We start from the raw sequence: 57,671 nt of genomic DNA, 5'->3' as shown, positions 1-57,671 counted from the left end.
TAGTTGCTCAAATTAAATTCCGTAAAAGCTTACCTACTCAAAATAAACAAAAGTTATCATATAAAATGCCTTTATACCCATTAAGCTCATATTTCTCACTCGTTTTCCTTGTATTAGTACTAGGTATAATGGCGTATTCAGAAGATACACGAATTGCATTGATTGTCGGCCCAATTTGGCTTATCGGCTTAGCAATCGTATATTACATGAAAGGGTTTCATAAGATTGATGAAACACCTAACTCAAAAATTAGTTAAGCAAAACACCCCTTCCTTATTACTTGGAAGGGGTGTTTTTATATCTATATAAATATTTCTCAACAAAATTCACGGTATTTTTACAATCTTTTAATATTTTTTATGTTTTCCGTCTTTATTTTTACAGAAAAATAAATTACATTATTAAAGCACATATATTTATTATTAGGGGGATTCTTCTATGAAGAATAAAAAATGGATTACATTTTCTTTAGCAACAGCAATTACACTAAGTATAGGGACCTCGTTCATACCGTCTACTTATGCCGAAAGCTCTGTAGACCCAGCTCCTGAAATTGCTGCAAAAGTTGTAAATCAAAACAATGGGAAGAAAGTATTATTCGATAATACACACGGTCAAACTGCTGGGACAGCTGACTGGGTTATTGACGGCGGCTTTTCTGACTTCGGAAACGGCATTGCAAAAAACGGATATCACGTAAAAGAACTTCGTAAATCAACACCTATTACGTACGAAGACTTAAATGGTTACAATGTATTTATCGTTCCAGAAGCTAATATTCCTTACAAAAAATCTGAGCAGGACGCTATGTTACAATATGTAAAAAATGGTGGTAGTATCTTCTTTATTGCCGATCATTACAATGCGGATCGTAATAAAAATCGCTGGGACTCTTCTGAAGTATTTAATGGATATAGACGCGGTGCTTGGGATAATCCAGCAAAAGGAATGTCTAATGAAGAAGCAAATTCACAAGCTATGCAAGGAGTAGAAAGCTCTGATTGGCTATCTGACAACTTCGGTATTCGCTTCCGCTACAATGCACTTGGTGATGTTTCAGCGAAAACAATTGTATCGCCTGAACAATCTTTCGGAATTACAAAAGGTGTTTCTTCTGTAGCAATGCATGCTGGTTCTACTCTAGCAATTACAAACCCAAAACTAGCAAAAGGACTTGTTTACCTTCCAGAAAATCCATCAAAATGGAATAACGCTGTTGATAGTGGCGTTTATAATGGCGGTGGTATTGCAGAAGGCCCATATGCTGCAATTGCAAAAATAGGACTTGGAAAAGCTGCCTTTATTGGTGACTCTTCTCCTGTTGAAGATGCAACGCCAAAGTACGTTCGTGAAGATTCTGGCCAAACAAAGAAAACTTACGATGGTTATAAAGAAGAAAACGATGCGATTTTATTAGAAAACATCGTAAATTGGTTATCGAATAAAGAGACATTTACAAGTTTAGATCAAGTAAATGGTTTACAACTTGATTCACCTACAGCTCTACAAACATTTGAACAGCCAAGCTTATCAACAGAACCACAACCTGAACCTTGGAGTGCACCAAATGCAGGTTATCAATGGTTTAATACAAATACTTTTAAACCAGGTTCATACGGTTATAACGGTGCGGTAACAACAAGCGACTACGTCGTTACACACCCTAGCATTCTACCAAACAATGAAATTTTCCAAATGAAGATTCAAGTAAACAACTTACTACCTAATACAACTTATAACAACTATTCTTTAGGTATATTCACTACTGGTGGAACACAAGTAGCAAAAGTTCAAAATACAAACGGCACTTGGCCATCTGCTTTCGGATATAGTAGTGCATTCTCTTTCACAACAAACAGCTTAGGCTCTGCTGAAAAAGTTGTAAATGTACAGATTGATTCAAATACAACTGGACAAGCAACGCTTCGTCTACGTCAAAATACAACAGCGAAATATAATGAAACTGTAACGATTAATAAAAAATAATGAAAAAGGCAATCCATACATGGATTGCCTTCTTTTCACTTCTCTTCTTTTGAGAAAAACATTCTTGAAATAACGATACCTATACTACCGACGATTAGGAATAACACTGCCCTAATCATCATCGAAACCTCCGGTAAGTCAAGTAGGAATAACTTCCCTACCGTTACTACTAATACGATTAATCCAGCATATAATATTTCATTCATCTGTCTATAACGGCCAAACCAAACTGCAAATAACGCATATATCATCCATAATAACGATACAGATACGCTAATTATACTTCCATCTGTAGAAAGAACTTCACCAATTCTAGTAATTGTAATAAATACAATGACCATTAACCAGTAGAGCGCTATAGAGTACACATACTTACCAAAACTCGCTAACACTTCTTTCGCTTGTCTCATGCAATAATAGAATGTTCCTATTAAAATAATATGAGCAACAAAGCCTGCCGAAATAAATTGATCAAACGGACTAAAAATCGTTTGTATCATTCCAATCGCGTAAATCGTTGCACTAACATACAATTTTATCTGTTGTTTTCCTTTAATAGAAGTAACCATTCCAAGGAAACCTTGTAATAATAGTACGATCGCTGCATTTACTAAACTATACTCGTATAAAATCGCTAAACTAAATGCTCCCATTGTGAAACCAAATAAGAGATTTGTAAATGTAGAATGTCTATTCTTCCTATACTCAAGCACAAACATAGCAGCGTGCACAATTGCACTAATAATTAATCCCCATGTTGTAAAATCAGGTATTTTTGAAATAGCTAGTATAAAGAACACTGCATTCGCACTAAATATCGCCAAACGCGGTTCTGGTATAAAACTTCTCTCCGTAAACATATGCCAAAATAATAGTAAATGAATCAAACCATATACAATCGTTAACTGTATTTGCAAGTTCTCTACTAATATTGACATAACAGCAAAGAAGACAAAAAGAACAATGGCCGCAACAGCGTAAGAAATCATATATAAATATTTATAACGATTTTTCAATCCATACCATAATAAACTAAGTGTTAACACTGTCTCATATCCAAAGAAAATATAAGGATTAGGAGTCGTACTATTTAACAAGAATGGCACGAAGAACGCTCCTACCGCTACGAAGATAGTAAGGTATTCCGAGTTATATCTTTTCGCTAAATAAATCCCTAAAATAACCCATGTAATATTAAAGAGAAACGCGATACTTGCCGGAATAAATGCATACAAATAATGTGCCGCAAACGTCGTTAAAACAATCCCCGAAATACTTCCTCCAACCAATACTAATCCTAACGCCTGCCGCTCTCTTTTAATTTGAATATCTCCTATATAATACAAACCGATAGATAATGCGATACCAAACACAATTCGTATTGCTGGTGTTAATAAACCAGCATCTATCCCTGCTTTAAATAACCAGATCACTCCAAGCAACATAATACCGACAAATACACGCGGTAACCACGTTTGACAAAACTTAATAATATTAAATGGCTCTGGTTTAAAAGCAGATATATCTACTTGTTTTACCTCACATTCTTGCAAAGGCTCTTTTATCTTAACTATTTCTTCTTTTGGCTTTTCCTCCATTACCGTTTCAATATATTCTTTCTTATCCTTACTAACATGTTGCTGAGCGTTTTCTACTTCTATTTCCCTTTGCTTCACCTTTAATTCAGCAAGTGCTTCTTGAATCGTTTCAATTGCCGTTTCGAGTGCTTCTATTTTCTTATCCAAATCCTTCTTCATATGCTACCCCCTTATTCGTAACTCTCATTAAACCTATATATTACCAATTACCTTTATCATACTCTTAGTCTATTCATTTTCAATAGTATTTTTCCAAAAAAAGAAAGGTGTCTTCCCAAAATAGGAAAACACCTTTTTACTCATTTATTCTTATTTAAAGCAATGCTAACGATGAAACCAAGACACATGCCTACAATAGCTGGAACAATCCATCCAACACCTTCTGTATAAAACGGAATGTATTTTAATACTGACGTCCACTGATTCATCATTACATTTTTATTTAAAATATCAATTGCACTAAATATTGCTACAATCCAAACAGTTACTGTATATACGTATGCATACTTCCCAATATACTTATGGAATAACCCTAGAATAATAAGCGTTAATGCAATTGGATAAATAAATCCAAGAATTGGTACTGATACTTTTAAAATTTGCGTTAATCCTAAATTAGCTAAGATCATACTAACAACGCTTACTATAAATGCCCACACTTTATAAGATACTTTCGGAAATGCACTCGAAAAAAATTGACTACAAGACGTAACAAGTCCAATTGAAACACATAAACATGAGATAGTAAAAATAAGACCTAATAAAACGACTCCGCCCTGTCCAAATAATGTAGTCATAACTTGTGCTAACACTTTGGCACCGTTATCAAATGTTCCTAATGAGCCACTAATTGCCCCCACATATCCAAGGATGACATAAATAATCGATAATAATAGTCCTGCCCCGATTCCAGCAATACTCATATATTTCGCTAAACCTTTATCATCTTCAATACCCTTTGCACGTAATGCATTTGCAATAACAATTCCAAAGATTAAAGCAGCTAACGCATCCATTGTTAAATATCCATCTAAAAACCCTTGAAACATAGGAGCTTGGCCATAGTTCCCTATTGGTTCTTTCATATCTCCTACTGTTGTAAACATACTCTTTATAAAAATAAGTGCAATCATACATAATAATAACGGCGTCAAGACTTTTCCAAACAACCCCATTAGTTTAGATGGTGATAAACTTAACCAGTAAACAATACTAAAGAAAATAACTGTGTAAAACAATAATACTCCGCTTCCTGCTTCAGGGAATAACTGACCTGGCCCCATTTCAAAGGCTAAACTTCCCGCACGTGGTATACCAAGCCCAGGTCCAATAAATACATACACGATACATGGAAAAATAATTGCAAATGAAGAATGAACTCTACCCGCTAACGTTTGAAAACTTCCTGCTTTTGCAATAGAAATAACACCTAATATAGGAAGACCTGTTGCTGATATAATAAATCCTACTAACGAAATCCACACATGTTCTCCTGCTTCATATCCAAGAAAAGGTGGGAATATAAGATTCCCTGCTCCAAAGAACATCGAGAATAACATAAGACTAATAAGTAAAATTTCTTTTTTCTGTAACAATTTCATTTCTTTCTCCTTCTTTAATTTCATCTTTTATGAAATCAATTCCACATATAAAAAAAGTACAATAACCCGCTTCCTTACAAAGAAAACATAGTCCATAGTCTATCACAAAAGAAACACCCCTTCTATAGCTATTCCCTTTTTCCAATCTCTTCTGAAAAATCAACCTTTATTGACTTATAATAGTTAATAAAGTAAAATATTAAATGTACAAAATTATTAACTTTGTTTTTGTTTGTGTCAGGAGGAAAATAACATGGAATCAGCGATACAACTAGAAAGAGAACAACAAAGAAAAAAGAAACATCCTCCAGGTTTATACTTACTCTTCTTTACAGAAATGTGGGAAAGATTTAGTTACTATGGATTACGAGGATTATTAACATTATATTTAACGACAGCTTTAGTAAGCGGTGGTCTTGGGTTTAGTCCCGCATGGGCACTCTCTATTTACGGATTTTATACTGGAGCCTGTTATTTCACACCAATGATTGGTGGATACTTAACAGACCGTTTTCTAGGTAGACGAAAAGCAATCACAATTGGTGGTATAACAATGGCAATCGGTAACCTTACACTATTTGCCTTGCAAAACCAATTAGGCCTATACCTCGGATTAGCGCTTATTATTATCGGTAACGGATTCTTCAAACCGAACATCTCTACACTGGTTGGAGAATTATACGAAGAGAACGATCCAAAACGTGATAGTGCATTTACCATTTTCTATATGGGTATTAACGTCGGGTCATTTTTAGCTCCACTCGTTTGCGGGTTTTTATCAGAAAATTTATTCAAAACAACAGTTGATGGCGTTGTACATTACGGATTCCGTTACGGTTTCTTAGCCGCTTCAATCGGAATGATTATTGGACAAATTTTATTTACAACATTATCAAATCGCTTCCTTGGTGATATCGGTAAAAAACCAACTCGCGATTTACAAACAACAGATGGACAACCATCAGTAGGAGATACACCGTTAACAAAAAAAGAAAAACAACGTACCGCAGTTATCGTCATTTTAACATGCTTCGTTGTCTTCTTCTGGGCTGGCTTTGAACAAGCTGGTAGCTCGTTAACATTATATACAAACAAATTTGTAGACCGCTCTGTGTTCGGATGGGAAGTTCCAACATCTTGGTTCCAATCGGTCAATCCATTATTTATTATTTTACTTGCTCCAGTCATTTCTGCATTATGGGCAAAACTTGCAACTCGCAAGCGCGGTGATTTAAAAATCCCAACTAAAATGGGACTTGGTATGATCTTGCTTGGTATCGGTTATATCATTCTCGTTATCGCTACATTAAAAACAGGTAGTGATGAACATAACATTACAGAAAAAGCAAACTTACTATTTATCGTCTTTACGTATCTTTTCCATACGTTAGGTGAGCTATTCTTATCACCTGTCGGACTATCAATGGTTAGTGCGCTTGCTCCGGTAAAATTAGCATCTTTACTAATGGGTGTATGGCTAGCAAGTTCAGGTATCGCCAACATTTTAGGCGGACAACTTGCAAGCTTCACAACCTCACTTGGATACGCTGAAGTATTCACGGTTATTGGCGCTGTGGCAATTGTATTAGGTTGTGTTTTATTATTAATTTCTAAGAAATTAGTGAAATGGATGGATTAAAAAAGATGAGGAATTTCTCCTCATCTTTTTTTATGCCGTTTTACCTTTTTCTATTGCTTGTTCGTACAGCTCTTTATGTTCTTTATATTCACTTGGTACGAAACTCTTATAGAAGAATGAGAACCAGCTGTCTCCCTTTTTATACCCTTCTTCTCGAATTTCTGCTGCTTTTTTATTCAATTTAAACCCTTCAGTAAACCATTTCTTTAACAATTCATTTCTTTCATACTTAGCAGGAACTTTTAAATTATAGTTTTCAAATGCATACTTATAGCCAGCCTTTTCTACTGCCTTTTTTGTAGACTTATAGCCTTTTTCATACGCTGTTTCATATGCCTTCACGTATACTTCCTTCTCTCTATTTCCAGGATTCTTTTCAGCTAGTTCTTTCCCTGTCTTTTCTCCTAATTCAGCTTGTTCTTTTTCAATTTTTTCTGTTCTTTCTTTATTCCCTACTTTGAACCCGTCTACAAAGTTTACCTTAAACTCTGGAGCAACTTGACTATCGTCCATCGTCTCTTGTGCTAAACCTTGTTCTTTTCCTTTTTCAAAATGCGTTTTCTTCTGCTCTTCTAAAGACCATGCGGCTGCATAAGTCGCTTTAAACGCTTGTTTATATGCATCAGATTTTCCAGCTACATGCACTTCTGCATCATTTTTTCCTGCTTTAAAATCAGTTTCTCCATTCTTTTGACCTTCAAGTTGACCTTTTTCCATATCAGCTTGGCGCTGCGCTTCCTCTTGCTTACGTGCCTCTTCAGCTTTTCTTTGTTCTTCGGCTACACGTTGTCTCTCTTCTTCAGCTTTACGCTGTGCTTCTGCTTGTCTCTCAGCTTCTACAGCACTATTATTATTCTGGCTAGGAGCTGGGCTCGTTGCACCACTACTAGAAGCTGGTTTATTGTGATAATGATATTCCCCGTACTGTAATCCCCATTTCTCACAATTTGTACGACACGTATGTCCGCCATTAGCATCTGTACGCCCTGGATGCGCATAAGCTGAAATTGGAGCTACCAATAACGCTATACTCGTTGTTAAAAGAAGTTTCTTCACCTGTTGTCTCACTCTTGTTCCTCCCAAAATATAGAATTATAACTTTATTATACATAAATAGAAGAATACTTAAATACAAACCAAAACATTCTATTTTTTCTCAACATTAGTAAAAAAGAAGGTGAACTCTTTAAAGAGTTCACCTTCTTTTTTACTTCTTCGCCTTCGTTCCTACTAAATCACCAGCAACAACATAACGCTTAGAATTATCCTTTACAGATACACATGTAATAAGCGTTATCTCATCTTTCCCATGATCCTCCACAACTTCCCACTTATCAGGAGTTACTTCAGATACACCAGTAACCGCATACTCATATTCATTTTCATTGTCATACAAATAAATTTTATCGCCTTTTTTCAAAGAAGCTATATCACTAAATAAAACACCTTTTTTAGACATGTTATGTCCTGCTAGTGCGTAATTTCCTTTTCCCATAACTTGATTCTCTTTTACTGTCGCTGCACCTGTTAATAAGTTTTTTTCAGTAGAAGCTTTCAAAACAGGCAGTTCTACTGAAACACTTGGAATCGAAATACGACCAATTACTTGTTTCTTATCTAATGATGCATTCGCTACTTCCGCCAAGTCTGGTTGATTAATTTTGGAAGCATCTACAAATTCCGTCTCATGCTTTTCATAATCCATCTTTTGAACAGCCTGCACATTTTCAGTCTGTTTCTTTTCAGCCTGATATCCATCATAAAATGGCTTTCCAATTAACACGCCACCTACAACAAATAGCAGGATTGCTACTATACTATAAATTCTTTGCTTATTCATATACAATTCCTTTCCCTTACAAAATCTTACTCTATATAAAATGATAAAATAATATCGCCATATGTACAAGTATTAGCTGAAAAGAAACCTTCTTGCCGGTGCAAGAAGGTTTCTTTTTAAGCTAATTTATTTCTGTATAATGATACGTGAAATACTGTCATTTGAATAAAGAAAATAGAAAATAGAATATATAATGGGTATCCAGGAAGATATTCATTAATAATAGGCGAAAAAGTTAAAAATCCAACTGCACAAGGTAACACAAACCATAACGATACAAATGTTGTTCGACAAGCTTTATCCGTAATCGCTTTTTCACGTTCATCTTCTAGTGGAAATAATAATGGATACATCCAAAAAGATAAATTCTTATATTTTTTCTTTTGAATTCTATAAAAAATTGTAACTATAATAGCTCCAATAAATAATAAAATAAATGGTACTCCATTAACCGCTACTTCAAACGGGAATTTCTCGTTTTTAAATATGTCTGCTAACTCTGTAATAACACTATAAAATTCAACAAATGTCCAGCATGCTAGTGCAGTATAGAGTACATTTATAATATAAGAAAAACCAATTCTACTCATCCTCTTCCCCCTCCTTATTTAAAACAAACACGTCTTCCATCTTTAACTGGAATACATCACAAATCATCAATGCTAGTAACAATGAAGGAACGTAATCCCCTTTTTCAATTGCAGCAACTGTTTGTCTCGTCACTCCAACCTTTTCTGCTAATACACTTTGTGAAAAATTAAAACGAGCTCTTAATTCTTTTACTCTGTTTAAAATGGTCAAATTTACCACCTCTCACCATTATTGTATGCTATCCTTAACAAAATGTAAACTTAACTTAACATTAATATTGTAAAAAATCCAACTCTACGTATTGTAAAGTTGGATTACGTTTTAGTTTAAAATTGTAACTTTAACGATTTTTCTTCCCCATTGACTAGAAGACCCTTTATCAGGCATTAACACATCAATTCTGTTACCTTTAATCGCTCCACCAGTATCTGCTGCAATTGCGACTCCATAACCTTCAACATTTACAGTTTTGCCTAATGGAATAACACTTGGATCTACAGCAATTAATTTCATTCCTGGGTTTGCAGTTAGATTATAACCTTTACCACCTGGTCCCCATGCAGAAAATACTTGTTGACCTGACGCATAACCATTTTCCGCTGGATCAGCTGTATAAGCTGTAGCTTCTACATAAATTTCTTTCCCACCAGCAGTTGGCTTAGAAGGTTGTGCAGGTTCTACCTTCGAATTATTATTAGCAACTGGTTCTGCCGGTTTACTAGCTTTTTCTTGCTTTTGCTTTTCAGCAATTTCTGCTTGTGCTTTCGCTAAAGCTTCTTGCTCAGCCTTTGCAGCCGCTTCTGCTTTTGCACGCTCTTCCGCTGCGATTCTTGCTGCTTCTTGTTCACGAGCAATTGTTTCTTGTACTGCCTTCATATTTGATTCAATTTTAGCTTTCTCTTCCGCTGCTAAATTAAGCTGACTTGCAACCTCATTATATTTAGCTTGAACTGTTTGTAAGTTATCTTGACGTTTTTTCAAGTTATCTTGCAGTTCAGCTTGCGCTTTTGCTAATTTTTGTTTGTCTACTACTAAAGATGCTTCTTTTTCGTCAATTGTTTTCTTATCTTCTTCAATTTGACGAAGATCTTGTTCTTGTAGACGTAAAATTTCTTTATCAGCTTCTAGAATAGTAGAAACTGCGTTCATACGTTGTAAGAAGTCTGCAAAGTTTTTTGACTCTACTACAACTTCTACTACTAAACTTGTATTTGAACTGTTTTGAACAGAAACCATACGTTTTCTCATAATGTCTTTACGAGCAAGGACTTTATCCTCTAAAACGACAATTTCTTCCTTTTTTTGTTCAATCTGCTTATGTGTTTCATCGATTTTACGTTGAATAGCAGCTTGATCCTCTTTATTTTTTGCAATTGTATTATTTAAATTATGTAGTTCGTTTTCAATACCTTTAATTTCTTTACTAACAGCTTGCTTCTCTTGCTCTTTCTTTTGCATTTCTGCATCGTTTTGTTGCAATTGCTGTTGCATGTTGTTAAGTTTCTCGTCGTTTGACTCTGCTTTAACAGCGACTGTACTAGAAAGACCGATAATTCCTGCTAATACTAGACAGCTGATTCGCTTAAAATAGTTCATAATCCGACTCCCTTCTTATACAGTTATACATGATTTATTTTACAGTTTGTTTACAAAACGATTAAATACAGTTTATTTTTCGTGACAAAAAAAAGAGAATTATGAATAAAATGTAATAGATTCTTAAATATTTAACAATTCCTATATTTAAAAAATACAAAAGATGCTAAAATCCAAATATAGAGAAAATATAACTTTCGAAGGCGGTTGAAATAAATACATGTTTACTCAAAAGAAATCACTCCAACATACAATTGCTCAATTAGAAGAGCGTATACAAGAATTAGAAGCAGAATTGAAACAAAAAGATATTGAAAAACAAGAGACTATTTCGACTATCCACGATCGTGTACAAAGCGTTGTACAAGAGCATCAACTTGTAAATAACCAACACAATACACTCCAAAATTTAGTTCAACAATTAAGTTCATGTTTCGAAAATGTTTCAACACGTACGACACATTCCAATGAGTTAAATAATGAAATGTTGCAAAAGGAACAAAGCTTAATTCAGTCTATTGCAGAAATTATTGACTGCTCTAATGAAGGAAAAGAATCCGTTCACCGCTTACTTATTGTAATTAATAAATTAGGTGAACAATCTCAACGCACGTCTAATAGTATGAATCATCTAAGCGAACGCTCAAAGGAAATCGAGCAAATTGTAGAAGTCATTCAAAACATTGCAGCACAAACAAATTTACTTGCCTTAAATGCGAGTATTGAAGCCGCACGTGCTGGAGAGCACGGTAAAGGATTCGCTGTCGTTGCCAATGAAGTAAGAAAACTAGCGGAAAGTACAGCAGAAAGCACAAAAAACATCGGCAACTTAACGAAAAAAATTCAAGAAGAAATTGAAAAAGCATACGATAATACAAAAGATAATTTACATTTAGTCGATGAAGGTGTAGAAATGAGCGCCGATACAAACGCTAGAATTGAAAATATTTTAGTTATGATTCAAACGTTACAAAATGGCGCTACAAATGTTATTAAGGCTATTGAAAACCAAAAGTCTTGTAATGATGACATATTACGAGAATTCGCTAATACACAACAAATGTTCCAAAAATTAAATACTACTATTATGAATCATATTCATGATGCTGAAAAAGTCGATGTTCAATTGTCTAAAAGTCTTCAAGGAACAGTAACTTCTTAATTAAAAATAAAAATCCCTTATACTGCTATAAGGGATTTTTATTTTATTTCGAATATTTATTTCTTTTCAATATTCATCCATATCTTTGTTATAATGGAAAAGTTGTTTCTTTCAACTAATAAACAAGGAGGTTATTATGGAACAATTTTACTACGTTTTAAAATATTTAATTCTCGGTCTGTTCCAAGGACTAACAGAACCAATTCCGATTTCTTCAAGTGGTCACCTCGTTTTAGCACAACATTTGCTAGGACTAAAAATAGAAGGATTTAGCTTCGAACTACTTGTTAATTCAGCTTCATTATTAGCTGTATTACTTATTTATAGAAATGATTTAATTCGTCTGACGAAGAATGGTCTCTCTTATATATTTACAAGAGCAGAAGACGCGAAATCAGATTTCTTCTTTATTATTTATCTTGTTATTGCAACCATTCCAGCAGGTGTTATTGGTGTTTTATTTAAAGATTACATCGATCAGTACTTAAAAGGTGTGAAGATGGTTGGGATTTCCCTTCTTATTACTGCTGTCGGCCTTTGGATTATTAGAAATTTACGCGGTCGTAAAAATGATGGCGACCTTTCTATGAAAGATGCAATCATCGTCGGATTAGCACAAGCTTGCGCACTGATTCCTGGAATAAGCCGATCTGGTGCCACAATCGTAGCAGCAATGTTACTTGGTATGAAGCAAGAAACAGCTCTTCGCTTCTCATTCTTACTATACATTCCTGTTAGCTTAGGTGGCTTATTGTTAAGCATTACAGACATTGCAAATGATCCAAATCTAGACACATTATTCGTACCATATGTCGTTGCATTCATCGCAACATTTATCATGACGTATATTTCACTAAAATGGTTTATGAACATTATGGCAAAAGGAAATTTAAAGTATTTCTCTTTCTATTGTATTATCGTAGGTGTACTTACTCTTATTTTCTTATAAAGTGAAACTTACAAATCGAAAGCGAGTCATTCTATTACACTAGATGACTCGCTTTTTTATACCTTTATTAAGTTAAAACCTATCATTCACTTCGAATTTTCATAATATTATAATAATTATTAAGTTCACTATTATAGTAAAGCTATCTTTCCTACTATTATCGTAAAAGAGGTGTTTATATACTTATAGTTACTAAACTCATTCACATTAAGTACGGATATGAAAGTGAGCTACTTTGTGAGCTTAAACAATATTATCCTTCCCCTGGAACGAACGGTTTTATTAACATAGAGTTTTCACATGTTCATCGTACAAATGATAAGACAGAATATATGTTTCGTATGTTATGGAAAACACAACAAGATTACCATACATGGCTTTCTCAAAGAAAAGGCCATGAAACTTTGAGGTACAAAATACAAGGCTATATCCTTTCTTCCAAATCAAATGCTACCTATGTGCATTAACTCTTCTCTTTTTATTCCTTGCGAGGAGAAAAATGATAAAGTGAAACTTTAATCCTCACCAATCGTGCTTCCCACAAATAGCGGGATAAAGAGCCCTCTTACTTTTCATACTGTAAGAGGGCTTCTCTTATGCATACACTTTCTTTTCTTGACAATACAAACGAATAACATGTTTATTTTGTTGAAATACATCATGCGTCAGACGAATAATAATAAAGTTTCGTTTTGTTTGATCATCATGAACAAAAATCTGTTCTCCCTCCTGAAAACGCCATGCACTTTCAAAAGTCGTAATATGATCCCCACTTACAGAAAAAAGTTCATATCGCATCTCTTGTACCCTCTCTCAACTTACATAATCATAATATCCTCATATTAAATTTATTATAACTTAATTCCTATAAAATTAGTAATTATTTCTATTTCGAAAGATTTTAACTTTGTATTTAAATATTTTTAGCGCTATAATGATAAACGAATTTTTATTGAAAGGAGTTTCACTTTGACTGCATATTTATTTCCAGTAAAAACAGCATTTATTTTATTTCCTTTTTTAGCAATGTTTCTTTTAATCCCTTTTCTAATATTTAATTATCGAAAATACGGTTATTTAAATAAATGGCGCTCATTTATTTTATACTCATTATTACTTTACTTATTAAATGCCTATTTTCTTGTTATTTTGCCGTTGCCACAAACGTTTGATACTTGTAGCCTACAATCGGCTAATACACAACACATGCAACTCTCACCATTTTATTTCATACAAGAGATTAGTAGTCATACATCGGCAGTTTTAACGAAACCGGCTACTTATTTCTACTTATTAAAAGAGTCTGCTTTTTTACAAGTTGCATTTAATGTTCTATTAACTGTTCCATTCGGTATTTACTTACGTTATTATTTCCGACGTAGTTTCCTACAAACAATTTACATTTCCTTTTTCCTTTCACTATTTTTCGAGCTAACACAAGTGACTGGATTATACGGTATATACAATTGTGCATACCGATTATTTGATATCGATGATTTGTTTTTAAATACATTAGGTGGCGTAATTGGTTTTATCATTGCACCAATATTTACGTACTTCCTTCCAAAAACAAACGAGTTAGATAGTCATATTAATTTAGAAACGAAACCAGTCGGATTCATTCGTCGCCTTATCGCGATGCAAATTGATTGGATTTTCTTATCTATCGTTGTACCTGTCATTAAAAACAAAGGAAATTCTTTCTTCGTTTCTAATATGCAATCTTACACCAATATGTATGAACTCATTTTCATTACGTGTTCAATCCTTATTTACTTTATTATTATTCCATACTTTACGAATGGAAAAACAATTGGGAAAGCATTGCTTCGCATTCACCTGAAAGGAAAATCAGATCGTATTACATTAAAAGAACTATTTATTCGATACGGTATATTTTATTTTGCATTAGGCGGAATCAATTATATTCTTTCTAGTAGTTCTATGTTAAATCATACAGAACCTTTAGTATTACTCGTTACGTTGTTATTCCTATTCATCATTAACGGCCTGTTTATTATTCATGTTTTACTGCATGTGTTTAGCCGTGATAAACTACTATTTTATGAGCATATTAGTCATACAAGAAATGCAATTACACTAAAAAAAGCTGACAAATAATTATTTGTCAGCTTTTTCATATACATAATGTGAAACTTTAATCAACCCTCCCAAAACGAGCGGTTATCTCCCACCGAATTTTGAGATGGGAGTATTACTGCCCGTTAATGCGGGATAAATAACTTTTCTGCATAAGGATTAAAAAACATTCCAAGTTCATCTAGAGACTTCCTCGCCTGTAAAAACGAATGAAACTCTGGATATATATCTTGTAATTGCTCATACGATAATGTATGCATTTTCCCCCAATGCGGACGCCCTTCATACTTCAGAAAAATTTTTTCCACTTCGCCAAAGTAAGCAGCATATTTCATACCTTTATACATATGAACAGCGATATACGCTGAATCTCTTCCATAGGCTGGACTAAGCCATATATCATCACCTTTCACATAGCGGCATTCGATCGGGAAGTGCACCTTATACTTTTTCTTTTCAATAAGATTTGAGATTTCTTCTACCACAGTCCTCATATACTTTGAAGGAATGCTATACTCCATTTCATAAAATGGTACCGTACGTGATGTAGCAAATACTTCATAGCTCGGGCCAATTATTTTTGTGTTTGGTACAGCCTTAGCTGATAATCGACTCACTCCTTTACTTATAGAAGGAAACCATTTACACCCTTTAGATAGTAAAGAGAACATCCTATTTTCAAGTAACTCCACCTTTAGTTTATGCCATTTCAAATCACTGCCTGTATTCGTTGTTTCGTTCGTAAGTTTTACTTGTACTTCATCAGAATAAGGAAAAACGAAAAATTCAAAGTGACGATGCTTCTTATACTCTTCTAGTTTGTTCATTACAGTAGATAATGACTGTTTTTCACTTTCATAAACGAGTGAATACGCTGGAATAACCTTCAATTTTATCTTTACAATGATACCTAACATTCCAAGTGACAACTGAAACGCTCTCCAATATTCTACGTTCTCAGCTTCCGAACAAACTATACTCTCACCATTAGATAAAACTGCCGTAATCTCTATAACTTGTGTTGATAAGCTCCCAAAGGTAATACCCGTTCCATGAGTCCCCGTACTAATCGCTCCTGCAATAGATTGCGAATCAATATCCCCTAAATTTTCTTGCGCATAACCTTTTTCCTCAAGTAACTTCCCTAAATCATATAACTTTGTTCCTGCCCACACTTCAGCGACCATCTTCTCTTCATCAATATTCACAATGCCCTTCAATTCATCTAAAGAAACTAAAACTTCTTCCGTTTGCACAAGGGGTGTAAACGAGTGTCCTGAACCAACAACACGAATTTTCTGCCCCTTTTTTCGTGCAACCCCCACTACTTCTACTACATCTTGTATACTTTCTGGATACATCGTATAATGCGGCGTCCCTTCTACATTCCCTGTCCAATTCCTCCACCTTTGTCCCTTTATAGAAAGCATTGGCCATCCCCCCGATATGTTGAATACTCCCCAACAATCTCTCCTTGTTTAACACGATACAAAAAAGGAAAGCATTCACATAATTCACCAGCCTTACTATGACGAAACAAAATGGACTCTCCTATGTCCACTCTTTCCTCGCCGTTATAAAATATTGGCGTTTGTACCTCGCCAGCACCTTCTAAAGCTAATAGTTTTGCACCCTTTGGTCTCCAAACTTCAGGCTCTTTATCTTTTCCAACTGCTCCTGAAGCAATATATCCACCACCTAGGCAAGTGTAAATAAACGGGACTGGTTTACGCACAACTGGTAAGGCAAATCCGACCGCTGGATGAAATTTCACCTCTTTATAATAATCAAACAGCTTCGGAGAATAAAAAGCAGAACCTATTGTAATCTCTGAAACTGAATTATCTTTCTCAGTTGTTTTTATGCTTCCTGTTCCGCCTCCATTTACAAACCTTAGCTCAATACCAAGTTTTTGTATTGCTTTTACAATATATTCTCTTCTTTCTTTAACTTCTAGCACTGATTTCTGCTTTAAATACGAAATCACTTTACTTTTCAGCCATTGATTCGGTATATGGTCTCCCACCCCAGCAATTTGAGCTTCATAACCCATCACACCATCTAACATTAAATATGATGACCTTCTCACCTTTTCTACTACTTTCAACGCATCCTGCACATTTTTTACTGGGGATCTTTGTACACCAAAATGAAATTGAAAGAAACGACTACTCATATCAATATCCAAACAAACACGAAAACATCCTTTAGATTTCTCAGCAATTTTTTCTAAATACACAATATGCTCTTCACAATCCACCATACAAGTTATAATGAAACCTTTCTTTGTTAGCAAACTAATTTCATACAAAGCTCTTTCATCATAAGCAGGATATCCAAGCAATAAATCATTAAATCCTTGTTCTATTAAAAATAAAGTCTCTCTAGGTGAAAAGCACATAATACCTTGAAATCGATCATTTGCAGCTAAAATCTTTTGCATAATCGGAACAGAACGTAACGATTTACTCGCTATACGAATCTTCTTATTTCCACTTAACTCTATAATTGATTGAATATTTCTATCTAAAGCCACTTCATCCAAAAATGCACACGGTAATGGAACTTCTTTAAAAATTCCTCGATCCACATTTTTCTCTCCTCTTCTCAATATGTCTTATACATATTGGAAAGAAAGTGTGATTTTCCTGTTTGCAAATAAAAAAAGTTTCTTCTTTACGAAGAAACTTTTTGAAACTACTTCATAGAAATAGTCGCCTCTACTGGATAATGATCAGAGTAATCATTATACGTATATTTTTGGAACCATGATGTAACAGTCCATTGTGGAGATTTCGGCTGTAACACCTTATTCTCTATATACGATGGGTTCGCATGGTCTTTGCTTGCAATAATATAATCTAAATACTCGGCAGGACTATCAGGGAAATTATATTTTGCAATACTGTTTGTCGTTGCATCCCAAGTCGCTGTATGTCCAGTATAAGATGGTACAGAAGCGTTCAATGTTTTAAACATAGATGTATACTCTGAATCATTCTTGTTCTCTGCATTTATTTTATTTACGTTCATATCACCACCAATTAACACATACTCATTATTTGGTATATTTTTATTTTTAATAAAATCTTGAATTTCTTTTAATTGGTTCGTACGTACAGATGCAGGTGAAGTTTTTCCGCACATACTATCTTCAGCCTGCAAATGCGTCCCAATTACGTGAATGAAACGATCATTTTTCTTAATTTTCGTATATACAAATCCTTTATTCGATAAATTATCTGGCCCGCATCCTTTTGCAAATACATATTGAATCTTTTCAGCGATTGGCCATTTGCTGACAATCGCAACGCCACCATCTTCAGGAGTTGAAGATGAATAGTTCCCTAACGTTTTATCCCATTCGCTTCCACTACTACGACCTAATACTGCTGTTTGATTTGGATATTCTTTCTTCAAATTACCTAATAAACGATCTGATGCGCTATTATCAAACACTTCATTTAATATAACAACATCTTGATTCTTTATATAATCTGCCGCCCCAATTAAATCAGCACGCTCAGTTTGTCCCCAGTTTGGATATAAGTTTGTTGATAGCATATATACATTATGCGTCATCACTTTTAATGTATCATTTTGATTTGTAGATGCTTCTGCTTGAGCTGACGTTCCGCTATATAAAGCTCCTAAACCAACACCTAAGCTAAGTACACCTTTTAGCAATTTACCTTTCACGTTTCATACCTCCATGTATTGTATAGTGATAAAAAGGCCAAATACTCTATTCTGAGATTTGACCTTCTTCAAATACTTAACGATTTCCGTACGTATCAAACCAAAGCTGAATATATCCAGCAGTAACACGTTGTGCATCCATTAAACGCTTACCTGTCATTGGTGTAACTTCAGCGCGCCATTTATCTGCATATTCTTGTGATACAGCTGCTCTTACGAACCAATCTTTCGTATTATCATTTACAATGCCAGCATAATCTTGCTTCGCAACTACTGCCGCTCCATGAATCCAATCTTCTGGATTCGTACCTTTCCAGTTCCAATACCCATTTCCATCCGTTACTTTATAATTATCTTTTATCGTATCTACAAAGTTTTCATATTTAGAATGGAATCCTTGTGGATACGAAAGATTCGTAAAGTTTGCCGCATGCATCGGTTGGTTTACATCACCTAAATAATGAAGAGATAATCCTAAATAGAAGAATGCTTGTTTCATATCTTTATTTTTGTAAGACTCACCAGCTAATTTAAAATATTTAGCTCCAGTTTCCTTTGCCTGCTTTGCATACGGAATATAAGTTTTCCCATTGTCAGGGTCATAGAAATGTGAAGCAAATGTGCTATTATCATAATAAGGATTTTCATAGTCAGCAGCATAAATACCGTTCTCTAACTCAGTACGCCATTCATTTAATAGTGCAACTCGATCTTGTTTTACAAGTGTTGTATTACGAGACATAATATCAATTGCACGATTTACAATCCATAAATGAGAATTCACGCCTTCTTTATGTTTATCTTCAGCAGACCAGCGCGGAATAACTCCAAATCTCTGTCCCCCATCATTTTCATGAGCAAATGCAACACTTTGTAATGGAGCAACTAATGTAATAGCTGCCGCTAAAGCAAGTACTTTCTTTTTCATATAAAATCCTCCATTTTATAATTGAATTATTGTAAACATTTTGTTAGGATCCTATGATGTCATCCGGTTAACCTATGACTAGAATATCCCACCTTTCATGAAAATTCTATCACTAAATCAAAATATGCAAATGTTCATATCATTATAACTTTATACACAGTGAATATAATGAATGAATACACTTTCATTTTAATAAACTATTATTAAGGCTTGTCTAAACTAATGTAAAAAAAGAGTAAAGCACCCACATGCTTTACTCTTTTTTTCTATTCGATAATATACTTGGCAATTGTACATTAACTGCCAACTTATGTATAAATCCAAACACTAATCCGATCCCTATAAATATGTATAATATCGTAAATATCTTTCCGAAGTCAGTTTGGGGACTAAATTGCCCATCACCGACAGTAGTCAGCGTCACAACGCTAAAATATAAAGCATCCAGAGGACGTAACCCCTCCACTGTACTATAAAAGATTGTACCAGATATTAATGTCAAAATTGTTAATACGAATAACACTTGAAATTCTTTATCTTTCCATGCTCGCAAACAAGCTTTTAGCATCCGTTTCAATGTCAATATAAATGAAAGCATTAGACTTCCCCTTCCAAACAAAATACCTTTAGTTACAGGAAAGTCTATCACCTTTCAGTATAGAAAAAAAGTAGCCCTCTTCTATTTCTAGAAAAGGGCTACTCTTTTCGATTCTATCTTATTTAGGTGAAACAAGAATTTTCACTTGTGTTTTATCTTTTACAAGTGCTTCAAATCCTTCTTCAACAACTTGATCCACTGTAATTTTTTTCGTAATTAATTTCTCTGCTTGAATTTGACCAGAGCTAATTAATTTAATAACAGCTGGGAAGATGTGACGGTATCCTAAAATACCAATAACTTCTTTTTCTTTTAATACTAAATTATTCGGAGTAATTGTTGCGTCTTTTTCCCATACACTAACAATTACAGTTTGTCCTTCGAAGCTTGTACTTTCAATCGCTTGGCGTAATACAACTTCAACACCTGTTACTTCAAAGCTAACATTTACACCTAAACCATTTGTTAAGTTACGAATTTCAGCTAGCACATCTTGAGTTGCTGGATTTAATACATAATCTGCACCTGCTAATTTCGCTAACTCTTGACGTTCTTTAGAAAGCTCAACTGCAATAACAGGAGTTGCTCCTGCTGCTTTAGCTGCTTGGATAACAAGAAGTCCAATTGGACCGCAACCAAATACTGCTACAGCTTCCCCTTCTTTTAATTTACTTTGACGTACTGCATGAACTGCTACTGCTGCTGGTTCTACAAGCGCACCTTGTTCATACGTCATTTCATCTGGAATGTGATGAACCATATCTTCTGGTACTACTGTATATTCAGAGAAACCGCCGCCTTCTCCGCCAAGACCGTGGAAAACAAGTTGTTCACAAACATTGTAATGTCCATGTTTACAAGCTTCACATTTACCACAAGAATAAATTGGTTCTACAACAACACGGTCTCCCACTTTATGAGATGTAACTCCTTCACCAATCTCTATTACCTCACCACTAAACTCATGACCTAAAATAACAGGTGCTTTCACATGTGTTAATGGATGTTCTTCTGTTGGAATAAAAATAGGCCCTGCTAAATATTCATGCAAGTCTGTCCCACAAATACCACACCATTTAACTTTGATTTTCACTGTTCCTGGTTTTACTGTTGGTTCTGGTACTTCTTCTACTCGTACATCACGTTGATTATGCCAAAGTAGTGCTTTCATTTTATACATCCCTCTCTATGTATATACTTAACCTGGTGAAGTTTACAAATTTATTATAATACTTCTATCCATATATTTCAAAAAAACAATCACATCCCTACTAATTTTTTACAAATAACGTTCAATATTTTGTCACTTTGTACTTTTTTCCACATCTGTTAATTCAATTTCATTGCAGGTGAAATTAGCATTGTGCCATAATAGCATTGGAGAGGTGAATATCGCTTGAAATATTTTATTTACTTTATCGTTATCGTGGCATTTTTAGATACATTTTCACAATTACCTATTATGAGTACTTTCGCTCAAAGCCTTGGAGGAACTCCTCTTATTATCGGGCTAGTTGTCGGTATGTACTCATTCGCTAATATGATTGGTAATATTATTGCTGGAGCCGCTGTCGATAAATTTGGTGCAAAAAAAATCCTTTATATAAGCATGGGAATTACGAGTTTCATAGTCTTGTTATACACCGTTGTTCAAAGTGGTGAACAACTATTAGTTGTGCGCTTTATGCATGGATTTAGTGATGGCTTTTTAATTCCTGCTGCCTTTACATTTTTATCAAAACAAACAAATGCAAAAAGACAAGGAAAAGCAATGGCTCTATCTGGTGCTGCTGTTGGAACAGCGGCAATCGTAGGACCTGCTTTCAGCGGTATTATGAAAGCAACTGCTGGCGTAGAATGGGTCTTCATTACTATTTCTATTTTAATGGCTCTTGGTACAATCGTATCTCTATTCTTCTTACCAAATAACGTATCAAGAAAAGATACATCAAGAACGCAAATGATGAACAAAGAAGATATGATTGAACTGTTAAAATCAGAACCGTTATTACAAGCATATATTGGTGCTTTCACATTAATGTTTTCACAAGGAATTGTCACTTATATGTTACCAGTAAAAGTTGAGGCATTAGCGCTTAAAGCATCTACAACAGGCATGATGTTAAGTGTATTTGGTATTACTGCTATCCTCTTCTTCTTGCTTCCAACAAATCGTATTTACGATCGATTTAATCGTTCGAAACTAATGCTAATCGGAATTGCAGTTATGGCATTCGCATTATCTTTACTCGGATTATTTGCTACAAAAGGTATGCTCTTTATTGTAATGATGATTTATGGAATTGGATTCGCAATCCTCTTTCCGTCTATTAACGCTTTACTCGTTGAAAATACTACAGACGATAATCGCGGAAAGGCATTCGGATTATTTTATGCCTTCTTCTCATTAGGAGTTGTTGCTGGCTCCTTTACAGTCGGCGCAATCGGAGCATCACCTAGCATCAGCTTCATTATCGGGACAGCATTTTTATTAACATTTGCTGGGATGATTTATGTAAGAAGCAAAGTAAAAAAGACAATGATGGGATAATCCATCGTTGTCTTTTTTAAAATGCATATTGATATAATCCGTAATATAATGGAAGCGTTGGAATAATTCCAATTAATTTAAATATAAAAGGTAATGGCTCATCTCGCTCTTCATATAAACGAAAAACAAAAACTGCAGTTAAAGTCCAAATGACGCTAAACAAGAAGATACATTTCCAAACAATCGAGGTTAATATTTGTATATCAAATACAAAACCAAAGAGCCCTATCCACGTAATAATAGATACTACAAAGTCAAACTTTTGAATTGGTGTTTGAAACATACCCCTTACTAACGAAATAATAGCTAACATTGCTACAATAACTAAATATATTTTCCAAAGCATAATGATAATCTCCTATTCAATTCAACTTTTAACTTTCAGCAAACCATATTTAATAAACAATATAGCATTATATTTTTCATAGAAATAATACAATGGATAACAAAATAAAAAGAAAATAAGTACAGTTGGTACATTGTCTACAATAGAAAAATATTTTACTAGTAATTCCTTAATACTCTCTCCAATAATAATAAACAATGGAATTATACAAATCATCGCTAATATTAAACATGACGTTACCCTTATTTCTTTCAACTTCACCTTACAATGTGGACACCTTAATGAAAAAGGATGTGGGAGATCAATAATATGTTGTACAGTAATATCCCCTTCACACTGTGGACATCCAATAACTTCTTTCATTTATCGCTTACTCCTTTCTATCTATAAAAAGAGCCATATTGAATAGAACTCTTTTTTGCCCAATATATTACTTTTGTGTATAACCAAATAACAATGTAAATAAATTGAGCCGTAAAGGCAATAATACATTACTTCTTTTAAAAAGAAAGTTTATAAATAACGACGATACTTCGACAATTTCCTCGGAAATATTTCCTTTCTCCACATAATTTGATACACTACACATGAATAAACATTTGTATTACATAAACTAAAATAATAACTTACTGTACAAATTAAAAAGCACACTCTTCATATGAAGAATGTGCTTTTATGTTATTAACGTTTAATCCAAACAGCGCCTGCCGATTTATCTTCTGCCTGTCCAACAACTTGGAATTTAAGTCCAAGGTTTGGAACTTTTCTTCCTGAATCTACAATTTGCTTGTTACTATATACTTTTGAATCATCAAAAGTTGTAACACCTTGTAATCCAGAATAGTTAAACTGGCCACGTGTTAATGAATTTACACTCCATGCTGGTGTTTTATCAAATGAAAATGCAGCGTCTGCAATTTGCATGCCCGTATTACCGTACGCTGGTTTCCCGTTCAGATTACCAACAAGTGCTTCTGGATGAGAATCTACAACCCCAAGGAATCCTTCACCTGGATGCACCCCCACCCAGTTATCTTTAAAGCTATCATCTGCATACCAAACGACAAGACCTGTATTATACACTGGACCTTTTCCTGCTTTTAATCCATTATCTGATCCCGCATAGTTTCTCCATTCTAAGTAGTAATAATGAGCTTTCTTCTCTGTCCCATCAGAAACAACAAAACCATTTAAATTCATTTTAGACTGTCCTTCTGCATCATCAGAAAATACAACTTGTCCATCAACAGTTACATTTACATCGTCCATCGCAAAACCTTTATATGTTACAGCCGGATCTGTAATATAGTCGAATTGTAGTTTCACTTTTTTGCCTTTAAATTGACTTAAATCATATGATTTATCAATCCATTTCCCATCTGTTGTATCTTTATCTCCTTGGACTACTTTTTCTCCAAGTCTATCAATTAACGTCTTCGTTCCATCTTCTGTTACTGCATGTACTTCGACGAAATCGCACTCTGCTTCTAACTCATAATTTGCTTTATAATCGAATTTTGCATTTGTTCCTTTTGTTAAATCAAAGAAAGGTGTCTCTAACGTTGTATGCATATCATCGCCTCTTGTACTATAATATGCATGCTTTCCAAACTCCGGTTTAATCGTTTCAACACTTTTACCTGGTAAGTTAACACGTACAACGCCTGGACGATTTGATTTCGTAACACTTTGATCAATATAGGTAGGAACTCCCACACCACTCTTAATTTTATCGTAATCTACTTCTAATATTTTTGCCCAGTTGCCACCCATATTCTTTTGTAAGAAGTCTTTATTTTGTGGTGAAAAACTTGTCGGCTCCGTTCCTGCGATTTTTCCTGTCCAACTACCTCCACTCATTAATGACCAAGCTTCGACAGGTGAACCATTTCCAGTATATTTCGTGTCATATTCATCTGGTAATCCAAGATCATGTCCAAATTCATGCGCAAACACACCTACAGCTCCATCTTCTGGTTCAATTGTGTAATCATGTGCTGCTACTTTTCCACCAAAGTAATCTACCTTTGATTTTGTACCTTCAATCGCTACTGGATCTACTGCTAATTTTGAACGATGTGACCAGATCGCATCATCACCTAATTTACCGCCACCAGCTTCTTGACCAACACCAGCATGGATTACCATTAAATGATCAATTACACCGTCAGGTTCATTTTGATTCCCATCCCCGTTTGTATCATATCTATCAAACTGATCAAACTGAGATAAATCTAGTCCTTTCTCAGCAGCTGCATGCAAAGCTTCTTTCACTAAATCACGTGCACCTTTCGGACCTTTATTATCGTGACCACTGCTACCATCAGCTCCATAATCAGATGCTTTTCCTGGAACTGTTAGCCACTCCGTTACATATCCGTCTGTCGTATAACTACCACCAGACTGCTCTTCATAGTATTGTTTAAATGTTTTTACTTTTGAACCATCAAATAATGTATAAGGCTCCTTACCAAACAACATCTTTTGATAATGTTCTCTACTAAAGTCTTTCGAATACATATAACCTGGTGTTTGATCAATATTATTATGTTTATAATCACTAAATTCAACGAGTAGCACTAATACTTTATCTGATCGAACAGATCCTTTATATGGAGCTTGCTTTGCTTTTGAAGTTGGAACTTGCCCATTCAATTGCTTTTTATTTGGTTCTGGCTTTTGCTCAAGATTAATATTTTTTTCAGTCTTTTTTACATTTTCCTTTTCTTCCATCTTTTTCTCTTTTACTTTTTTTGTGAAATCAGACGTTTCTTGTGAGGGAGCATCTGGAAGAATTTCTTTGTTCGCCTGATCTCCTTGTTTCTTTTCAATATATTGCTCGACAGCCTTTTTCGTCTCTTCTTTAGAAGATGCTGGATTAATTGTTCCTCTTTCTTTCAAAGCTTCCGCTAAACGATCTTCTTGAATTAAATTGTAATCAATTGGCGTTGTAGACACATTCTCTTTCTCTTTTGCTGGCGTTTCTGCATATGCTAACGGCGCACTCATTACAGATGTGCATCCGATAATTGCTGCAATTGCTAATGATGACAACACTTTAAATGGGGCTTTTCTTCTCATTCCATTTCTCTCCTTTTATAAAACTTAAAATTCAGATAAATCAGTGCGTTTTTGTCGAAATCTCTGTTTACTACCCTCCCTATATAAAAAGACATAATTCTATAAACATTGAACTTTCTGTTATAGAATCATGCCCTCCAGTTTTCTGGTCAGACCCTCTATCTGTTTATCCCTTGGTTCAACTAATAATCAGTGTGCTGATGAACAAAGCCCCCACTGATTAAAGTTTCACTTTATATCGAAATATGAAAAATAAAGAGTTATGTGATATATATTAAATATCTTATATAACAAATTTAAAAGACAATATGCAAAATTGCATGAAAATTCTTTTAAATAAAAAAGAATCCTAGTCAATTAAACTAGGATTCTTGATTTTCTATTATTTCTCTTGTGTTTTTTCCCAATCAGCTAAGAATTTCTCAATTCCTTGATCTGTTAATGGGTGCTTCACTAATGAAGCAATTACGTTTGCTGGGATTGTTGCAATATGTGAACCGTTTAATGCTGCATCAGTTACGTGAACGCTGTGACGTACAGATGCTGCAATGATTTCTGTTTCGATGCCATGAATTGCAAAGATTTCTGCGATTTGACGAATTAAATCCATACCGTTATGACCGATATCATCTAAACGACCTAAGAATGGTGAAACATATGTTGCACCAGCGCGAGCTGCAAGTAATGCTTGAACTGCTGAGAATACTAATGTAACGTTTGTACGAATTCCTAAATCAGAGAACGCTTTTACTGCTTTTAAACCTTCTGTTGTCATTGGAACTTTTACAACAACGTTTGGAGCAATCTTCGCTAATTCTTTTCCTTCTTCAATCATTTTATCAGCTTCTAAGCTAATTACTTCTGCACTTACAGGTCCTTCTATAAAGCTGCAAATTTCACGAATACGCTCATGGAAATCTACGCCTTCTTTTGCTACAAGTGATGGGTTTGTCGTTACTCCAGCTACTACGCCTAATGCATTTGCCTCTTTAATTTCGTTAATGTTTGCTGTATCAATAAAGAATTTCATTTGTTATTCTTCCTTCCTAATTTTCATTTTATATTTATTTATTTTTCTTAATAAGCTCTAATTCAATCGGAATAGATTTGTCCACTTTTTTACCTTGTGTTATCTCTTTTGCTGTTTGCATCGCCTTCTCTCCGATTAATTCCGGTTTTTGAGCGACTGTTGCAGCCATACGCCCATCGTTAACCGCTTTCACAGCATCTTCAGTTGCATCAAATCCAACAACGACTACATCTGTTTTTCCAGCAGACTTCAATGCTTCAAGTGCACCTAATGCCATCTCGTCGTTATGCGCAAACACGGCTTTAATATCGCTATTTGCTTGCAAAATGTTTTCCATAACAGATAATCCTTTCGCTCTATCAAAATCAGCCGCTTGTTTGGCAACTACTTTTAAAGACTTATCGGCTACGTTATGGAATCCTTTCCCACGTTCACGAGCAGCAGACGATCCAGGGATTCCTTCTAACTCAGCAACGTTTGCTCCTTCGCCGACTAATTCACGAATGTAATCACTAGCCATTTGACCACCTTCGATATTATTAGATGCAATGTGAGAAACAACCTTACCTGAATTCGCAACGCGGTCTACTGTAATAACAGGAACATTTGCTGCATTTGCCGCACTTACCGCTGAAGCAACAGCATCTGAATCGGTCGGATTAATAACAACTACATCGACACCCTTTTGAATTAAATCTTCAACATCGTTCGTTTGCTTCGCTGCATCATTTTGCGCATCAACAGCAATCAATTCGATGCCGCTATCTTTCGCTTTCTTTTCTGCACCCTTTTTCAAAGTTACAAAGAAGGGATTATTTAAAGTTGAAACAGAGAATCCAACTTTAATAGTTTTATTTCGACCTTTATCGCTAGAATCCTTTGCCCATTCTGGTGGTTCCATTGAACAACCAGCAGTAATGACCATAATACATGCAACGAGTATAAGTAACCATTTCTTCATGAACTGTCCCTCCATTACGCTTCTTTTCGGCGATCAATTAATACAGCTAGTAAGATTACAAGTCCTTTTACAACTTGTTGGAAGAAAGAAGATACACCTAATAAATTTAAACCGTTATTTAGTACACCGATAATTAGTACACCGATGAATGTACCAACAATCCATCCTCTTCCCCCAGAAAGACTTGTTCCACCTAATACAACTGCTGCAATTGCATCTAATTCGTAAGAAGTACCTGCAGTCGGCTGTGCAGAATCTAGTCGTGATGTTAAGACAATACCTGCAAGCGCTGCCAAAATTCCAGAAAGACCGTAAATCATTACTTTAATTCTCGTAACATTAATACCTGATAGTGCTGCTGCTTCTTCATTTCCACCAATTGCAAATGTACGACGGCCAAATGTCGTTTTCTTCAAAATGAAGTACAGTACTGCGAAAGCGATCATCATTGTAACAGCTGGTACCGGAATACCAAGAAAATAACCGCGGCCAAACATTTGGAACATTAAATGATCACCAAGACCAGTGATCGGACGTCCGTCCATATAAACAAGCGTCAACCCACGAAAAATAGTCATTGTTGCTAAAGTTGCAATAAATGGAGCTACTTTTCCTTTCGCAATGATGATACCGTTTACAACCCCCATTACAAGACCTGCTAATAGTCCAACTGCCATTGCAAGGAACGGATCCATGCCACTTGCCATCATTCCAGCAACAAGTGCACTTGATAATGCTAAAATAGAACCTACCGATAAGTCAATACCCCCTGTTAAAATTACGAAGGTCATTCCGAATGCAATAAGCGCATTAATCGATACTTGACGCAGTATATTAAATAAATTTGGAATTTCAATGAACGCTGGATTTAAAACTGTAATTACGACGATAATTAATACTAAACCGATTAAAGAACCGAGTTGTTGTAATACATTCCCCTTCTTAGCCATCCTTACTCTCCCCCTGTAGCTAGTGCCATAATAGACTCTTGTGATGCCTCATCTTTCCCTAAAATGCCGCCGACTTTTCCTTCATGAATAACAAGAACTCGATCACTCATTCCTAAAACTTCCGGAAGCTCAGATGATACCATAATAACGGCATCGCCTTGCTCAGTAAGCTTATTCATGATAGAGTAAATTTCTTTTTTCGCTCCAACATCGACACCTCTTGTTGGCTCATCTAAAATGAGTAATTGCGGATGAATGCCTAGCCATTTTGCGATTACAATCTTTTGCTGATTTCCACCAGAAAGAGATTTCACTGCCTGCTCTCCGCTAGATGCTTTCACATTAAGAAGCTTCATCATATCCTCTGTAAACTGTTGTTCTAGCTCGTTGCTTAGAACACTTCCCTTTGAAAGACTTTCTAAATTCGGTAAAGCTAAATTTTCTCGAATTGAAAAATCTAACACTAATCCTTCAGACTTTCTATCTTCTGTAATGAAAGCAATTCTTTGTCTAATTGCATCTATCGGACTATCAATCTTTACTTCTTGTCCATTTATAAAAATTTGTCCAGAATCTAAAGGTTCATAACCAAATATCGCTTTCATAATATCAGTGCGACCAGCTCCCATTAAACCAGCTACACCAAGGATTTCACCTTTCCTTACTTGAAACGAAACATTTTCAAATTTCCCTTTCTTCGTTCCGTTACGCATTTCAAAAATGACATCACCAATTTGACTATTTCGCTCTGGGTAACGTTCACCAATGCTGCGCCCCACCATCATACTCACTACTTCATCAAATGATGTTTCTGGAATTAATCTCTTTCCAACGTATTCTCCATCACGCAAAATCGTAATGGCATCACATATCGAGAAAATCTCCTCCATACGATGCGAAATGTACACGAATGAAACACCTTCTTTACGTAACTTATTGATTACTATAAAGAGCGTTTCGATTTCACGATCCGTCAGTGCCGCAGTAGGTTCATCCATAATAATAACGCTCGCGTTTGTCATTAACGCTTTCGCAATTTCGATAATTTGCTGTTGTCCAACCGATAGTTCCTCTGCTAACATAGCACCTCTTACATGCAATCCTAGCTCTGCTAGTTGCTGCTGCGCAATCGCGTTCATTTGTCGAGTGCGTAAAATACCTGTTTTCCCATACATTAACTCTTTACCAAGAAACATATTTTCAGCTACTGTTAAATTCGGCAATATGTTTAGTTCTTGATGTATAAATGCGATGCCGTACTCTTCAGCTTCTTTCGCATTTTTAAAGGTGCGCTCTTGCCCATCAATCGTGATTGTCCCATCATCTTTTTTGTATACACCTGTTAAAATCTTCATGAGCGTTGATTTACCCGCTCCATTTTCCCCCATCAATGCATGGACTTCTCCTGTTTCAATCATAAACTGTGCATTCTTCAAAACAGGATTGCCATTGAACGCCTTTGAAATGTTTTTCATTTCAATATGCATTCCCATCACTTCCCTTTATTAAAAAATCACGCCTGCATGTAAAATTACATTTGCATAAGGCGTAGCCTCGCCTGTACGAATAATCGCCTTCGCTTTCTTTGTATGCTCTTTAAATTGTTCATGAGATACATACTCAAATGCTGGCTCTATTAATTTTTGCTCGATCTCTTTATTTACTTCCGCATTATTTATAATGACTTCTTCTGCTAACGTCACTTTTTCGATTGCCATATCATCAGCTACAACTTGTAACACCTCTAAAAAACTCGGTTTTCCAATCTCAACAGCTAAATCAATTCGTTTTACTCCATCCGGAATCGGTAACCCGCAATCAGCAATTACAACCGTATCTGTATGCCCAAGTGAAGCAAGGACTGCCGCGATTTCACTGTTTAATACACCATGCTTTTTCATCCAACAATCACCTGCACTTCACGTACTCGATCTCTCGTTGGCATACCGCCCTGTGCTCCAAGTTTCGTTACAGAAAGACCACCGGCAATATTCGCGAAACGAATTGCTTTTTGAAGTGTCTCTCCTTCAGAAAGTGCAACTGCTAACGCACCATTAAATGTATCACCAGCTCCAGTTGTATCCACTACATCAACAGCAATGCTAGGAACATGTACAATCTCTGTGCCATTATGGAAACGAACACCGTTAGAACCTTCTGTCATCAATAATTTATTTGGATACTTCGCCAATAAATCTTCAATTGGTGATGTAAAATCATCTAATACAATGCGGCACTCATGTTCATTTGGCGTAATATAAGTTGCTTTTTCTAAAATTTCTTCTGATAAAACTTGTGCTGGCGCTGGATTCAACATAACAGGAATATTATGTTCCTCACAAATAGCCAATACATATTTTACTGTTTCAAGTGGAATTTCTAGTTGAAGAACAACCATATCCGCTTTTACAAGAAGGTCTTTGGAGCGATCTACAACTGACTTATTTACAAGAGCATTTGCCCCTTGTACGACAACAATACTGTTATCTTCTTCTGCTAAAACGATATGAGCAATTCCTGTCGTTCTATCTGTAACCGGTACCACATAATCGATAAAAATGCGTTCGTTCTCTAAATTTTTTCTAACTACTGTTCCATAATCATCATTTCCTACCGCTCCAACCATCGCTACATTTGCTCCTAACCTAGCTGCAGCAACTGCTTGGTTTGCCCCTTTCCCTCCTGGGATTGTATGAAACGCTTCACCAATTACTGTTTCTCCTGCTTTCGGCCGTTTTTTTGAAACAGCCACTAAGTCCATTGAAATGCTTCCTACTACTGCAATATTTGGCATCTGTTTCATCTCCTTACTTCGTTGTATTTCGTTCTATAATTTCAATCGGCAAACGATAGTGTTTCTCTTCTAATGTATTTCCTTCCATTTGCTCTAACAACAACTCTGTTGCAATTTTCCCCATTTCATATATCGGTTGTGCAACTGTTGTAATAGATGGATACATCATTTCTGTTAAAGAAATTCCATCAAATCCAATAATTTGTAAATCATCTGGAATGGCAATCCCCTTTTGAAGTGCAGCCTTTACAATACCAATCGCAATTAAATCATTCCCAGCAACAATACCATCAATATGCGGGTATTCTTCTAATAATTCCATCGCTACACGCTCACTATTTGCTGGATCAAACGTACTCTCTGCAATCATATACGAAAGATTATTTTGCGTAATAACGTCTACAAAACCTTCAAAACGTTCATTTGCAGTACTCACATCACGTGGACCGCGAATATGTGCAATATGTTTACATCCTTTATCTAGTAACAACTTTGTCGCAGCCTGACTTCCTGCATAGTTATCTGCATATACAGTAGGAATACGCTCATTAAACATACGGTCAATCGCAACAACCGGGACAGATAAATTCATGTAATTAACACTATTTTGTGGATTCGTTGCTACAATAAATCCATCTACATTATTTTGTCTAAGTACATCAATGTATTGTTTCTCTTTTTCTAAACTTTCATCAGAGTTACAAAGGACAACTGTGTAACCTTGTTTATGTGCTACATCTTCTACGGCACGTGCAACTTCTGGAAAGAACGGATTCACGATATTTGGAACAACTAAGCCAATTAAACGAGACTTTTTATTATACAGTGAACGCGCTACTGTACTAGGCTTATAATCTAACATCTCAATTGCACGCTCTACCTTTTTTAATGTATCTTCGTGAACATATCCATTTTTATTTAAAACTCTGGAAACGGTCGCAACAGATACTCCCGCTAATTTCGCAACGTCTTTAATCGTACTCATTCTCTTTTCTCCTCATTTCATGTAACCGTTTACAGAAAATAATATAACGTATTTCTAAAAATACGTCAATCATTTCTCACTAAAAAGCTTTTAAGGTTATACTCAAAAAAGCACCGCCATAAGGCGATGCTTCTTCATTACGAGTATGATACAGTTTTTTCTTTTTCTTCTACAGCAGGCTCTTTAGCATCTTTTTTACGATCTGATAATTTAATTTTTTGTAAGAAAATCGTAAAGATGGCACCTACTACGATAAATACTAATCCTGTTAAGAATACAGTATGAAGCGAGTCTACTAAAGAGTTTTTCAAAATAGGTACAATGCTGTTAGCGAACGCTTCTGGCATTTGTTTTAATGCCTCTGGGCTAAATAGCATCGAATATAAACCTTGTGGATCTGTGTGAATCATATCTTTAAATTTCGTTACCATTTGTCCCGCTTCTTTCGGGAATGTATCTAATACAGGTACTAATTTATTTGTTAACGTTGTACCTGAAGTGTTATTCATAATTGATCCTAAAATTGTAATACCAAATGTTCCACCAATTTGACGGAAGAACTGACTTGATGACGTTACGACACCAAGGTCTTTTTTCGGGAAGCTTTCTTGTAACGCTAATGTTAATGTCGGCATTACAAGACCCATTCCTAAACCGATAACCATCATATAAGAAGTAGCTGTAAGCTTCGTTGTGTGCATATCCATCGTTGTTAATAACCAGAAACCACCCGCCATAATAAGCATACCTGCGATAATTTGTGGTTTTACACCAACTTTTAATACAAGTTGCCCACCGATAATACTCATTACAATCATTGTAATCATCATTGGAGTCATAATTGTTCCTGATTCAGCAGCACTTACTCCTACAATACCTTGCATGAAGAATGGTACGAACATAATCGCGCCGAACATTCCAATACTCATAAAGAATCCAATCGCATTCAGTATTGTAAATGTGCGATTTTTAAAGAAATGCATTGGTAAAATCGGCTCTTCAGCTTTCGTTTCAACAATAACAAAGCTAACGATACCAATTACAGCTAGTGCAAATAAACCGATAATTTGCCAAGAGTCCCATGCATAATCTTTTCCGCCAAACGTTAGCGCAAGTAATAAACTTACAACACCTAGAATCATCGTAAAGATTCCAGCGATATCAATTTTAATTGGTCCTGTTTGTTTATGTGATTTTAATCCCATTGCAATAAAGATTGTTGCTAAAATACCAACCGGTAAGTTAATGTAGAATACCCATCTCCAGTTCACTGCATCTACAATCCACCCACCAACTTGTGGTCCAATTACAGAAGCAAGACCGTATAACGCACCAAAAATACCTTGCCATTTCGCACGTTCTTTTCCCGTGAACATATCTCCAATAATAATCATAGCCATTGGCATCATAATACCGCCACCAAGACCTTGAATACCACGGAAAATAATTAATTCTGTCATACCATTTGCCATACCACATAACGCCGAACCAATCATGAAAATAACTAGCCCTGTTATATATACGTTACGACGACCAAGTAAATCCGCTAACTTACCTGCAATTGGTACAACTGTCGTTGATGTTAACATATATGCTGTTGTTAACCATGTCATTAAACTTAATCCGCCTAGGTCACCGACGATACGTGGCATTGCTGTACCAACAATTGTTCCATCTAATGCAGCAAATAGCATCGCGATTACTAAACCGATTAACAACAACTTTCTATTTTGATTTTCTTGTTGTTCCATGTAATCTCCTCAATTCCTCTTAGTTATTCTCTTTTTTCTCTTGTGTCCCGCAAATAATGGTTTCTAACTTCTCAAAGAGACGTAATAAATCTTCTCTTTCTTGCAACTCTAAATGTGAAAAGTATTTTGCAATATGCTCGTTGCGAGCTGTCATTGCCTCTTCTACTCTAGATTTCCCCTTTTTCGTTAACTCGATGATGACAACACGACGGTCATCTTTGTCGTGATAGCGTTCTACAAGTTCTTGATCGATTAGACGATCAATCATCACTGTAATTGCGCTAGGCTTCACGTACATCTTTTTTGCTAATGTTGTCGCTCTTGAAGCCCCATAATGATCTAGAATCTTTAAAATATAAAACTGCGGTGGTGTAAGTCCTGTTGCTTGCATTTGTTCTAATAACTCCGTCTGCATTTTCTTTCCAATCGAAAAGGCTAGAGCTTGAATTTTATCGATATGCGTCATATCATTTGGCATGTTATCCACCTCTTATTTAAACAATAAAATATTTAACGTATTTAAATATTAATCCCACGAACAAAATCCGTCAATACTTTTATTCATAAAAACGTTTACATTTTTGTCACAAAGTTGTATAATTTTCGACGAAGTTAATATTGACAGTCACGGAGAAACGGAGTACACGGCTATGAATCATAAAAAAGGAAACTTTTTTATATTTCATGGCCTTTTTATATTCTCTGTCTTAAAACGCTTCGAATTAATTAGGGGAGGATTTTCATTTTATGTTTTTCACACAATTATTTAAACCTGCGCCCCACGCGGAACGCTTACCAGCTGATCGCGTTGATAGCGAATACCGTAAATTACGTTTACAAGTATTCTTAGGTATCTTCATTGGTTATGCAGGTTACTACTTTGTTCGAAAAAACTTTTCACTAGCAATGCCATACTTAATCGAGCAAGGATTTAGTAAAGGGGAACTTGGGGTTATCCTTTCAGCAGTATCTATCGCTTACGGATTAAGTAAATTTCTTATGGGTATCGTATCCGACCGTTGTAATCCTCGCTACTTTTTAGCAGCTGGGCTATTTTTATCAGGTATCATTAATATTATTTTCGGCTCATTTTCTTTCATTACAACGAGCATTATACTTATGTTTGTACTTCAGTTTTTAAATGGATGGGTACAAGGCATGGGATGGCCTCCTTGTGGTCGTACGATGGTTCACTGGTTCTCTATTAGCGAACGTGGTACAAAAATGTCTATTTGGAACGTCGCTCATAATGTCGGCGGCGCGCTGATGCCTTCTCTTGTAACATTAGGCTTATACTTCTTTGCAAATGACTGGCATAGTATTTTTTACTTCCCAGGTATTCTTTCAATTTTAGTTGGTATTTATGTACTAATTACAATGAAAGATACACCTCAATCTTGTGGACTACCTTCTATTGAAGAGCATACTGGAGAATATCCACCAGATGAGAAAATAAAAGATCGCGAACGCGAACTTTCGGCAAAGGAAATTTTATTTAAATACGTACTAAACAATAAATTTTTATGGTACATCGCTATTGCGAACGTTTTCGTGTATTTCGTACGTTACGGCGTTGTAGACTGGGCTCCTACTTATTTAGTAGAAGAAAAAAGCTTTACTCATAGTAGCTCACGTACTGCTTACGCTCTATATGAATGGGCTGGTATTCCAGGTACACTTCTTTGCGGATGGATGAGTGATAAACTATTTAAAGGACGTCGTGCACCTGCTGGTATTTTATTTATGATTGGTGTATTTATCGCAGTTCTTGTTTACTGGTTAAATCCTCCTGGTAATCCAATGGTTGATAGTATCGCTCTTGTCGCAATTGGATTTTTAATTTACGGACCGGTTATGTTAATTGGTCTACACGCTCTTGACTTAGCACCAAAGAAAGCTGCTGGAACTGCAGCAGGCTTAACTGGATTCTTCGGTTACTTAGGCGGAGCTGCTTTCGCTAGTGCCGCTATGGGCTTTATCGTAGATGCATTCGGGTGGGATGGCGGATTCATCTTATTACTTGCATCTTGCATACTTGCAATGTTCTTCCTTGCCCTTACTTTAAATACAGGGTCAGTAAAATCAAAACAAGCTTAAATAACATATAAAAATCATAAAAATAGCTCTTAGCATCTACATACATGCTAAGAGCTATTTTTTATTTTCATTGCTGTTCCTACTAATGATAACAACCAATTCCTTCCCTACTCTAATATTAAAAAATTTGATGAAACACCTTTATTAAAACAGCTAACGTAACAGATGCAGCAAATCCCCCTAGACAAATTAAGCTTACCCCTTGACTATATGACAAATTTTGAAATGATTTCATTGCTTCCATCCTCCCTATCTCCCCTGTGATACTTTTATTTTACCAATGGGAAAAATTTCATAACATCGATTTCTCTAACAACTAACTTACAAATTTGTAAGTTAACATCTTTTCAACTTATATATCTAGTATTTCCACAAATAAGAGTTATTTATACATAAAAAAGACCTCAGTTATACTAAGGTCTTCATTACATTCTATTTTATTTTATAATCATCACCGGACATTTCACTCGTTTTGCTATTTTATGACTGACACTACCAAGCACCATTTCTTGCAGTGTATTTAGCCCTCTGCTTCCAGCGATAACAAGATCTATATCTCCTGTATTTACATATTGAACAATTGTATCTCCAGGATCACCATGTAATATCGTAATTGTATAAGAAATGTTCTCTTTCTTTAATAGACCTTCAATCTCTTTTAATTTATCTTTTCGACTAGCTGATATTGTTTCTAAGTCTGTTTGACCTTGTATAATATCTGATTTTGCCGTTCTATTATCTACTACGTACACAACTTCAACATTTGTTTCTTCGCTACATTTCGCAATATATGTTGCATGTTCCGCTGCTCGAAGTGCATGTTCAGAACCGTCACATGCTAATATAATTTGTTTGTACATATGCTGAATCCCCTTTTCGTTATCCTACTCGTATTATATAATAAAGCCCCCTAAAAAGGAGGCTTTTAACTAGCAATTCTTTTATTATAAGTAGCCAAATTTGCAACAAGTTTTGAGCTACGTTCATTTAATCCTGTTATACTTACTTTCACACCACTTTGCTCATACTTCATGATAACTTTATCAATTGATGCCACTGCTGAATCATCCCATACGTGCGCATGAGTAAAATTCATTTCAATTTCTTTTACATCTTCATTAAATGAAAAATTATTTATGAAATCGGCTGTAGATGCAAAGAAAAGTTGACCGTGAATTTCGTATATTTTCTTATTTTCAATATATAAATGTTTCACGTGAATCTTTGCCATATTGAATGCAAATAACACCGCACTAATTACTGTTCCGATAATTACACCTAATGCTAAATTATGTGTAATTAAGACAATCACAACTGTTACAATCATAACAAATGCGTTTCCTTTTGGTACTTTATGAATCGTTGTTACAGAGTTCCAATCAAACGTTCCGATTGAAACCATAATCATAACCGCAACTAAAGCTGCCATCGGAATATGAACGACATAATTCCCTAAAACGAATAGTAATACGATTAAAAATCCGCCCGCTACAAATGTTGATAGGCGACCTCGTCCACCTGATTTAATATTAATAACAGATTGACCGATCATTGCACATCCTGCCATTCCTCCGAAAAATCCAGCAACGATGTTTGCGATCCCTTGTCCGCGTGCCTCTTTATGCTTATTACTTTCTGTATGCGTCATATCATCTAAAACTGAAGCTGTTAATAAAGACTCTAGTAAACCAATGATTGCAAGCATAACTGCATAAGGTAAAATAATCCCTAATGTTTCTAATGTAAATGGCACATCAGGAATACTAAAGAACGGTAATTCTTTCGGTAGGCTTCCCATATCCCCTACTGTTTTCAACTGTAATCCGCTCATAAGTGCAATACTCGTCACAATAATAATTGAAATAAGCGTAGAAGGTACAGCCGTTGTAATACGTGGAAATAAATATATAATTGCAAGTCCTAATACAACGAGTGCATACATTTGCCAAGTTGCATTTTTAAAATGCGGTAATTGCGCTGTAAAAACTAAAATTCCAAGTGAATTTAAAAAACCACTCATAACAGATTTCGGAACAAACTTCATAAATGAGCTCAGTTTGAACACGCCAAAAATAATTTGGACGATACCTGTTAATATTGTTGTAGCAAATAAATATTGCAAACCATGATCTTTAACAAGCGTTACCATTAATAATGCCATTGCACCTGTTGCAGCTGAAATCATTCCAGTTCTTCCGCCAACAAATGAAATGGTAACCGCAATACAAAAGGCTGCGTATAGTCCAACTGTCGGATCCACGCCTGCAATAACAGAGAAGGCTATCGCTTCAGGGATTAATGCTAAAGCAACGACAATTCCTGATAACACGTCCCCTCTCACATTAGAAAACCAGTCATTTTTTATCGTTTGAAACAAAATACCACTCCTCTACTCCTTTATAATTTGATTTTCTCCATAAGAAAATCTAGCCGACTGCACGAAAGCTATTATATAACGAGTAGAAGATTTTTTGCTATGTAAAAGTTTCCTAAAGAAAAAGACGCTACCTTAGCAGCGCCTTTACTCACTTTATTAATGTCCACCGTGTCCTTGACCACTTTCCTGAACAATTTCTAACCTCTCATCTAGTATTCCTTGTGTTTCAAATGAAATATCACTCGTACTTCCTAATAAGAAGCCATGATTATATGGTCCAAGTGTTGGATCATCTTTAAACTTCGGCTGAATAGTAGCAAGGAAGTCATACACTGGTTGTGAAGCTTTCCCTTCTTCTAACAAGACAATAGGTGCGTGTTTACCCATATGTGAAAAAGGTGCTCCAGCAACTGCTAAATCTGGTGTTTTGCTTGAAACAAATGATAAACCGTGACCAGGTTTTGTGAATCCCCAGCCAAATTTTGTTTTTTCATCTTTAAATTTAGCGAACGCAATCGAGTTTTCTGTAGGGGTCTCTCCACTAATACGCGTTACTTTCCCGTATTTGCTTAACTCTTTTTCTACTTCTTTTGAAACAATTTTTTCTGGCCCTAATACATATATATTTGCTTTATCTTTTCTCATTTTTAATGCCTCTATTGTCGCTTCTGGCACTTTATTCTTTTCTGTATAGAGTAGTGGTTCCGGCATATGAGAAATCCAATTTACAGCGGGTGTTGTATATAAACGTCCTTCTTCTGCAGACGAACCGATAATAACACTATTTGGGTAGCTTCCTGTTATATCGGCATACTCCTTATCAACATCCTTCGCAAATATAGCTGGGTCCGTTTCTTTTATTTGTTTTACTTTATAACCTTTCAATTGTTCAAGCGCGCTAGTACCTACATCTCCCATCACCATAATTTGTGTTCCATCTTTCGTTCCGATTGGATTTAATCGTTTTATTTCTTTTAACGTCATTTCCGGTATCTTTTCTTTTTCTATAAATAAAATCGGCCCGTTATTCGGATGATGAATAAGGTCTGCACTCGCAATACCTAATTGCCACTCGCTTGCTGGTACTAAAATAACAGCACCTGGCTGGTTCTCTTTATGGGTTGCTGGCCATATCGTTTGCGAAGTTAACACTGCCATTTTTAGGGGGTCATTTGTATTTAACCTCGTTACATTTTTTAGACTTGTCGTTAATAAATCATTCGATGCCCCTTCGTTCATTTCTTTTGGCGCGGTTACTTCCTGATTCATTTTCATTTCCTTTTGCTCTGTTTTCTTCTCTTTTGTAGATTCATGATTTTTATGGTCTGTATTCGTTTGCCCACATCCAGCAAGACCAACTGCTGTAATTATTGTTATCCCAAAAATTTGGGTCATTTTTTTCACTATACCGCCTCCGTATTAATCATTTTTGAGCCAATATGATTACCTAAAATGTAATTTCAACTCCACAATAACAAGCAATTCTGAAGAAATTATGCAGACACATCATAATCTGCACCATTTCTTCATGATTTTGCATTACACTTTAAGTAACGATTATAAATATGGAGGGCTCTCTATGATTGATATACTGCTCGTAGACGATGAACCGAGAATGCTTGAATTATTAACGCTTTATCTTACTCCAATTGGATATAACTGCGTATGTGCGACTTCCGGAGAAGAAGCTATTTTACATATAGAAAATCGAAACTTTAAATTTGTTTTACTCGATATTATGATGCCAAAGATGGACGGATGGGAAACGTGCAAAAGAATCCGTTCATTTAGTAACGTTCCTATTATTATGGTTACCGCTCGTGATCAAACAGTAGATGTCATCCAAGGATTAAAACTCGGAGCGGATGATTACGTAACGAAACCTTTCCATGAAGAAGAACTTTTCGCAAGAATTGAAGCCGTTTTAAGACGTACAAATGAACATAAACAAATCCAATATCACGGTATTGTATGGGATGAAACAAAACACTTCGCTTCTGTACATAATGAAGAACTTCTTCTCACACCGATCGAATTCTCTTTACTCGGGTTATTTTTACGCCATGTGAATTATGTATTAAGCCGTGATCAGCTCATTGAACGAATTTGGGGATTAAACACAAATACAGAAGATCGCACAGTCGATTCACATATTCGTAATTTGCGTGATAAATTGCGAAAAGCAAATTTCCCTATTGATCATCATTTAAAAACCGTGTATGGAGTAGGTTATCGATGGATTGATACCGAACATTAAGGAGCAAAGTGATGAAACGAATCTCTATTCAATTCGGATTTTATTTTTTAATTGTCACACTTTTAATTGAAAGTGTTCTATTTGTATTGCTCTATTATAGTCTCGTAAACACTAGAGTAAATGAAGAAATGACTGCTTTATTAAAACGTGGAAACAGTCATCGTGATGTACTTGAAAAATATTATGATAAGCAAACAATCTCTCACGTAGCACTAATGGAATCTGAAGCTGAAACAACTGTCGTTATTACAAATACAAATAAAGAAATACTAGCTAAATCTAACGAAATAAACACGACTATAAACGATCATATTAGTAAAATGCAAACTCGAACAGACCATAATGGAGCGATTATAGAAAATCATTGGAAAACATCTAATTATATATGTACAGTTAGCCCTATTGTAGTCGATGGAAAACATGAAGGCTATGTGTACATGTTTCTTGGAACAGAATCAATTGAAAAGTTGGTTAATGGATTAACGAAACAATTCATTATTGCTGGTGCCATCACGTTTCTACTCACAGTCATCACAATTTTCCTATTATCACGTTTATTAACAAAGCCATTGTTACACATGAAACATGCAACTGAAAAAATGAGTAAAGGCGATTTGTCCGTTTCATTAACGACTACTCGAAATGATGAAATTGGTGAACTAGCATCATCTATTCAAACGCTCGCAAATGATTTACATTATATGAAAACAGAGCGAAGTGAATTTCTAGCAAGTGTTGCTCACGAATTACGAACACCGTTAACATACGTACGAGGTTATGCTGACATTGCTTTAAAAGAAAGCACCCCTCCTGAACAACGTTTGCGATATTTATCAATTATAAAAGACGAGTCTGATTACATTACAAACTTAGTTCAAGATTTATTTTCACTTGCACAAATAGAACAACATAGCTTTTCTATTCAAGTAAAGGAAGTGCATTTACACACCTTCCTTACTCGCATAGCTGAAAAAGTAAACGCCATGTATAAAGAAAGATACATTAAAGTTTCTTTCTCTTGTTCTCCTACATTGCTAGTAAACTTAGATGAACAGCGATTCGAACAAGTGATAGTGAACATTTTAAATAACGCTTATAGACATTCAAAAGAACATTCTCATATAAACATTTCTATTACAGACGAACATAAACGTATCTCCATTACAATTGAAGATGAAGGCGAAGGTATTCCACCTGAAGACCTCCCTCACATTTTTGACCGCTTTTACCGTGTCGATAAAGCAAGATCACGATCTACAGGCGGAACTGGTTTAGGACTCTCTATCGTGAAGGAAATTGTAGAACTACACGGCGGAAATATTACTGTAACGAGCGAAGTCGATTACGGGTCTTGCTTTATAGTTTCATTACCATCCATAAAGAAACACGACTATCATCAATAGTCGTGTTTTTTTATCCCGCATTAACGGGCAGTAAGACCCCTACATCAAAATTCAGCGGAAGCAAAGAAGTTAGGTGGGGGATCAACTGCCCGTAAAAGCCCGATTGGTTCAACTAATAATCAGTGGGAGATGAACAAAACCCCCACTGATTAAAGTTTCACTTTATCATTTTACTTTATAATATAAATTTACAAATTGCCCAAAACGTTTCGTATCCGTTAAAGTTAAATTAATTTCTGGATTCTTGTCTTGAAATAACGGAACTCCAGAACCTAATATATGCGGTGTAATTGTAACAACATATTCATCAATTAAATTATTCTTAAAGAACTCTCTCAGTAGACTCCCTCCACCGACCATCCATATTTTAGATCCTTCTTGCTCTTTCAACCTTTTCGTAAACTCCACTACCTCTTCATTTACAAAATCCACGTGTTCATTTGAACCTTTTTGTGAGTTAGAAAAAACATAACATTTTTTATCTAAATACGGGAATGTTTCCATATGCTCTACTACATAATCGTACGTTCTTTTTCCCATAATTATTGTATCAATCGTTTCGTACATTTCTGTATAACCGTTATCTCCCTCTCCTTCGGTTTCCATTAACCACTGTAAATCATCATCTTCTTTCGCAATATATCCATCCAAGCTAGCGGCTATAAATAAAACTATTTCACGTGACATATTTTTTCCTCCTTACATCCCATCTTGATAACATTATGCTGTAAACAATATACTAACAATAAAACACGACAATTTATGTCATGTTTAAAAAGAAAAAAGGTGATACATTTGTCAAAAGCTAAACGCTTATTAGATATTCTTATATTTGCTTCTGCAAAAAAAGCATTTACAGCTCAAGAAATAGCTGATGAATTTAATATTTCCGTTCGTACTGTCCACAGATACATTTTAGATTTAAGTGATATGGGATTACCTATTTATGCAGAACAAGGTCGTAATGGAGGATATAAAGTATTAACGAATAAAGTCATTCCCCCTATTTTATTTACTGAAGAAGAAGCGGTATCCATCTTTTTTGCTTTTCAATCTTTAAGTTACTATCGAGACTTACCTTTTAACACAGAAATCAATTCCGTTACGCATAAACTGTATAGCTCTCTACAACATGATGCGAAAGTGAAAGTTAATAAAATACGTTCTTATATCGCTTTTTGGAATCCGAAGAGAACAATTGATACACCTCTATTAAACGCAGTGTTAAGTGCGGCTATTGAAAATAAAAATTTACACTTTCAATACGAATCTAAATCGGGGATAAAAACAAAACATGTTCATCCTATCGGTGTATACGCTCATGATGGGCTATGGTACTTACCATCCTATGACTTCAGGAGAAAAAAAGTATTACTGTATCGTGTTGATCGTATTCTTTCTATATTATCAACAGAAAAAAATGAAAGTACGTTCATGAATTTAGAAGAATGGTTTACCTCTAACTCTAACGTAGTACACAGTCCTACTCAGTTGCATGTTTTACTGAAAACAGAAGGCGTGCGCCAATGTAAAAGTGTTCCTTACCTTGAAGAATTCGTGGTAATAAACGAAGACGGGACAGGATATATACATTCAACAATTGATAAAGGCGAAATCAACTTTATTACCCCTTTATTTTATAGACTTGGAAAAGATGCACGAATTTTAGAACCGAAAGAATTGATAGATGGTTTACTTATGCGTGCGAAAGAAGTTTTACATATGTATGAAGACGAAAAAAGCTGCTAAATATAAGCAGCTTTTTTCGTCCCGTTGTTCCTATTGTTTTATTATTGACGAATGTCAAACCACCAACGATTTTTCGAATTCATATTCTCAGTTCCACTAAAACCACTGTAACGGAAAGCATCAAGGAAAATTGAATCTAGTTTATCCTCATCCACAAAATAACCTAAATTAACTTTCATCGTTTGGCCAGGTAGGATACTGCCAATATTGTAGAAGCTTTTCCCATCTCCGTGAGGCTCTAAATAATCAACTTCTCCCGTCATAATACGCGTTGCATCCATTCCCTCTTCTTTAGCGTATTTCCATGCATTCCCTTCAAATTTAAGCTGCTTTATGGATGGATGCATATAGATTTCTTCTGTCGCCTGTTTACCAATATTTCTCACTGTTGTTGTCAAGTAGACAAATTTAACATTAACTAATTGCGAATCTACTAATGTATCAATTGAATCTTTACCATTCCCTAATTTATATACATCCCGTCTGTACGATAGCAGTTTTCCCGTCTGATCTAAAGCCTTCTTCTTGCTTAATATCCCTAGGCCAAGTTCATTAAAGTTCTCTTGTTTAAAATCTTTAATCGAATCAAAAACTTCAACTTTTTCTATCACATATTCAATTTGGCTGTTATCCATAGATATCGTTACTGGAACCTTTTGCCCTATATGAAATAGTCGTTTGCTATCTTTTTTCAAAGGAATCACTTTAGATTTTTTAGGTTCATCTGCTTGGCTAAAATACTTTTTATCATAATTTGATATATGTGATGCCTTTTCTTTTGACGTGGGCTCAAGTGAAATATTCCCTAAGACATCTATCATTTGTTCTTCATTTATATCTGATCCAATAAAACTTTCTAACATAATCCCTTCTTTCTCAAAAAAGAGAAAGACCTTCCTATCAAACATTACATTGTTGTTTCCAGTTTCTTTATGAACAATTACTGCTTTCTTGCCACCTATCTCTTTTTCTTCGTAGCTTTTTGAATATAAAGTTTGAAAGTCCGCATTTTCCCCTACTCTCCAAAGACTAAATGAAAAGCCTCCATTTGCGTCGTTATCTTTAAATGAATATTTCATAGCAGAGTCATCAATTGCTTCCATATTTTCTGGTAATTTATCAATTTTCAGCTTATACCACTTATCAGCCTTTTTCGTGTCCTTATTTGTTACCGACACATTTACTTCATAATTTTGTTTTTGAACAATCATATTATAGACTTTTACTGCACCAAAAACGGTTGTCGGCATACCAATCAATAAGCAGGCAGCAGCGATTAACATACGATGTCTTTTACTCTTTTTCTGTGGTCGCTCGTCCTTCAGCTTCATTTCCTCCATAAACAGTTTCTTTTTGCGCGTATATGTATGTGAAAATTCATGTTGTTCTTCGGATTTATCAAAATCATCTAAAGCAATTTTTTCAGCAAGTTCATATATTTCTTTGGAGTTCTTTGAATTCGTCATGTTGTATACCTCCTATCATATTTTGGACTCGTTTTCGAGCGCGTTCAAACTGCTTGCGGACATTAGCCTCCGTAATCCCCATTACACTTGAAATTTCTTGATACGTTAAGTTATAGAAGACTTTGTACTTAAACACCTGTCTGTTAGATTCATTTAACTCTTTTAGCAATGTATCAATTTGAACCTCAGACATTTTACGTTTTTCCCACTCTTCAATATTTTCATCTACTGCTTCTATTGATTCTCTTTCATATTCTTCTAAAAATGTTTCATGTCGTTTATTTTTCCGGTAACTATCAATCGCCTTGTTTTTCGCGATCCTCAAAATATAGCGTTTAAGCTCTTCAGTGCTCAAGCTATGGAGCTTTTCCAAGTTCTTATAAAGAGTAATAAACGTCTCTTGAACCGCATCTTCAGCCTGTTGAATATTATTTAAAATAGAATACGCTACATAATAAATTTTTTGTTCGTACAACTCGTATAGCTCTTCCATCTTTTCATAATCGTTATTTGTAACTTTCATATAATTCCTCCTCTCACTCTATATAACGAATGAGCACTGTACTTTGTGACACTGCAAAATCTTTTTATAGATAAAATTTAATAATAGAATAAACAAAAGCCCAATTTCTCTATTGTAACTGAGAAATTGGGCTTTTTAATATTAGAATTTTCCTGACTGTATCTCTAAGAAAAATTCTTTTACACCTTTTCAATATGCAGTATTTGCTCTATCGCTTCTTTTAACAAATTCTTTGTCTCTTCAAAGTTATGATTCTTCTTTTCCTCCGGTTGCACCGTATAAAACTCAGCAAACGAACGCTCTTTATATCTTGGTACGACATGCATATGGTAATGTGTTAACTCGTTAAATACTCCACCATTTTGACAAACTGTAATTCCATCTGGTTTATATAATGCCTTAATCGCTTTTGCAATCAGCTTAGAAGCATCCATAATTGATCTTGCTACAACGTCATCTAATTCTTCTACTTCTACAACATGTTGCTTTGGCACAATTAAAGTATGTCCTGGGTAGAAAGGCGCATGATCTAAAAAGCAAGTTACATAATCATCTTCATATACTTTATATATTTTTTCCTCTTCGTTTGCTAATTTACAACCTAAACAGTCCACTACACTTTCCCCTCTTTCTAAAAACATAAAAACGTGAGAATACGGCTCTCACGTTTTTATGTTTCATTTTATTAGTTCAATTGTTTCCGTAACCTTTATACTATCTTTTACAGATTGAACAATCGTACAATTTTTCACTGCAAGCTGCAATGCTTTGTCCAACTGCTCTTCTGTAATGTTTTCCGCTTTAATTTTATATTGCAAATGAACACTTTCAACTGGTTTGGATAAAGCTTCACTTCTACCAATTTCAGTTTCGATCGTAAACGTATCGTATGTAATACGTTTCTTTTCTAAAATTGTTCGAAAGACAATTGCACTACATCCTGCGATAGAAGAAACGAGTAATTGTAACGGTGAATACCCGTTTTCTTTTCCAATCGCTAATTGAGCGTACGATAAATCTGCCTTTATATCATCGTGTTTGATTGTTAGTTTCATTTGTTTTGTCCATCTCCACTTTCATCGGTTTCTGCTGTTTCTTACTCATATAATAATAATATATATAGCAGAAAATGATAAATGGAATACCGCAGTATAACGCCATTCTTTGTTCAGGAATAAACGCTAAACTAATAACAACGATGCTATTTGTAATTAAAGCTAAAATTGGAACAATCGGATATAGTGGTGTTCTATACTTTAAGTCCTCTAACTTTCCTCCGCCTTTTATATACTGACTTCTAAAGCGAAGTTGCGATAGAGCAATAATGATCCAACTTGAAACAGCCGATAAACCAGCTATCGATAATAAGTACATGTATACTGTATCTTCTGCAAGGAAACTTGTGAATAGGGATAATCCAGCTACCGCAATCGTTACGACTAGCGCTGTAATTGGAATACCACGTTTATTTACTTTCTTGAAAGAAGTTGGTGCCATTCCTTCATTTGCAAGTGACCATAATATACGTGTCGCTGCATATAATCCAGAGTTCGCTACAGATAATAACGCAGTAATAATAACAAAGTTCATAATATCAGCTGCATATGGAATACCGATTTTATCAAATACAACTACGAATGGACTTTCAATTACGCCTGCTTCCTTCCAAGAAATTAATCCTACTAAAATTGTCATTGTTAAAATGAAGAATAACATAATGCGCCATACTGTATTACGGATCGCACGTGGAATTGTTTTTTCTGGATTTTCACTTTCTCCCGCTGCAATCCCGATTAACTCTGTTCCTTGGAACGAGAAGTTAACTGTAATCATTGTAAGTAATACGGCAGCTAGTCCATTCGGGAAAAGTCCACCATCGCTTACAAAGTTAGAGAAAAGAGGTGCTGCTTCTTTTCCGTCATATGATATAAATCCTAATAATGCACTACCACCAAGAACAACAAATGCAAGGATTGTAATTACTTTAATACTAGAAAACCAAAATTCTAATTCAGCGTAGCTTTTCGCTGAGATAGCATTTGACGCATATAGAATAACGCCGAATACAAGGCACCATACCCAAACATCAACATTTGGAAACCATCTTTTCATCATTAAACCTATTGACGTTAATTCTAGACCCACTGTTACTGCCCAGCCGAGCCAGTATAACCAACCAATCATAAAGCCTGTTCCTGGTCCAATAAACTTCGTTGCATACTTTTGGAAAGATCCCGAAACCGGCATTGCTACCGTTAACTCTCCAAGACAAAGCATTGTTAAATACATAATAAATCCGCCTACTAAATATGAAAGGATGGCCCCCCCTGGTCCAGCCTGATTAATGGTGTAACCCGAACCTAAGAAAAAACCAGTTCCAATTACACCACCAAGTGCGATCATAAATAAATGTCTACTCTTCATCGTACGATGTAATTTCTCATTCGTTGGTTGCTGCATCTAAATCCTCCCCCTACAAATACCCCTATATCTTGTTAAAATTTTCTGATAATAAAAATATACACGAAAGCGATTACATTTTCTATATAAAATTAAAACTTTTCTGATAAAATAATATAAAAAATCTAATTATAGCTAGATTTAGATTCTATTTAGAGGAAAATAAGGAGAAACAAGGAAAAACCCTTACATATATTGTAAGGGTTAACGAAGTTCTAATCTTCTGGATAAAATTGATAAACTATAATTTACGATAAAGTACATACAAGCTACTACCATAAACGTTGGAATCATATAATTCACATTTTGTCCGCTAATAATTTGAGCATTATGCATAAGCTCTGGCAGTGATATAACAACTGCTAATGCTGTATCTTTCAGCAATGAAATAAATTGACTGACAAGCGGTGGAACCATTCTCCTTAATGCTTGTGGTAAAATGATATGCCAAAGCGCTTGCACATACGTTAATCCTGAAGATCTTGCAGCCTCAATTTGTCCTTTTTCAATCGATAATAGACCACTTCGAACAATTTCAGATATCATTGCTGCTTCAAATATTGTTAAAGCAACAATTACAGCTGTTATAATTTCTAATTTCAAGCCTGCTTCTGGTAGTGCAAAATACGTGAAAAATATAATCAAAAGTAGTGGTAAATTTCGAATTACTTCAACGATAATTCCTAATACTTGTGAGACGACAGGTATTTTCATGTAGCGCAATATCCCTATTACACTACCAATAATAAAGCTAAGTACAATTGCTACGAGCGCTACCTCTAACGTTATAAGTAATCCTTTTAATAAAAATAGAATATGATCCCCTGTAATTGCTCCCTTAAAATCCATTTACACCGCCTCCTTTGCTAAGCGTTTTTCTAAATAACGCACTAGCATACTGAGCGGAATTGTTAATATTAAATAAAACATCCCGACAAATATATATACATCAAACGTAACAAACGTCTTCGTTGAAATTAAATCTCCTTGATACATTAAATCAGCACCAGCAATAATTCCAAGTATTGAGGAGTTTTTAACTAAATTGAGAAACTGGTTTCCTAAAGGGGGAATTACAATTTTCATAGCTTGAGGTAAAACGACATGGTACATTGCTTGCGTATAAGTCAATCCTGAGGAACGTGCTGCTTCCATCTGACCTTTCTCGACTGATAGAATACCAGCGCGAATAACTTCCGCAATAAACGCTGCTGTATATACGGTAAGCGTAACTGTTCCTGCTACAAAACCATTTAAAGTAATTCCTATTACAGGTAACGCGAAATAAAATATAAATGCAATTAATACGAGTGGAATATTTCTTACAAACTCTACAAAAGCTGAACCTACCCAATTTAAAATACGAATCGGTGCGATGCGCATTACTGCCAAAATTACTCCTAAAATAAAACTGCCTATCAATGCAATTACACTAGACATAACTGTATATTTAAATCCTTCTAAATACATATCAATGTTATTCGTTAATATAGAAAAATCAGGCACATATTCTCCCCTCTTTCTTTACAAGAAGAGGATGAGCACTCTCATCCTCTCACTTTTACTATTTATCAAGAAAAATAAAGTTTCACTTTACTTCTCTTGTTTTTGACCGATCCATTTTTCATACAATTTATCGTATTCCCCGCTCGCCTTCATATCTTTTAGTAAGTTATTAATCTCTTTCGTTAAATCGTCTGCACCTTTTTGCACTGCAATTCCGTACGGTTCATCTGTAAAAATTTTTCCTACTACTTCATAATTAGAATCTTGTTTTGCCATTCCGTAAAGGATTGCATTATCTGTCGTTAACACATCACCTTTACCTGCCTTTAACGCTGTAAATGCCTCACTATAATTTTCAAATTCTAATACAGTCGCTTCTGGTGACTTTTGACGAATGTTATTTGTAGATGTTGATCCTTTTACAGCTAATACTTTAACGCCTTGTTTTATATCATCGATGCTCTTAATATTGCTTCCTTTTTTCACAAGTAACGATTGTCCGGCTTTAAAATATACATCTGAGAAATCCACTTCTTTTTTGCGCTCTTCCGTAATTGTCATTGTCGCAATAATTGCATCAATATCACCATTTTTCAGCATTGGAATACGTGTTTTAGACGTTACTTCTTTCAGCTCTAGCTTCTTTTCATCTCCAAGAATTTTTTTCGCAAGTGCCTTCGCAACATCAACATCGAATCCTTCTACTTGCCCTGTTGAAGGATTTTTTAATCCAAATAAATTCGTATCATTCTTCACCCCGACTACTAATTTTCCTCGTTTCTTAATTTGCTCAACAGCCCCGCCTTGCTTCGTATTTGTTTCCTTTGCCTCATCTTTCTTACTTCCGCATCCAGCAACAACAAGCACGAATAAACATGAAAATACGATTAAAGTAAATAACTTTTTCATTTTAAGCATGGAATTCCTCCTCTAATGATTTAGCACCCGACTTAAAAATAAACGAGCTCTTTCTTGTTCAGGATTTGCAAAAAATTGCGCCGGTGTCGTATCTTCAATAATTTGACCATCATCCATAAATAAAATCCGATCTGCTACTTCTCGCGCAAATCCCATTTCATGCGTGACAACGACCATTGTCATCCCTTCTTTAGCTAGCGTTTTCATAACATCAAGTACTTCCCCGATCATCTCCGGATCAAGAGCAGACGTAGGCTCATCGAACAGCATAATTTCCGGCTGCATCGCAAGTCCTCTAGCAATTGCTACTCTTTGCTGTTGTCCTCCGGATAATTGATGTGGATATACATTAGCCTTCTCCGGGATTCCTACTTTCTCTAAATAAAACATTGCTGTTTTCTCTGCTTCTTCTTTGGAAACTTTATTTACTTTAATCGGTGCTAGTGTAATATTTTGCAGAACTGTTTTATGTGGGTATAAATAAAAATGTTGAAAGACCATCCCAATATTTCGCCGCAATTCATTCATGTCCGTCTTTTTATTGTGTACCTCTGTATTTTGTACAATTAATCCTCCATCTGTAATTGCCTCTAATTGATTTATACATCGAAGCAATGTACTTTTTCCTGATCCTGAAGGCCCGACAACTACTACCACTTCTCCTTTTTTCACTTGCACATTAATATTTTTCAAAACTTGAAAATTACCATAATATTTATTTACATTACGAAATTCTATCAACATACTCCCCCTTCCCCTAACAACGCATGTACATTCTTTTTATATTCAAAAATAGTCCCAAAAATAACTTTCAGCTTCAATTTGTCCATAAAAAAGCAAAGGGTTTCCCCTTTGCTTCTTCATTTCTATTCTATTAAGATACTTCTTCTTTCTTATCTTTCCCGTATTCATGCTCCCAAAAATCAGCATTTTTAATTCCTAATGGCTGCGGATCGAATACTGGATCTTTTCCTTCTTTTTTCTGTTTTTCATAATCCTTTAATGCGACTAATGCAGGTTTTTGTAATAATAAAATCGCAATGATATTTACCCATGCCATAATTCCTACACCGATATCACCTAAAGCCCACGCCGTTGCTGCTGTTTTAATACAACCGTAGAATACAGCTCCTAAAAAAACAAATTTTAGTACAATAGACAACCAAGGACGGTCTTTATCACGATTTAAGTACGCGATATTCGTTTCTGCAATGTAGTAATACGCCATAATTGTTGTAAACGCGAAGAATAATAACGAGATTGCAACGAAACCGTTTCCAAATCCAGGAAAAACAGATTCTACCGCCGCCTGTGTATATCCTGGTCCTGGCTGAGCGCCATTTAATTTATTAACGATAAAGTTTTTTCCGCTTGCATCAAATACGTTATACATGCCTGTAATAATCATCATAAATGCTGTTGCTGAACAAACAAATAATGTATCAATGTAAACGGAAAATGCTTGCACTAAACCTTGCTTAGCTGGATGTGATACTTCAGCTGCTGCTGCTGCATGTGGTCCAGTTCCTTGCCCTGCTTCATTGGAATAAATACCTCGTTTTACTCCCCAAGAAATTGCTAAACCGATAATACCACCGAAAGCCGCTTCTAATGCAAAAGCACTTCTTATAATTAGCATAAATGCTTCTGGCAACTTTTCAATATTCATAGCAACAATAACGCAAGCTACTAAAATATAACCAACTGCCATAAACGGTACGACAACTTGTGCAACGTTAACAATTCGCTTTACTCCACCGAAGATGATAATAGCTAGTACAACAACTAATAAAGCCCCTGATACGGTGGTGTTAATTCCAAAAGCTGTTTCTAAACTTACAGCAATACTATTTGCCTGCACACCTGGCAGTAAAAGCCCCGTTGCAAGAATTGTCGCTGCAACGAATACTAATGCATACCATTTCACACCTAAACCTTTTTCAATGTAATAAGCAGGTCCACCACGAAACTGTCCTTGATGTTTCGTCTTATATATTTGCGCTAATGTAGATTCTATATAAGCTGATCCTGCTCCTAAAAAGGCCACTGCCCACATCCAAAATACAGCTCCTGGTCCACCGAAGGCAACCGCTGTTGCTACCCCAGCTATATTCCCCGTCCCAACGCGTCCTGATAACGAAAGTGCTAACGCTTGAAATGAAGAAACACCAGCCTCTGATTTTTCACCTTGAAATGTCAGCTTCACCATTTCTCCTACATGCCTTACTTGTAAAAACCTCGTTCGAATGGAAAAATATAAACCTACTCCTAAACATAAATAAACAAGTGCTGGACTCCAAACAATATTATTTAACCAATTCACGAAAGCTTCCAACATTCCCCCTCCTTCTTTATAAAGAATATTCAGAATATATATAAAATTATAAGTGTATACTGAATCTAGGACAATATTATTTTAATAAAGTAAACATATTTTTGTATAAAAAAACAAAGTATATATTTGTTTTATATACTTTGTTTCGAACTAAATGTATTATATATTCACAATTGCTTCTCTTTTTATAATTCTTTCATATAGCTCTTCTGATAATTCTCGGAAGTTATCTGGCATACCTTTCCCCTTAAACTTCTTTTGAAGTGTACCGTATAAACCAACATCACGTAGACGTAAAAACAACGGTAACGATTCATACCAACTATCCGCCAGTCTGTGCTCATGCTCATAGCCTTTTCGTAACACTTGTAGCTGTTTACGAGCAAAGTCTGTCTTCTCTTCCGCTGTCCATGGTGTAAATAGAATAGAGTAATAGAGAACCATCGCTAAATCATGTATAAAGTAATTATAAGCCGCATCATCAAAATCAAAGATTGTTAGCTCCTTACCATCATAATGAAAATTACCGGGATGGATATCACCGTGCATAAGACCGAACGTTTCTCTTTCAACTGGAAGGGCCTTAATCTCATCCATTAATACCGCTGCAATCTTTTTCACTTGATCATCTTCTAATTCATTAACAATTCCACTTTCGTCTTCTTCCCACGTATCACGATAGTCTGTTTTAGGATAGCTCATTGTTAGGCGATGCAGTTGTCCAATCGCTTTTCCCCATGCTTCAAAATAATCATCTCCCCAATAAGGCGATCCTTCCCCTTTTACTTGCTCACCTTTTGCATATGTAAATAAAGAAGCAAAAAAGAAAGTGCTATCTTCCGCTCCAATTTCTTCTACAAGATTTTGAGAAGTTGAGTTAAGAGGTCCTGCTACCTTTGCCCCATGCTCCGCAACATATCGTAAAAAATCTAGTTCAGCTTCAACTTCTTTTTTAGAGCGATGCGAAGAATGCGTTAAACGTAATACATAGTCCTCATCATTATCTCCCTTCGCCTTAAAAATATAATTTTCAAAATCTCCAAGCGGCTTCTCTTCCACTGTTACATGAAATGCCTTTGCCGCTCTTCTTAAGATCTCTTTCGTAAAAACACGTTCTACAGCTATTTCCATATGTATCCCTCCTATATATCTTCTTAATTCGACACAAATGTGAGAAGTACTGCTATGAAATTGAATAATGCACAAAAGACAATATAACGTAACTTTCAATTCTCTTTTAAAAAAATAATTCAAGCATAAATTTCTCACAAACGACAAAAATTAACAGAAACAGTTGCACTTTAAAAGAGGTGGAAATTATGACAGAGAGAAAAGAACAACAAGAGAGTAAAAAACAAAAACATATGTTTCCATCACTTCCTGAGAACATTAATTACATTGAAAATAAACTTTCTCATTCTGATGATATAAAAAAATTAGATATCCCTTTTCAAAACGGAAAAGGGATAATCTTATATATCGAATCTTTAGCAGATCCAAATCTAATTCATCAATTAGTTCTTGAACCATTATTAACGCGGTCGGATTTATCTTTAGATAAAGCTTTTTCTACATTAAATATGAAAAAAGAAACGAATTTAAATTATGGTGTGCAGCTTTTATTACAAGGTAAATCTTTATATTTTCATGAACATGTCGAAAGCTTTTGCATTTTTGAAACGGCTCTATCTTTAAAGAGAGATATAACAGAGCCTGATAATGAAGGTATTGTACGTGGACCGCATACTGGTTTTGTAGAAGATTTAGCAACGAATTTAGCCTCTATTCGTAAACTCATTAAGAGTCCAAATGTAGTTGTTAAATATTTTACACTCGGTGAAGAAATGCACACGAAAGTAGCTATTGCTTATATGCAAAACATAGCTAATGACGATTTAGTTACAGAAGTAAAAAGAAGGTTAGAAACGATTAAGACAGATGCACTTATGCCTCCAGGATATATACAAGAATTTATAGAGGATACGTCTTTCTCACCATTTCCACAGCAGTTAAATACAGAGCGTCCAGATAGAGTCGCAGCAAATTTAATGGAAGGACGAGTTGCTATTTTATCTGATGGAGATCCAACAGCACTTATCGTTCCTGTTACGTTATTTGCTTTCTATCAATCACCAGACGATTATAATAACCGCTGGATCGTCGGTTCTTTCGTCCGAATGATTCGCTTAGTTAGTTTCTTGATTGCCTTTCTCTTACCAGCTATATATATCGCAACCGTCGCTTTTCATCCTGATGTGTTGCCACTTGAACTCGTTTACACAATTAAAGCTTCTTTAGAAAAAGTGCCTCTTCCTCCTATTTTTGAAGCTCTCTTAATGGAATTAATCTTTGAATTATTACGGGAAGCTGGTATTCGCTTGCCAAGCCGAGTTGGACAAACAATCGGTATTGTAGGTGGTTTAGTAATTGGTGATGCGATTGTAAAAGCCGGACTCGTTTCTTACACAATGATTATCGTTGTAGCTTTAACTGCAATCTCATCTTTTCTCGTTCCATCAAATGATATGAGTTCAGCAGTTCGGATTCTTCGTTTTCCGTTAATGCTCCTTGCTGCTATATTCGGATATGTAGGCATCTCATTTGGTCTAATTATAACTTTCGTTCACTTATGCCAACTACATTCATTTCATACACCATATCTTTCTCCTGTTGCCCCGATGCGGATAAAAGATATGAAAGATTCTTTTGTAAGACTTCCAATGTGGTCGTTTTGGGAACGACCACATGATCCAAAACCGAAAAAAATGCAACGACAACATGTAACGAGAGAGGATGAGGACGGTGACAAACACGCAAAGTAAAATTTCACTTGTTCAATTTACCTTTTTCGTTATTCAATGCCAAATTGGGGTCGGTATACTCTCTCTACCTAACCGTCTTCATCCGATAGCGAAAGGCGGCGGATGGATTTCTGCTCTCATAGCTGGTCTTGCAATTCAACTTATCATTTTACTTATGTGGCTTTTCTTAAAACGATTTCCTGATGCGGATATGTATGAAAGTGTTTGTATGCTATTTGGTAATAAGTTTGGAAAACTATTAGGTTTTGCTTATGTTTTTTATTTTACCCTTATTGGTATGACCGTTATGTTAAACGCTTGTAATGTCATTAAAGTATGGGTTTTGCAAGCAACCCCTTGGTCTGCAATTCTCATACTATTTACAATAGCTTGCTGCTATGTAGCCTATAATACATTTAAAGTAATTGTAAGGTTTTATGTGATGGCCTCTATTCTCATTTTGCCCATGGCTCTTTTAATTGCACTAGGGTTTTCACGAGCTGATTTTTCTTATATTTTTCCAATCACAGAAGCCGGATGGTGGAATATTATTCAAGCATCTAGGGAAACCATTACAGCTATGTATGGTTTTGAAATTATTCTTATCGCTTTCCCAAAAGTAAACGGGAGTTCTGTGGCAAAACTAAAGGCAATTTCTATCGCTAATGGATTTGTAACCCTTTTTTATACTTTCACTGTTTGGATTTGCTTTATCGTATTTAGTCCAAAGCAAGTTGAGCTTATTCCAGAGCCAGTTGCTTACTTATTGCGCTCCTTACATATCGGGATTATAGACCGTACTGATTTACTATTCATACCAATATGGATGATAACAGTTGTGGCTTCTATTGCTAGTTATTATTGTGCTGCTTCAATCGGAATTGGACATATATTCAATCTTGCTAATCATAAAAAAGCTGTTCCAATAGTTGGTATTATTGCCTTTAGTGTAGCCGTATTTATCGATACACCCGAAGAATTAAAAGTAATTGCAACTTTCACTGATAAGTTCACCTATATTTTCATCGTTGTCCTTCCTCTTT

The 57,671-nt window shown here is 35.3% G+C and carries 55 protein-coding genes and 1 pseudogene (2 of these 56 running past the window's edge); 14 read left to right on the top strand and 42 right to left on the bottom strand.

Annotated elements, in window-relative coordinates:
- On the top strand, positions 1 to 257 hold the 3' end of the coding sequence (locus CN409_RS24835; RefSeq protein ID WP_001164901.1) for an amino acid permease. Its footprint begins 1,135 nt before the window's first position; 257 of the gene's 1,392 nt are visible here — the last part of the coding sequence; its start codon lies off the left edge, out of view; the stop codon is at positions 255 to 257.
- A 181-nt stretch (positions 258 to 438) separates the two neighbouring features.
- The gene (locus tag CN409_RS24830; RefSeq protein ID WP_000791516.1) at positions 439 to 1,986 is read left to right on the top strand and encodes a DNA-binding protein; all 1,548 of its coding nucleotides are present in this window, start codon (positions 439 to 441) and stop codon (positions 1,984 to 1,986) included.
- 35 nt (positions 1,987 to 2,021) lie between these two features.
- Here CN409_RS24830 and CN409_RS24825 read toward each other — a convergent pair whose 3' ends face one another.
- Both CN409_RS24825 and brnQ1 read right to left on the bottom strand, forming a co-directional pair.
- On the bottom strand, positions 2,022 to 3,743 hold the full coding sequence (locus tag CN409_RS24825; protein WP_097981448.1) for a DUF2339 domain-containing protein: 1,722 nt from the start codon (positions 3,741 to 3,743) through the stop codon (positions 2,022 to 2,024).
- Between the two features lie 140 nt (positions 3,744 to 3,883).
- Positions 3,884 to 5,185 carry a branched-chain amino acid transport system II carrier protein BrnQ1 gene (brnQ1, locus tag CN409_RS24820; protein WP_000771705.1) on the bottom strand — a complete coding sequence of 434 codons (1,302 nt, stop codon included), beginning with the start codon at positions 5,183 to 5,185 and terminating at the stop codon, positions 3,884 to 3,886.
- A 253-nt stretch (positions 5,186 to 5,438) separates the two neighbouring features.
- Between brnQ1 and CN409_RS24815 the strand changes: the two genes are divergently transcribed.
- Positions 5,439 to 6,824, top strand: coding sequence for a peptide MFS transporter (locus CN409_RS24815; RefSeq protein ID WP_000443141.1), 1,386 nt, complete (start codon positions 5,439 to 5,441; stop codon positions 6,822 to 6,824).
- A gap of 30 nt (positions 6,825 to 6,854) precedes the next feature.
- Here CN409_RS24815 and CN409_RS24810 read toward each other — a convergent pair whose 3' ends face one another.
- The 5 genes from CN409_RS24810 to CN409_RS24790 form a co-directional block, all read right to left on the bottom strand.
- The gene (locus CN409_RS24810) at positions 6,855 to 7,892 is read right to left on the bottom strand and encodes a YHYH domain-containing protein (protein WP_001249807.1); all 1,038 of its coding nucleotides are present in this window, start codon (positions 7,890 to 7,892) and stop codon (positions 6,855 to 6,857) included.
- 139 nt (positions 7,893 to 8,031) lie between these two features.
- Positions 8,032 to 8,664: a class A sortase gene (locus CN409_RS24805; RefSeq protein WP_001041729.1), complete on the bottom strand. Its 633-nt coding sequence runs from the start codon at positions 8,662 to 8,664 to the stop codon at positions 8,032 to 8,034.
- A 116-nt stretch (positions 8,665 to 8,780) separates the two neighbouring features.
- Positions 8,781 to 9,254 (bottom strand): DUF2178 domain-containing protein, encoded by a 474-nt coding sequence (locus CN409_RS24800; protein ID WP_000086544.1) that lies wholly within the window; start codon positions 9,252 to 9,254, stop codon positions 8,781 to 8,783.
- Positions 9,247 to 9,465, bottom strand: a complete 219-nt coding sequence (locus CN409_RS24795; RefSeq protein ID WP_000154017.1) for a helix-turn-helix transcriptional regulator — start codon at positions 9,463 to 9,465, stop codon at positions 9,247 to 9,249. Before CN409_RS24795 ends, CN409_RS24800 begins: the two co-directional genes overlap by 8 nt.
- Positions 9,466 to 9,576: 111 nt before the next feature.
- Positions 9,577 to 10,851: a 3D domain-containing protein gene (locus CN409_RS24790; RefSeq protein WP_001105781.1), complete on the bottom strand. Its 1,275-nt coding sequence runs from the start codon at positions 10,849 to 10,851 to the stop codon at positions 9,577 to 9,579.
- A gap of 631 nt (positions 10,852 to 11,482) precedes the next feature.
- Between CN409_RS24790 and CN409_RS32865 the strand changes: the two are divergent.
- The 3 genes and pseudogenes from CN409_RS32865 to CN409_RS24775 form a co-directional block, all read left to right on the top strand.
- Positions 11,483 to 12,013 (top strand): annotated as a pseudogene (locus CN409_RS32865) (methyl-accepting chemotaxis protein); the annotation flags it as partial.
- 136 nt (positions 12,014 to 12,149) lie between these two features.
- Entirely contained in the window at positions 12,150 to 12,962 is an 813-nt protein-coding gene (locus CN409_RS24780; protein ID WP_000434794.1) for an undecaprenyl-diphosphate phosphatase, read from the top strand.
- Between the two features lie 179 nt (positions 12,963 to 13,141).
- Positions 13,142 to 13,429, top strand: coding sequence for an antibiotic biosynthesis monooxygenase family protein (locus CN409_RS24775; protein ID WP_097981449.1), 288 nt, complete (start codon positions 13,142 to 13,144; stop codon positions 13,427 to 13,429).
- A 127-nt stretch (positions 13,430 to 13,556) separates the two neighbouring features.
- Here the strand turns inward: CN409_RS24775 and CN409_RS24770 are convergent, their stop codons facing one another.
- Entirely contained in the window at positions 13,557 to 13,760 is a 204-nt protein-coding gene (locus tag CN409_RS24770; RefSeq protein WP_001268332.1) for a hypothetical protein, read from the bottom strand.
- Positions 13,761 to 13,931: 171 nt separating this feature from the next.
- Here CN409_RS24770 and CN409_RS24765 point away from each other — a divergent pair, with 171 nt between their 5' ends.
- Complete coding sequence (locus CN409_RS24765) at positions 13,932 to 15,083, top strand: VanZ family protein (RefSeq protein WP_000128031.1); 1,152 nt, start codon at positions 13,932 to 13,934, stop codon at positions 15,081 to 15,083.
- A 104-nt stretch (positions 15,084 to 15,187) separates the two neighbouring features.
- Here the strand turns inward: CN409_RS24765 and CN409_RS24760 are convergent, their stop codons facing one another.
- From CN409_RS24760 to bdhA, 6 genes are all read right to left on the bottom strand, one after another.
- Positions 15,188 to 16,492 (bottom strand): D-arabinono-1,4-lactone oxidase, encoded by a 1,305-nt coding sequence (locus CN409_RS24760; RefSeq protein WP_000948963.1) that lies wholly within the window; start codon positions 16,490 to 16,492, stop codon positions 15,188 to 15,190.
- Entirely contained in the window at positions 16,480 to 17,652 is a 1,173-nt protein-coding gene (locus tag CN409_RS24755; RefSeq protein ID WP_097981451.1) for an amino acid deaminase/aldolase, read from the bottom strand. Before CN409_RS24755 ends, CN409_RS24760 begins: the two co-directional genes overlap by 13 nt.
- Positions 17,653 to 17,759: 107 nt before the next feature.
- Complete coding sequence (gene sph, locus CN409_RS24750; RefSeq protein ID WP_000676793.1) at positions 17,760 to 18,761, bottom strand: sphingomyelinase C; 1,002 nt, start codon at positions 18,759 to 18,761, stop codon at positions 17,760 to 17,762.
- A gap of 76 nt (positions 18,762 to 18,837) precedes the next feature.
- Complete coding sequence (gene cerA / locus CN409_RS24745; RefSeq protein ID WP_000730997.1) at positions 18,838 to 19,689, bottom strand: phospholipase CerA; 852 nt, start codon at positions 19,687 to 19,689, stop codon at positions 18,838 to 18,840.
- Positions 19,690 to 19,942: 253 nt separating this feature from the next.
- A complete protein-coding gene (locus CN409_RS24740; protein WP_000948035.1) occupies positions 19,943 to 20,287 on the bottom strand; it encodes a potassium channel family protein in 345 nt (114 codons plus the stop codon).
- A gap of 118 nt (positions 20,288 to 20,405) precedes the next feature.
- Complete coding sequence (bdhA, locus tag CN409_RS24735; protein WP_000645827.1) at positions 20,406 to 21,458, bottom strand: (R,R)-butanediol dehydrogenase; 1,053 nt, start codon at positions 21,456 to 21,458, stop codon at positions 20,406 to 20,408.
- Between the two features lie 225 nt (positions 21,459 to 21,683).
- Here bdhA and CN409_RS24730 point away from each other — a divergent pair, with 225 nt between their 5' ends.
- The gene (locus CN409_RS24730) at positions 21,684 to 22,838 is read left to right on the top strand and encodes an MFS transporter (protein ID WP_000873268.1); all 1,155 of its coding nucleotides are present in this window, start codon (positions 21,684 to 21,686) and stop codon (positions 22,836 to 22,838) included.
- Positions 22,839 to 22,854: 16 nt separating this feature from the next.
- Here the strand turns inward: CN409_RS24730 and CN409_RS24725 are convergent, their stop codons facing one another.
- The 12 genes from CN409_RS24725 to CN409_RS24670 form a co-directional block, all read right to left on the bottom strand.
- On the bottom strand, positions 22,855 to 23,184 hold the full coding sequence (locus CN409_RS24725) for a hypothetical protein (RefSeq protein WP_000964465.1): 330 nt from the start codon (positions 23,182 to 23,184) through the stop codon (positions 22,855 to 22,857).
- 21 nt (positions 23,185 to 23,205) lie between these two features.
- The gene (locus CN409_RS24720; protein ID WP_000665762.1) at positions 23,206 to 23,547 is read right to left on the bottom strand and encodes a hypothetical protein; all 342 of its coding nucleotides are present in this window, start codon (positions 23,545 to 23,547) and stop codon (positions 23,206 to 23,208) included.
- A gap of 318 nt (positions 23,548 to 23,865) precedes the next feature.
- On the bottom strand, positions 23,866 to 26,265 hold the full coding sequence (gene inhA2, locus CN409_RS24715) for a M6 family metalloprotease immune inhibitor InhA2 (protein ID WP_086390901.1): 2,400 nt from the start codon (positions 26,263 to 26,265) through the stop codon (positions 23,866 to 23,868).
- A gap of 382 nt (positions 26,266 to 26,647) precedes the next feature.
- Entirely contained in the window at positions 26,648 to 27,295 is a 648-nt protein-coding gene (fsa, locus tag CN409_RS24710; RefSeq protein WP_000667667.1) for a fructose-6-phosphate aldolase, read from the bottom strand.
- 34 nt (positions 27,296 to 27,329) lie between these two features.
- A complete protein-coding gene (rbsB, locus tag CN409_RS24705) occupies positions 27,330 to 28,256 on the bottom strand; it encodes a ribose ABC transporter substrate-binding protein RbsB (RefSeq protein WP_000758976.1) in 927 nt (308 codons plus the stop codon).
- A gap of 14 nt (positions 28,257 to 28,270) precedes the next feature.
- Positions 28,271 to 29,206, bottom strand: a complete 936-nt coding sequence (locus CN409_RS24700) for an ABC transporter permease subunit (RefSeq protein ID WP_001074650.1) — start codon at positions 29,204 to 29,206, stop codon at positions 28,271 to 28,273.
- A 2-nt stretch (positions 29,207 to 29,208) separates the two neighbouring features.
- On the bottom strand, positions 29,209 to 30,693 hold the full coding sequence (gene rbsA, locus CN409_RS24695; protein WP_002162933.1) for a ribose ABC transporter ATP-binding protein RbsA: 1,485 nt from the start codon (positions 30,691 to 30,693) through the stop codon (positions 29,209 to 29,211).
- 18 nt (positions 30,694 to 30,711) lie between these two features.
- Positions 30,712 to 31,107 carry a D-ribose pyranase gene (rbsD, locus tag CN409_RS24690; protein ID WP_000716151.1) on the bottom strand — a complete coding sequence of 132 codons (396 nt, stop codon included), beginning with the start codon at positions 31,105 to 31,107 and terminating at the stop codon, positions 30,712 to 30,714.
- On the bottom strand, positions 31,104 to 32,000 hold the full coding sequence (gene rbsK, locus CN409_RS24685; protein WP_001132865.1) for a ribokinase: 897 nt from the start codon (positions 31,998 to 32,000) through the stop codon (positions 31,104 to 31,106). Before rbsK ends, rbsD begins: the two co-directional genes overlap by 4 nt.
- A 13-nt stretch (positions 32,001 to 32,013) precedes the next feature.
- Positions 32,014 to 32,985 (bottom strand): ribose operon transcriptional repressor RbsR, encoded by a 972-nt coding sequence (gene rbsR, locus CN409_RS24680; RefSeq protein ID WP_000104047.1) that lies wholly within the window; start codon positions 32,983 to 32,985, stop codon positions 32,014 to 32,016.
- Between the two features lie 137 nt (positions 32,986 to 33,122).
- Complete coding sequence (locus tag CN409_RS24675; RefSeq protein WP_000437648.1) at positions 33,123 to 34,736, bottom strand: MDR family MFS transporter; 1,614 nt, start codon at positions 34,734 to 34,736, stop codon at positions 33,123 to 33,125.
- A gap of 19 nt (positions 34,737 to 34,755) precedes the next feature.
- On the bottom strand, positions 34,756 to 35,214 hold the full coding sequence (locus CN409_RS24670; RefSeq protein ID WP_001132366.1) for a MarR family winged helix-turn-helix transcriptional regulator: 459 nt from the start codon (positions 35,212 to 35,214) through the stop codon (positions 34,756 to 34,758).
- A 269-nt stretch (positions 35,215 to 35,483) separates the two neighbouring features.
- Here CN409_RS24670 and glpT point away from each other — a divergent pair, with 269 nt between their 5' ends.
- Positions 35,484 to 36,833, top strand: a complete 1,350-nt coding sequence (gene glpT / locus CN409_RS24665; RefSeq protein WP_000466386.1) for a glycerol-3-phosphate transporter — start codon at positions 35,484 to 35,486, stop codon at positions 36,831 to 36,833.
- Positions 36,834 to 36,951: 118 nt separating this feature from the next.
- On the opposite strand, the gene CN409_RS24660 is transcribed toward glpT, so the two are convergent.
- The 4 genes from CN409_RS24660 to CN409_RS24645 all read right to left on the bottom strand — a co-directional run bounded on the left by CN409_RS24660 (position 36,952) and on the right by CN409_RS24645 (position 40,614).
- Positions 36,952 to 37,068, bottom strand: a complete 117-nt coding sequence (locus CN409_RS24660) for a DUF4027 family protein (RefSeq protein WP_000834733.1) — start codon at positions 37,066 to 37,068, stop codon at positions 36,952 to 36,954.
- A 202-nt stretch (positions 37,069 to 37,270) separates the two neighbouring features.
- Positions 37,271 to 37,693, bottom strand: coding sequence for a universal stress protein (locus CN409_RS24655; protein ID WP_000277998.1), 423 nt, complete (start codon positions 37,691 to 37,693; stop codon positions 37,271 to 37,273).
- A gap of 65 nt (positions 37,694 to 37,758) precedes the next feature.
- The gene (locus tag CN409_RS24650; RefSeq protein WP_000487912.1) at positions 37,759 to 39,210 is read right to left on the bottom strand and encodes a SulP family inorganic anion transporter; all 1,452 of its coding nucleotides are present in this window, start codon (positions 39,208 to 39,210) and stop codon (positions 37,759 to 37,761) included.
- 156 nt (positions 39,211 to 39,366) lie between these two features.
- Positions 39,367 to 40,614: an ArsR family transcriptional regulator gene (locus tag CN409_RS24645; RefSeq protein WP_097981452.1), complete on the bottom strand. Its 1,248-nt coding sequence runs from the start codon at positions 40,612 to 40,614 to the stop codon at positions 39,367 to 39,369.
- Between the two features lie 175 nt (positions 40,615 to 40,789).
- Here CN409_RS24645 and CN409_RS24640 point away from each other — a divergent pair, with 175 nt between their 5' ends.
- Positions 40,790 to 41,467, top strand: a complete 678-nt coding sequence (locus tag CN409_RS24640; RefSeq protein ID WP_000565487.1) for a response regulator transcription factor — start codon at positions 40,790 to 40,792, stop codon at positions 41,465 to 41,467.
- 11 nt (positions 41,468 to 41,478) lie between these two features.
- Entirely contained in the window at positions 41,479 to 42,870 is a 1,392-nt protein-coding gene (locus CN409_RS24635) for a sensor histidine kinase (RefSeq protein ID WP_000822549.1), read from the top strand.
- A gap of 165 nt (positions 42,871 to 43,035) precedes the next feature.
- On the opposite strand, the gene CN409_RS24630 is transcribed toward CN409_RS24635, so the two are convergent.
- The gene (locus CN409_RS24630; protein ID WP_000085772.1) at positions 43,036 to 43,557 is read right to left on the bottom strand and encodes a dihydrofolate reductase family protein; all 522 of its coding nucleotides are present in this window, start codon (positions 43,555 to 43,557) and stop codon (positions 43,036 to 43,038) included.
- A 75-nt stretch (positions 43,558 to 43,632) separates the two neighbouring features.
- On the opposite strand from CN409_RS24630, the gene CN409_RS24625 reads away from it, so the two are divergent.
- Positions 43,633 to 44,619: a helix-turn-helix transcriptional regulator gene (locus CN409_RS24625; RefSeq protein WP_141527739.1), complete on the top strand. Its 987-nt coding sequence runs from the start codon at positions 43,633 to 43,635 to the stop codon at positions 44,617 to 44,619.
- Positions 44,620 to 44,660: 41 nt separating this feature from the next.
- Here CN409_RS24625 and CN409_RS24620 read toward each other — a convergent pair whose 3' ends face one another.
- The 11 genes from CN409_RS24620 to CN409_RS24565 form a co-directional block, all read right to left on the bottom strand.
- The gene (locus CN409_RS24620) at positions 44,661 to 46,085 is read right to left on the bottom strand and encodes a DUF4367 domain-containing protein (RefSeq protein WP_000185125.1); all 1,425 of its coding nucleotides are present in this window, start codon (positions 46,083 to 46,085) and stop codon (positions 44,661 to 44,663) included.
- Complete coding sequence (locus CN409_RS24615) at positions 46,051 to 46,608, bottom strand: RNA polymerase sigma factor (RefSeq protein ID WP_000869275.1); 558 nt, start codon at positions 46,606 to 46,608, stop codon at positions 46,051 to 46,053. The genes CN409_RS24620 and CN409_RS24615 overlap by 35 nt, the downstream gene beginning before the upstream one ends.
- Before the next feature lie 179 nt (positions 46,609 to 46,787).
- Positions 46,788 to 47,222, bottom strand: coding sequence for an HIT family protein (locus CN409_RS24610; protein ID WP_000340518.1), 435 nt, complete (start codon positions 47,220 to 47,222; stop codon positions 46,788 to 46,790).
- A gap of 63 nt (positions 47,223 to 47,285) precedes the next feature.
- Complete coding sequence (locus tag CN409_RS24605) at positions 47,286 to 47,663, bottom strand: OsmC family protein (protein WP_000778854.1); 378 nt, start codon at positions 47,661 to 47,663, stop codon at positions 47,286 to 47,288.
- Positions 47,638 to 49,068: an amino acid permease gene (locus CN409_RS24600; protein WP_001187093.1), complete on the bottom strand. Its 1,431-nt coding sequence runs from the start codon at positions 49,066 to 49,068 to the stop codon at positions 47,638 to 47,640. Before CN409_RS24600 ends, CN409_RS24605 begins: the two co-directional genes overlap by 26 nt.
- A 204-nt stretch (positions 49,069 to 49,272) precedes the next feature.
- Positions 49,273 to 49,917, bottom strand: coding sequence for an amino acid ABC transporter permease (locus CN409_RS24595; protein ID WP_000345975.1), 645 nt, complete (start codon positions 49,915 to 49,917; stop codon positions 49,273 to 49,275).
- Positions 49,918 to 50,574: an amino acid ABC transporter permease gene (locus tag CN409_RS24590; RefSeq protein WP_001112685.1), complete on the bottom strand. Its 657-nt coding sequence runs from the start codon at positions 50,572 to 50,574 to the stop codon at positions 49,918 to 49,920.
- An 87-nt stretch (positions 50,575 to 50,661) separates the two neighbouring features.
- Complete coding sequence (gene glnH, locus CN409_RS24585) at positions 50,662 to 51,492, bottom strand: glutamine ABC transporter substrate-binding protein GlnH (RefSeq protein ID WP_000916489.1); 831 nt, start codon at positions 51,490 to 51,492, stop codon at positions 50,662 to 50,664.
- 12 nt (positions 51,493 to 51,504) lie between these two features.
- Positions 51,505 to 52,233, bottom strand: coding sequence for an amino acid ABC transporter ATP-binding protein (locus CN409_RS24580; RefSeq protein ID WP_002083770.1), 729 nt, complete (start codon positions 52,231 to 52,233; stop codon positions 51,505 to 51,507).
- Between the two features lie 133 nt (positions 52,234 to 52,366).
- Complete coding sequence (locus tag CN409_RS24570) at positions 52,367 to 53,827, bottom strand: alanine/glycine:cation symporter family protein (RefSeq protein ID WP_000387172.1); 1,461 nt, start codon at positions 53,825 to 53,827, stop codon at positions 52,367 to 52,369.
- A gap of 159 nt (positions 53,828 to 53,986) precedes the next feature.
- Positions 53,987 to 54,958, bottom strand: coding sequence for a phosphotransferase enzyme family protein (locus tag CN409_RS24565; protein WP_000401662.1), 972 nt, complete (start codon positions 54,956 to 54,958; stop codon positions 53,987 to 53,989).
- A 188-nt stretch (positions 54,959 to 55,146) separates the two neighbouring features.
- On the opposite strand from CN409_RS24565, the gene gerKA reads away from it, so the two are divergent.
- Positions 55,147 to 56,649 carry a spore germination protein GerKA gene (gene gerKA / locus CN409_RS24560; RefSeq protein WP_044783725.1) on the top strand — a complete coding sequence of 501 codons (1,503 nt, stop codon included), beginning with the start codon at positions 55,147 to 55,149 and terminating at the stop codon, positions 56,647 to 56,649.
- Positions 56,630 to 57,671 carry the 5' portion of a GerAB/ArcD/ProY family transporter gene (locus tag CN409_RS24555; protein WP_044783724.1) on the top strand. 65 nt of this gene lie beyond the right edge of the window, so only the first 1,042 of its 1,107 coding nucleotides appear in the window; its start codon is at positions 56,630 to 56,632; the stop codon falls past the right edge of the window. The genes gerKA and CN409_RS24555 overlap by 20 nt, the downstream gene beginning before the upstream one ends.

The sequence above is a fragment of the Bacillus sp. AFS012607 genome (assembly GCF_002558005.1).
Lineage (GTDB): Bacteria > Bacillota > Bacilli > Bacillales > Bacillaceae_G > Bacillus_A > Bacillus_A thuringiensis_S.
This window is presented reverse-complemented; position numbering and strand designations above follow the sequence as displayed.

Excerpts from the sequence above, each read along its gene's own strand:
- CN409_RS24830 (WP_000791516.1), top strand. The coding sequence starts at position 439 with ATGAAGAATAAAAAATGGATTACATTTTCTTTAGCAACAGCAATTACA.
- CN409_RS24825 (WP_097981448.1), bottom strand. The coding sequence starts at position 3,743 with ATGAAGAAGGATTTGGATAAGAAAATAGAAGCACTCGAAACGGCAATT.
- brnQ1 (WP_000771705.1), bottom strand. The coding sequence starts at position 5,185 with ATGAAATTGTTACAGAAAAAAGAAATTTTACTTATTAGTCTTATGTTA.
- CN409_RS24815 (WP_000443141.1), top strand. The coding sequence starts at position 5,439 with ATGGAATCAGCGATACAACTAGAAAGAGAACAACAAAGAAAAAAGAAA.
- CN409_RS24805 (WP_001041729.1), bottom strand. The coding sequence starts at position 8,664 with ATGAATAAGCAAAGAATTTATAGTATAGTAGCAATCCTGCTATTTGTT.
- CN409_RS24800 (WP_000086544.1), bottom strand. The coding sequence starts at position 9,254 with ATGAGTAGAATTGGTTTTTCTTATATTATAAATGTACTCTATACTGCA.
- CN409_RS24790 (WP_001105781.1), bottom strand. The coding sequence starts at position 10,851 with ATGAACTATTTTAAGCGAATCAGCTGTCTAGTATTAGCAGGAATTATC.
- CN409_RS24780 (WP_000434794.1), top strand. The coding sequence starts at position 12,150 with ATGGAACAATTTTACTACGTTTTAAAATATTTAATTCTCGGTCTGTTC.
- CN409_RS24770 (WP_001268332.1), bottom strand. The coding sequence starts at position 13,760 with ATGCGATATGAACTTTTTTCTGTAAGTGGGGATCATATTACGACTTTT.
- CN409_RS24760 (WP_000948963.1), bottom strand. The coding sequence starts at position 16,492 with ATGCTTTCTATAAAGGGACAAAGGTGGAGGAATTGGACAGGGAATGTA.
- cerA (WP_000730997.1), bottom strand. The coding sequence starts at position 19,689 with ATGAAAAAGAAAGTACTTGCTTTAGCGGCAGCTATTACATTAGTTGCT.
- CN409_RS24740 (WP_000948035.1), bottom strand. The coding sequence starts at position 20,287 with ATGCTTTCATTTATATTGACATTGAAACGGATGCTAAAAGCTTGTTTG.
- bdhA (WP_000645827.1), bottom strand. The coding sequence starts at position 21,458 with ATGAAAGCACTACTTTGGCATAATCAACGTGATGTACGAGTAGAAGAA.
- CN409_RS24725 (WP_000964465.1), bottom strand. The coding sequence starts at position 23,184 with ATGCTTTGGAAAATATATTTAGTTATTGTAGCAATGTTAGCTATTATT.
- CN409_RS24720 (WP_000665762.1), bottom strand. The coding sequence starts at position 23,547 with ATGAAAGAAGTTATTGGATGTCCACAGTGTGAAGGGGATATTACTGTA.
- inhA2 (WP_086390901.1), bottom strand. The coding sequence starts at position 26,265 with ATGAGAAGAAAAGCCCCATTTAAAGTGTTGTCATCATTAGCAATTGCA.
- fsa (WP_000667667.1), bottom strand. The coding sequence starts at position 27,295 with ATGAAATTCTTTATTGATACAGCAAACATTAACGAAATTAAAGAGGCA.
- rbsB (WP_000758976.1), bottom strand. The coding sequence starts at position 28,256 with ATGAAGAAATGGTTACTTATACTCGTTGCATGTATTATGGTCATTACT.
- CN409_RS24700 (WP_001074650.1), bottom strand. The coding sequence starts at position 29,206 with ATGGCTAAGAAGGGGAATGTATTACAACAACTCGGTTCTTTAATCGGT.
- rbsA (WP_002162933.1), bottom strand. The coding sequence starts at position 30,693 with ATGCATATTGAAATGAAAAACATTTCAAAGGCGTTCAATGGCAATCCT.
- rbsD (WP_000716151.1), bottom strand. The coding sequence starts at position 31,107 with ATGAAAAAGCATGGTGTATTAAACAGTGAAATCGCGGCAGTCCTTGCT.
- rbsK (WP_001132865.1), bottom strand. The coding sequence starts at position 32,000 with ATGCCAAATATTGCAGTAGTAGGAAGCATTTCAATGGACTTAGTGGCT.
- rbsR (WP_000104047.1), bottom strand. The coding sequence starts at position 32,985 with ATGAGTACGATTAAAGACGTTGCGAAATTAGCGGGAGTATCTGTTGCG.
- CN409_RS24675 (WP_000437648.1), bottom strand. The coding sequence starts at position 34,736 with ATGGAACAACAAGAAAATCAAAATAGAAAGTTGTTGTTAATCGGTTTA.
- CN409_RS24670 (WP_001132366.1), bottom strand. The coding sequence starts at position 35,214 with ATGCCAAATGATATGACGCATATCGATAAAATTCAAGCTCTAGCCTTT.
- glpT (WP_000466386.1), top strand. The coding sequence starts at position 35,484 with ATGTTTTTCACACAATTATTTAAACCTGCGCCCCACGCGGAACGCTTA.
- CN409_RS24660 (WP_000834733.1), bottom strand. The coding sequence starts at position 37,068 with ATGAAATCATTTCAAAATTTGTCATATAGTCAAGGGGTAAGCTTAATT.
- CN409_RS24655 (WP_000277998.1), bottom strand. The coding sequence starts at position 37,693 with ATGTACAAACAAATTATATTAGCATGTGACGGTTCTGAACATGCACTT.
- CN409_RS24640 (WP_000565487.1), top strand. The coding sequence starts at position 40,790 with ATGATTGATATACTGCTCGTAGACGATGAACCGAGAATGCTTGAATTA.
- CN409_RS24635 (WP_000822549.1), top strand. The coding sequence starts at position 41,479 with ATGAAACGAATCTCTATTCAATTCGGATTTTATTTTTTAATTGTCACA.
- CN409_RS24630 (WP_000085772.1), bottom strand. The coding sequence starts at position 43,557 with ATGTCACGTGAAATAGTTTTATTTATAGCCGCTAGCTTGGATGGATAT.
- CN409_RS24625 (WP_141527739.1), top strand. The coding sequence starts at position 43,633 with ATGTCATGTTTAAAAAGAAAAAAGGTGATACATTTGTCAAAAGCTAAA.
- CN409_RS24620 (WP_000185125.1), bottom strand. The coding sequence starts at position 46,085 with ATGACGAATTCAAAGAACTCCAAAGAAATATATGAACTTGCTGAAAAA.
- CN409_RS24615 (WP_000869275.1), bottom strand. The coding sequence starts at position 46,608 with ATGAAAGTTACAAATAACGATTATGAAAAGATGGAAGAGCTATACGAG.
- CN409_RS24605 (WP_000778854.1), bottom strand. The coding sequence starts at position 47,663 with ATGAAACTAACAATCAAACACGATGATATAAAGGCAGATTTATCGTAC.
- CN409_RS24600 (WP_001187093.1), bottom strand. The coding sequence starts at position 49,068 with ATGCAGCAACCAACGAATGAGAAATTACATCGTACGATGAAGAGTAGA.
- CN409_RS24595 (WP_000345975.1), bottom strand. The coding sequence starts at position 49,917 with ATGGATTTTAAGGGAGCAATTACAGGGGATCATATTCTATTTTTATTA.
- glnH (WP_000916489.1), bottom strand. The coding sequence starts at position 51,492 with ATGCTTAAAATGAAAAAGTTATTTACTTTAATCGTATTTTCATGTTTA.
- CN409_RS24565 (WP_000401662.1), bottom strand. The coding sequence starts at position 54,958 with ATGGAAATAGCTGTAGAACGTGTTTTTACGAAAGAGATCTTAAGAAGA.
- gerKA (WP_044783725.1), top strand. The coding sequence starts at position 55,147 with ATGACAGAGAGAAAAGAACAACAAGAGAGTAAAAAACAAAAACATATG.